Raw genomic sequence first — 57,671 nt, 5'->3', positions numbered from 1 at the left:
CCGGCGTGATATCAAAACCAATAAATGTGGGGTAAAACTTTTCAGAGAATTCGATAAAGGCTTTACAGCCATCCCATACCGTTACATTATTGATGGCATCTTGCTTTTCCGAAGGCAGTTCAGGGATAAAGGCAATGGTTCCTTTCTGTAGCATTTTCACAGGAACCGTAACAATAACCCGATTCGCGGAAAATTCCCCATTTGTAGTTTGGACAATGACCTGTTCACCCGAGTAGTCTATGGTTTTCACTATTTGACCATACGATATCCTGTCCCTAACAAATGGGGTGATGTACGCTTCAAAAAAATCATACCACGTAGCATTGACAAATTTTTGGTCAATGGTAAAGCCGATATCTGCAACACTCACTCGCCTACCTTCAAAGACACCATAATCCATATTGGGATCGTAGGGCGTAGTATGGATACTGACCGTAGTGGATGGGTCATTGACAATTTCATCAAAAACGCCTCTTTCCACATGTAACCACTCGGCACCCAAGGGAATGGGGAAGTCGGCAAAATCAGTGGTTCGAATCATTCGACCACCATAGTGCGATGCCGCTTCCAAAATTTGAACATCTACCCGCCGTTGACGCAACAAATAGGCTGCCGATAGACCGGCTGCCCCTGCACCGATGATAATGACGGTATCCGAGGCTTCCAATATGGGTTCATCTTTGCTACAAGAACCAAAAGCGGCCTGGATAGGTAGGCCTACCCCTAAAATTCCGCAAAGTTGTACAAATTCATTTCGTGTCATATCGATATAATTAAATCATGTATTATAAATTATTGAAATCATTCAAAGTGGTTACCACATAATCATATAATGGGGTATAATGGTCTTCTTCAGCATATTCATAGAGCGTGGAATTGGCCCCAACAGATTGAAATTGGGCATGCGCATTTATTGAATTGTAGTGCGGCACAATCGCATCTGCTGTTCCAGAATGAAAAAACAAACTTCCGACAGGCATCCAATCCTTAATCAAGGAATTTTCCTGTACTGCTTCAATAAACGGAGCATTGGTCCCATCATTGAAACTTTGAATAAATGCAGCCATAAAAACTTCATTAGGTTTATTGGAAGGAACATATAGGGCATCTATCTGATGGGTCACCGGGTAGCTCCAAATGTCTTGATTGGATTGGTTTAAAGAGGTAACAAATTTGTTCAGGGCATACATGCCCCAACTGTAAATAGAGAGGTTGTCCCAAGCTTGGGCGTTGTTTTCCAATACATCCGAAAAGAAAGCGGAATAGTCATAAGGCCCTGCTAACAGTGAACTCCCCTTGACCACAAACTCATCTGGATATTTTAACTGCAAATACTTATGTGTGGCAAGACCTGCACCACCACCTTCGGACCAGCCCGTCAAAAAAACGGCATTAGAAAAGCCAATCGAAAGCTCATTTAACAGATTTTTGGTAGCTCGAATCATGTCCACGGACACTTCGGCCAGCTCGTGGTGTACGGTATACGGATGTTCCAAATGGGAGGTTTCCCCATAACCGGTATAATCTGGCAGGGAAACCACATAACCGTTAGAGGCCATTACGGCACCAATAAAACTGGTTTCCACATTGTTTTCCGTACTACCTCCCGTATAGTTTGAAGGTACTTCATGCTCAGATCCGGATTCAGGTATGATCGTGCCATGATGATGCTGAATGAGCGGCAAAGCAGCTGAAGCGTTTTGGGGAATCAACACCAAACCGGTTACCTGGGTTGATTCTCCTTTATAAAGTGAATTATAGACTATTTTATAAAATGCTACATCCTTTGTTGTAAGAGTAGATACATCTCCAATAGTTGAACCATTGGAAGCAATTTCGCTTGCAGTTATGCGCCCACTTTGTTGATACGAAATGAGCAATCCTCTTTCAGTAGAAGAGGAATTGGTAACAACTACAGGTGTGGAATCCTCTTGAGAACAGGCACTGAGAAGGGTTATTAACCACAAGAGTAATAAGGCCATAACACTGTTTTTAAATAATGGTGTTTTCATTTATGAGGCATTCGAAATCTATCTTTCCATTGGTTTCCTGACAAAAATCATCGTTCCAAGTCGTTTGTTAGTACGAAAAGGCCCAAACTGTGGAAAGTCGGACGAATTTAAAAGGGTTTAAGCCTGCCGTCGTTTAAAGGTGGAGGGGGTTTCATTGGTAAATTTTTTAAATACGGCATTGAAGGTAGATTTTGAGTTGAATCCACTTTCCAGGGCAATTCCCATTATGGTGTAGTTTTTATAATCAGTATCCATCAATTTTTCCTTTACGGACGCTATCCTATGGAAGTTTATGAATTCGAAAAAACTCTTTTTCTCTTTTTCCTTGATGATCTGCGAAAGGTAACCGCTACTGATTTGTAAGCGTTCCGAAAGCTTATCCAAGGTTAAGTCGACATCTTCATATATTTTTTCATCCTGAAGCAATGTCATTAACTGGCTATAATACGCATTCGTGTTGTCCGAGAGTTTACCGGAAATGGGTGCCACTTTGCCCGTATAGTTTTTTAAGGGGGCGATTTCAAACCAACCGTATTGCAATATCAGGAAATAACCTATGGCAAATAGAAGTAACACAAAGCCCACAACAACAATGGCAAACGTGGATTCAGAAGCGTCGTAATAGCCAAGTACATATTGTAAGAAACTAATGCCCCCCAAAACCACTCCCAGAAACACCAAGGCTAAAAATACCTGTAGCCATCTAAGGCTTTTTCTTTCTGTGGTGGAGTAGTTGTCGTAAAGAAATTTTTGGTACTGATTGACTTTCCGCAAAGCCAATGGTAAAAACACCATTGCCGTAAAGACACATAAAAACCACCCTAAAATGATGATATAGTCCTCCGCAATGGCAATATGATCCGAATCTTTTAAAAATAGATTTACGGGGATGTAAGTCGTCTCCAATAGTAGTTCCAAGGCAATGGCCCATAAGCCCAACTTCTCAAACTTGGAAAGTCGGTGTTTAGGTTGCACCAGAAACAAGACGAAATAGAAGATTCCAACTGGAATGGTCGTTCGAATATACAGGGGTGCATATTGAATCCAAACAGGTATTTTATCTTCCAGGTCCAACCAATAGACAAATTCATAAGCTAAAATGACACAAATGCCCAATAAGGCCATAGCCAGATACCTGTTGGATTTGGAATTCAGGTTTTTATTACACAGTAATATCAATGCCAATAGTACGCCATGCAGTGTGGACATTAAAATGACCCCGGAAAAAAAACCAATGCCCAAATAGTCCTGAAAATCCATCTATTTAACTCACATTACTTATCAAAACCTGTATTCAACATTTGAAATAGTTATGGATTCCAATATAATCAAAATCGCGGGAGTCTCTAAAAGGCAGGAATCAACTATACCCTAATGAAATTGAGTAAGAAGTTCGCGGATATCTATATATAGCGTCATATCCAAAGTTGGTCAGCTTTGGGCCGTTCTAAGCAAAGTTGAAGGGTAGGGTGTGTGAAAATTCATCCGGGGTTTACATGCCCAGAGCTTCATAAACAGTTTGATTGTTGGGATAGCCTATCTTCAAAATAGTAGAAAAGCGAATAAATTTTCAAAAGGGTTTTAGTTGACAAATCCGGCAATGCATTTAATTGAACCCGGACTTCTTTTAAAACGCTTCTAAAAATAGCTGTTGTAAGCTTGCCCAGGATTTCGCATCGGCATCGGCGTCATAGGCCAATGGCAAACTGAATTTCTCCCCATTGGCATCGGCCTCTTTGCTGGTGAAGCTATGTTTCACACCTGGATACGATAAATAGGTATAGTCCGCATTTAAGGAGTCCAGTGCACTTTTAAATGCCGTCACAGATTCTGGACTTATAAAGGGATCATCCGCCCCATTACAAACCAAAATCTTCGCCTTAAGTTTATCGTTGGGCATTATGGGCAATTGTACCCCGCTATGGAAGGCGGCAACCGCATCCAAATCTGCCCCGGAATTAGCCATGGTCAAGACCACACTGCCTCCAAAACAGTAACCTATGGCGCCAATCTTTTCCCCATCTACGGAAGTATGGGATTTTAATACTTCCATGCCCGCATTAAAACGGGCCGTGGCCTCGGGCAGATTGGTCATTACACTCATCGCAAACTTTCCTGCGTCATCGGGATGGTCGGCCAGTTTTCCATCACCATACATATCAACGGCCAGTGCCGTATACCCCAGTTCGGCCAACATATCCGCACGTTGCCTGACGTAATCATTATGTCCCCACCATTCATGGACTATTAATACACCGGGACGCTTTTCCTTGGAATTCACATCGTAAGCCATGTACCCTTTAAGATTAGTTGAATCCGTAGCATAGGACACTTCTTCTCCCTGAACCAGTATAGGAAGTTCTTCGGGAATTTTCTTGGACTCTGTTTTGGATTTACAAGATCCGAGGATTGCCAAGCCTGCAATAAGAAAAAGAGTTATATAATTTTTCATGCTCACATAGTTTAAGTATGTCTAAAGATAATCAATCAATTGTTGAAATTTCCATTAAAGATGAATTAGAGATTCGTACGGGTCTGTGACAAAAGAAAATCGACTTGATTTTTGAAGAACAAAGCCACCAAATTGCACCGTTATCCCTACATCCTTTACTTAAATTGGGGTGTTTGGGGTTGAACTGTATGCCATGGGTGCTTAAAAATAAAAACGCAATAAAAAATTGGGGGTAAATCCTAGTGACAATTGCTCTAATTGATCAATTTCTTGTATTCCTGTCTGCGGATTGTCATCTACACGATAAAAAACAGAAAGTGGTACTTGCCGCGCATATAGGTTTTGCAATGATATTCCTAAAGTACCTCGGTGATTTTTTCGAGAAGATAGTCTAAATTGATATTGTGCCGAGGCATCCAAACGATGGTAATTGGGCAATCGTTGACTATTTATGGGTCCAAATACTATATCACCTCCAATGGTGTTGAATCCGGTGACGGGCGTAAAGGGAGCGCCGGTCCTAAAATTCCACCCCAATGAAAATTGCCAATTGCCCTTCTCATACGTATTTGAAAGCGCAAAATTATGAGTGATATCATTATTGCCCGGGAACTTGGTATCTGCTAATTCATCAAAGCGATAATCAACGGAATTATAGGTATATCCCAACCAAATGCGGCAGTCCCCCCATTGTTTCTTGATCAAAAAATCGACTCCAAGGATAGAACTGGTCCCCTGTGAATATTCTTCCGAAGCATTCGTAAACCCGTTGGTAAATGAAGTGAGGCCATCGATTTTTTTTAAGTAACCATCCAAATCAATCGTCCATCCTTTGGCGTACAATAGGATTCCTGTGGAAAATTGCTCACTTGTCAACAACGGAAAATCGTTATTATCCGTCAAGGTCCAAATACCACTCTGCAAACGAAGGCGGGTATCATCAAATTCCACCAATTGGCTGAGCGTCTGGAATCTTTTTTCACCGGTCAATTTGAGTCTTACCCCTTTTCCCAAAGGATATTCAATATTTAGCCGTGGTTCAAAATACCTCCCACTCAACAATGAAAATGTCGACGCTCGCAGACCAACGCTGATCAACCCGCTGTCCTTGGAGCGATAATAATAAGTGGCATATAATGAATTGGAGTTATTTTTTTTATCTGAAATCTCGTTGAAATCGCGCTCATCCTCTGACTCCACTCCTTCTTGGTCTTCATCTTCTGGTTCAATATCTTCCGTTCCCAATTCATCGCGAAAAATTTGATAGAAAACTTCATTTTGGGATAATTGAAACCCTAGTTTCAAGGTATGTTTTTTATAGAAATCATAGGCAATATGCACATCCATCCCATAATCGGAAACTGAATTCCGCCTAAGGTTTTCCTCTTCAACATCTTGCCCTTCAAAAAATTGGTTGCGATATCTGCTATCATATTTGGAGTAATAACCACTAATGCCATGGTGCCACTTACCGGCTTTTAAGCCACTCCAATCAAGGCTTAGACCTCGGTTTTCCGTGGCCAAGGCATCTTGGGATAGATTTTCATCATCGAGCAAGCGAAAATCAAGGTCATTTTTGGTTAGCAATCCACTAATATAAATACTATCATTCTCTGAAGGTTTTAGGATGAGCTTTACATTGGTGTCATAAAAGAAAAAGGTTTCTTCACCTTCTACAAGGCCTTCCTGATCTTCTTCATCTTCGACTACCTGGCCAGCCGCATCATTTACCACTATGGTATTTTGAAAGACCTTTTCGGAAATGGCGTCTATGGTGGGTGTACCCAGCCCCTCTATATCGGCATAGGAACGTCGGCCGGAGATTACCAATCCGATAGACTCGGCCAATCTTGCCTTTACAAAGGCATCTGCTTGGGTGCCATTCAATCCCATCCCTATAGTCGTTTTTGTTGGTACTTGAGTTTCTCCCTGAATATCGATAACCCCTGCAACACGGTCACCGTACTCCGCGCTGGCCCCACCCTTAAAAATGGTTGCCTTAGTCGTGATATTGGGGTTAAATATGGAAATCATACCAAAGAAATGACCTGTATTGTACATTTTGATACCATCATACAAAATCAAGTTTTGATCTGCTGAACCACCACGAATCTGAATGTCGGAAATCGTTTCATTGATACTCGTAATGCCCGGGACCCACTGAGCGGATCGGAAGATATCCGACTCGGTCAAACCTGGTAAGATGCCCTGTGTCCCAGAGTTCAAAACCAGGGACCCATCCTTGTTTTTATCAATCCCATTGATGAGATAGGATTTTACAATGACCTCTTTCAATGATTCAATCCGGGGACTTAAGAATAGATTCTTGCAATCATTTTTATTAAAATCCGAAGGGTGAACCAATAGATTCGTGTATCCCACATATTGTATCAATATTCCGTTGGTCAGGTTTTCATTTTCAATCCTGAAATACCCGTTCTCGTTAGTGATAAACCCCTTTGTAGTACCCTTGATGACAATGGTGGCATAGGGGAGGGGCTTTTTGGTAATCTGGTCGAACAAATAACCACAAATAGAAAGCGCCTGACCTGGGACACTAATGATGACTTGTTTTTCACCAATACGTTCAAAGGTAAGTTGGGTAGCCTCACCCAAAAAAATGAGTAGTTCGTCAATATGTATAGATTTGTTTGTCTTGGTTACGGACCTATCGGCTATTAGCTCATCCGAAAATGAAAAGAGCAATCCGGTTTTTTGTTCCAAATCCAGCAATACCGATTTCAAGGGTGTATTTGTATAATCTACCTCGATAATCTGCTGTGCGCAAACTGTCGATAAAGAAAATAACATAAAGAAGAGTGAAAAAAATCTGCTACGATTAGCGTGCATTAAGAATTACAGTTTTTTGGTCTTCAGACAGTTCATATTCGATACCCATGGGAACAAAAACGGATTTTAATGCAAGCTCCAGATCGTCATGCACAAAAGTACCGGTGAAATGGCCTTGAACCACATCAGGAGTATGGTCAAATGAAATATTGTATTGCAATTCCAATTCGTTCATCACCATCAAAAGCTCCGTATTGGAAAAACGAGTGCTTCCAGTTTTCCAAAGGGGACTGGTATCACCGTGTTTATATTCCAATAAAATACTTCCTTTTAATTGAACGGCATCGCCGGCATTTAAGTATGCTTCGTGCTGTTCGGGCTCATTTTCATAACGTACCCGACCTTCATAGCAATATAGTTCAAATGATAGGGGCCTTGCCTTAACATTGAATTCTGTGCCGAGCACGTTAATGGTGCCAGATTCCGTATCCACGCTAAAGCCATCACCCTGGGTAACCTTAAAGAAACCCTCCCCATTTAGGGTTACTGCCTTATTGTCCATCCAAAAGAAACGTCCATGGGATAATGTCGATTTTGCATTTAAGGTCACTTCGGTGCCATCCGGCAATGAAACCATCAACTTTTCGCCAATGGCGGTAGTGTAAGTTACTTTACTGAAAAACAAGCCAAAAATCACCAAAACCGAAGCTGCGATGCCTACAGCATAGTGCAGCGGTCTTAAACGTACTACTTTGTTGGGCTTTTGGTGTTCAATGCTTTCCCAAACACGTTTACGAAGCGCTTCTTTATCAAAGATGGGTTTTTGAAAGGCCCCTAAGCCCTGTGACAAACGCTGATATTCGGCATATTCCGATGATGCCTCAAATTCTGCGCGCTCAGCTTCGGTCAGCTCACCTATGAGCCAACGTGCCATTATAGTATCATCTTTTTCTTCGAACATAGTTTTGTTTCAATACTAAGGCTGTGCTTGTTCGCATAAAAAAGGAACAGGCCAATCTTATTTTACCCTACCCCTAATCACTAAATATTTTTTACCGTCTTCCGTAATTTGACCAATGCCTTATGCATTCGTTTTTCTACAGCTTTTTGGGAAACTCCCAAAAACTCGGCGATCTCCTTATAGGTCATTTGATCCATCCGGTTCAATAAAAACACCTCTCGTTGTCCTTCGGGTAAATCCGCTATGGCGTTTTGCAACCGTTCCATAAACTCTTTTTCCTCCAATTGAAATTCCGGGGTTTCGGTATTGGAATTTTTCTTTGACCGTTTGGCATACTTTAACACCACTTTTTGGTGCTCCACTTGATTGTAAAATGCATTTTTGGCCACTGTGAACAGAAACCCTCTAGCTTTTTCCAATAAAACCTTTTTGCAGTTTTTCCACAATTTGATGAAAGCTTCCTGTACCAAATCCTCGGCCTGTTGTATATCACCACACTGATAGTACAGGTAATTGCGTAGGGGTTCTGAATTTAAATCGAACAGTTCGTTAAAAACCCTTTTGTCGCAAACAGACTTTTCGCTTTGGCTCATGAAAAGATTTTTTTTCTAAGGGGGTGGGGTGAATTCAAAGTATCCTGTTCTATTGTCAAAACTAAAAAAATCTTAGTTATGAATGTCCCAAAGCAATTTAAGTTCATTCTTATTGGTCTAGGTCTATTGGCTTTGACCGCCATGGTCTACAAAATCAATTTGTTGTCAAAAAACAGAAACACGTTTCAGGCCGATGAAAGTTACCATATTGCCTATCGCTATTTTTTTAAGACCGCTACGGGCGGCACCTTTGTCAAAACCTATTTGCCAAAGAACAATGCCCGACAACAAATTACGGCCCAAAAGAATCGCATGCCCAAAGCTGTACAGTTTTCAATATTGGCCGATGAATCGAACATTAGGGGCAATTGGTCGACCAAGGTTGAAAATGCCTATGAAAACGTAAGCTATTCTTTTTTATTCAAGGGCAAAAGCCAAATTTTCGAGTTGACCAAAAACTTCAAACCGTATCCTAGCGATATGGAAAGGTATTTGACCGCTACTCAAAACATTCAGGTTGCTGCCATTCCAATTGCCCAACTGGCAATGGACTTGAAGAGGGGAACCACCTCGGATAAGGAAACTATTAAAGCTTGTTCAACTATGTTTACGATATTCCCTCCGCACCCATTATTACCTTAACGGATGCGCTGAGCACATTGGAACGCAATGAGGCATCTTGCAATGGTAAAAGCCGTTTACTGGTGGCATTGGCAAGAAATTTGGGATATCCGGCCCGCATTAAGGGAGGGATTATTTTGACGGAATCGAATAAGCGGACCTCCCACGCATGGACCGAGCTTTTCATCAATGGGGCCTGGGTTCCCTTTGATGCCCTGAACGGACATTTTGCTTATTTACCAGCAAATTACCTGGAACTATATGAGGGTGATGCTTTTTTGGTCACTCATAGTCCTGGTATTCAGTTTGACTATTCCTATGAAATCAATAAGCAAGAATCATTGTCAATACTCAATGAAGAAGCGGAAGATGCGGAAAAAGTGACTACATTTTCCCTCTGGGGCTTGGTCAAGAACAAGTCCATTTCAAAGAAAAATCTTTTTTTACTGCTGATGCTTCCTTTGGGCGGATTGATCGTTGCCCTATTGCGAAATATTGTCGGTATCCGCACTTTTGGAGTATTCTTGCCCGTCCTTATCGCCTTTTCGTTGCTCGAGACCGGTTTTACAACGGGTATGGTGCTATTTATGTTCTTGATCCTATTTGTTGGGCTAATCACCCGCCCCTTTGATAACATGGGTTTGCTGCATACACCAAAATTGGTCATTTCATTGACCTTAATGGTCTTGGTCATGGCATTAGGCAATTATTTGGGCATTTCGTTTGGAATTGATTGGTTGAGTTCGTTGACGCTTTTCCCTACCATCATCTTGACCATATCGGCAGAGCGGTTTTCAAAGCTAATCGTGGAAGACGGATTTCAAAAAGCCACAGGCACCTTACTGCAAACGTTATGGGCGGTAAGTATTTGCTTTTTGCTTTTTTCTATAAAGGGATTGGACACGCTTTTGATTCTCTTCCCAGAACTTTTGCTGTTGGTTATCGTTGCTTGTATGCTATTGGGCAGATATGTGGGCCTTAGATGGACGGAACTCTTCAGATTTCAACCCTTATTGAATTCCAAACTTGCCTAGTATGTTAAAGAAGATATTCTTGGTCAACAACCCCAAGGGAGTCATTGGCCTCAATCGCCGCAATATAGAATTCATTTATCCCCATAACAAACGCAAATACTACACTTTGGCAGATGACAAGGTGAAGGCCAAAATGATTTTGCATAGAAACAACATTGCCTGCGCCCAAACCTATGCCGTTATTGATCGGATTAGCCAAATCCGGGTCAAATGGGCGAGTTTGCAAAACCACGAGACTTTGGTCATCAAACCCGCAAAAGGCTGTGGTGGTGGCGGTATCAAGATTTTGAAAAAAATCAGGAATGGGCAATGGCAGAGTAGCGGTAAGACCTTGACCGATGCCCAAATCTTCCAACACATCACAAGCATTATTTCCGGCCTGTTTTCCATGGGTTCCAATGACGCCTGCCTGATTGAGGAATGTATAGTACCACACTTGTTTTTTGCTAAAATCTATGATGAAGGTGTCCCTGATTTTCGAATCATCACCTTAAAGGAAAAGCCTTTGATGGCTATGTTGCGTATGCCGACTTCAAGGTCCGATGGCAAGGCCAACCTACACCAAAAAGGGGTGGGTATTGGAGTGGATATGAAAAAAGGTACTCTGACACAGGTATATGATGGTAAAACCTATTCAAATCACCATCCGGATAATGAAAACAAGGTAAATGGTATGAAAATACCGTATTGGCCCACTATGCTGCAGCTCGCCAAAAAAACGGCCCAGGCCTTTCCCTTGGAATATCTGGGCATAGACTTGGTCATAGACAAGGTCAAAGGCCCCCAAATCATGGAGGTCAATGTACGTCCAGGCTTAGGCATCCAACTTGTCAATAAATGTGGTTTGCAATCCACTTTACAACAGTATTCCCTTTAAAAATGAATCATGAAAAATAGACTTTTGCCCATCTTATTTTTGATCAGTGTATTTGGTTTTGCTCAAGAACGGCATCGCTTTGAAGCGGGTAGTCAAGCCGGATACGAATACAATTATTTTAAAAGCCCAGACCAATTACTGATCGATGGTTCGCTTTTGGATGAAAACGATCTGATTGTCAGTAGTGAATTTCTTGACGTGTTCTTTGATTATGATTACCGCTACAGGTGGAAAGGCCATCGCCTTCGTACTTCAATATCACCTTATGCACGGTTGTTTCAAGAAAATAGATCCGACAGTTATTGGAGCTTGGATGCAGCCCTAAAATACGATTACAAGCTTTCTAAAAAATCGAGGTTTTTAGCTGAAATCAATTTTGAACGGATGAACCGTGATGGATTGGACGGCGCACAGGATATACTGGTGAATCCATTGGGGTATACCAATTATGGGGGAACTACAGGTTTGTCCTTTGAACCCATTCAAAAGAACAAGACCATCCTTGAGGGTTTTTACAACTTTAAGAATTTTGATGCCTATGGGATACGCGACCTGCAATTCAATGAATATGGGCTACGGCTGGCCACCAAACAGGAATTTAAAATCGGTCGCCAGGAACATGCTTTTGGTTTAACGGCATACTACAAAAAGCGATTGTACAACACCTTCAATGCCGAAGATAATCCCCAAATTGGGCAACGCGATTGGGACTACACCAAAATAACGGCAATTTATGAATTCCCTATAGGCAACAATTTGGAGCTTCAACCACAATTGACATATTATGGACGCTTTGACCGACTGGAAAATCGTTCTGGTTTCAACCAGTATGGCCCGGGATTGCGTTTCCGATTTGATAATGATAAAACCAAAATCAGTGCGGCAGCTAAATATTATGTACGGGACTATACTATTCTTGAGGCACCTGGGTCCCAAGGAGAAAATCTGCGCTATCAATATACCGATGTATCCTTAAGGTTTGAACATATCTTGCCCATTAAGGGATTGCTATTCACGGGTACGGTCTATAGTCGTTTTCGGGAAACCAATACCGTTAATTTATCCTCACGATCTTTTCGTGGGTATACCAACCAATATGCCGGAGTCGGGTTATCCTGGAGATTGTAGTAATTGATATCCTTTGCTTGGCCAAGCCAGCCAAGGTATTTTAAATCCACTTCGCCTTGAGGTCCTTATATTTTGTCCTTCCGATAGGAATACGCAACCCATTTCGTAGCTCGGCCATATATTTACTTCCAGAGGCCACACTTATGTGCGTTACCTCGGACATCTTTACGAGGTATGACTTGTGGATGCGCTCAAAAGAATAGGATAACAGCTGTTCCAGTTTTTCAAGCGACTTATCATGCAATTCTTTGGTTCCATCTTCCAAAAATAATTCGGAATAGGCGCCAGCTCCTTTTATATATACTAAATCCGCAATAGGTACCAGCTGTATGCCGCCTCTTTTTTTTACGGCCAAAAACTTAATCGTATTGTTCTTCGTTTTTTCCTTGGTATATATCCGGTTAAAGGCTTGTGCCAATCGCTCCTGGTTGAAAGGTTTGGGAACAAAATCCAAAACCCCATATTCAAAAGCGGTGATTGCCTGATCTCTATAGGCGGAAATAATAATCGTGTGAAACGATTCGGAAACTGCGGAGGTAAGCAGATCAAAACCGCTACTGCCGTTAAGGTTCAGATCCAAAAGAACGAGGTCTAATTCGTTATTTCGAATAAACGTCATGGCCTCTTGAAGCGTGTTGATATGCTTTAGGGATTGCAAACCATTTGCAAAAATAGCACGGGTCATGCGTTCAATTCTTTTGGCAATCCTGGACTCATCCTCAACGATTAAAATATTCATCTTCTAGGCATAATTTTTATAGTACTTTTCCACCCGTGATTTACCTGTCCCGAAGTGAGTTCCCACTGTCCTTGATAGCTTTCGGTAAGTCGGGCCTTGATATAACGCAGTCCCGTGCCTTCCTTTCTTGTATTCGCATCTTGTGGTATGGGAGAGGCAAAGGTCAAAAAGGTATAACATTTATAAGCTTTGGTCGATTCAAAAATCAGTTTAAATTGAATACGGTTACCTTCCAAAGGCATGCTATGTGTAATTCCGTTTTCCAATAAGGTATGAAGAATCCCAGGAGGTATTTTTTGTCCGGGGTCTATACCTTCCTCTTCCCAAACATAGCATATTTCCTTGCGATACCCCATAATGTCCAAATGCGCACGACAAAGTGCAATTTCCTGTTCAATCGGTATTAGGGTTTGGTTTTCAATCTGATTTAAAAGATCAAATTCCTTTGCCAGGGCTTCTATGAACAGAACGCCTTTCTTCGGGGCCTCTTCTATCCAATCGATCAAAGAGGTAAGCGTATTCATTAAAAAATGGGGTCGAATATTTTTTTTCAATAATTCCAAACGAAGTCGCGTGGATTGTACCAAGGAATTTTCATAGGCCAGGCGTTGTTCTTTGATTCGAAGTGAAAGCAAGTACATCATATTAAGCAGAATAAGGCTAAAGCCCGTAAAAAGACTCACATTAAATGAGACAGAATACCCTATGAATAAGCAAAGGAATAGCGTAAGCAGCACCAGAACGGCACCTTTTGCCTTTTTATATATTCCGAAAACCGCTATACCCAAAGCAAACACCCAAAGGCAGATTACCATGGATAAGATTGTAAAATCAAAGAAATGTTGTTTAGTGATGAAAAAATAAACTAGAATTCCCGTATAAATTCCCAGGAAAAACTTCCGTTTGGGGTAGGGGAACTGTATGGACAAATAGAGTGGAATTAAAAAAGAAATACCGAACATTAGACTGGTAATGACCTCTAGGCGTATCACATGTAGACTATAATGAATCGGCAAGGTGGTTCTCACAAAGTGGGTCATCGTTAGGCCAAAGAAGAGAAAACAACTGATACTAAAAATGAGCATGGGATATTCTTTTTTATTGCCTAGAAATAGAAAAAGAAAGTATATGGAAGCTACCAGAAAGGCCCCGGCAAAAACGTGCATGTATGAGTTTTGAATGAGTCTTTGGGTTACCAAATCATTATAGTTATCTATTTTTAGGTCATAAATTCCAACGTGATCCGGAAAATAATAATTACTCAGGCGCATGGCCATAACGTGTTCGCCTTCATTTGTCAAATGGATAGGAATGCTGAAGGTAGTCCATAATTCACCTTCTGCGGGTAAATCTGCTTCTTGGCCGGGATTTCCATTTTTACCGATCAAAACCCCGTCCCAAAAAACCTCATACTCGGCATAGACTTCTAACCGAAGACCATAGGGCCGCAAGGATCCCGGGGCCTTAAGTATATCGATTTTTGTTCTTGACCAGAATACCTCACCATCGGCCACATAGGTCAAATCACTTTTCCAGTGCCCATCGCTCAAGTCTTTGGCCGCCCATTCTGGCTGATCACCTATCCGAAATAGGGTCCCATATTCCTTAAAAACAGGTTCTTGGGAAAATGATACCACAGGTAGTAAAGGCAAAAGAAGACCAAACAAAAATCCCCAATTCATTTTTAATGGTTTTACCAATCTAAGATATCCATTATAGATGGCTTCTTGGAGCAGTTCATTAGTTTATAGAGCAGTTGGCATAATTTTGATTGGAAAGCTGCAAATCAAAAACCAGATTTGCAGTATCAAAAGTCATGAAATCCATCGCATCTGGACCCGTTTTTAGCTTTTGAAAAATGAAATAAAGTATATAAAAGTACTACCCGATGAAACGAGAGCGAATTCTAAAATTGCCAACTTTTGCAATTACTAGAACATACATAACATTGCCAATCGTAGTAACACTTCTCATAGGAATATATAGCTGTCTTGCGCAGCAAGGTGATTTGTTGGCGCCAGAGGCGACGGTTGCCGAAGCGGCGCTCCCGTTTAGGGATATTCCTGTTCTCAAAGAGGCCTTTATCAACGTGGCCCCAACCGATAGAAAAGATGGTATTCCCGTGGGAGAACTAGGCATCGATGGTGGTAATAAAGGTATGGTTCTAAAACTGTCACAGGAAATTGCGGATAAAAAATATGGCAACTTCGATAGCTTTCTTATTGTCTATAAGGGCAAGCTCCTCTTTGAATCCTATTATTTACGTGGCCGCATAGATCTGCCCCATCCGCAAGCATCCGCTACCAAGGCCTACACCAGCCTTTTACTTGGCCGCGCCATACAGTTGGGGTATCTGACCATGGCCGATTTGGACAAGCCTTTGGTAAGCTTTCTTAAGGATTTGGATCCCACTAAATTTGTGAAGGGCACAGAGCTGGTTACGCTGCATAAGGCGCTGACCATGAGTACCGGTATTCGCATCCCAAATGAACAATGGGAAGAATTTGAAAAAAATCCCGAACGGATAAAAGGTCAAAAGCAGGTTCAGGCTATTTTGGAACATAGTGCGCCTATCACCCCGGCTTCTCAGCACTTTTTGTACGGCACCGGCCCTGGCTTGGTGATGCAGGTACTCAATGCAGTAGTACCCGGATCGGCCAAGGACTTTATCAAAAATGAACTTCTCGATAAAATGGGTATCACAAATTATATCTGGCTAACACAACCCAGTGGCTTACCTGAGGCGGGCTGGCGTACCAGTATAACATCTCGCGACATGGTAAAGTGGGGCATTTTGACTATGAATAGGGGCAAGTGGAATGGAGAACAACTAGTTCCGGAAGCATACATCGCAAAAGCCATCAGCCCTATACTCTATACAGGCGATGATGATGTTTTCGGTGGCGGTAAAGATGTCTCCAATCAGGGCTATGGATATTTCTGGTGGAATGCAGATCTAAAGTCTGGTAGCCAGAGCTTTTACAGTTCATCCGCCCAAGGGGGCGGAGGCCAGTATATCATTCTAGTCGAGGAACTGGACCTGATGATCGTGGTTACCGCTCATGATCGGTACAACAGTACCCTGCAGCTTACCGCTGAACGTATTTTGCCAGCCTTTATGGAGTAGTCCAAAAGGGGAATTGAGCAATACCGCAAGGGGTAGGTGACCTATCCAAAACCAGCGATACTTTCCCAAATTAAACTTTTAAAAACCCATTTTTAGAAAAAAAAGGATGCCAGGAAAGCATCCGATCAGCTTCCAAAGGGATAGGGAAGTCCCTCTCTGCTCAAATTCCCTGGCATTGTTTTGACCAACGAGGTGTTTCTTACAAACCTATATTTTAAATTTATTGCAACTGTGTTGCAATAACATAAATTGTTTGCTTATTTTTGCAACTAAGTTGCGTTTAGGGCAACCAAATTACAGGATTGAAAGTATAGGTAGAATGGAAAAACTTAGTTATTCTGACTTTTTAGGGGCAGCTGCCAGTGGTCTTTGCGCTATTCATTGCGCCCTGACCCCCGTAATTTTTGCCGCTCGGCCCGTTTTGGAAAGTACAATGGGGCATCACGGCCACGGAGCCGGAATTTGGGCGTTGTTGGATTACCTTTTTTTGGTCTTGAGTCTGGCCGCGGTTTGGTACTCTGCACGGCATACGTTTCACACGGGAATCAAGAGAGTGTTATGGGGGGCCTGGGTCGTCTTTGCCATTGGGCTTTTATCTGAATCCTTTCATTTTACCCAGGGTAAGTGGTTTATGTACATTGGGTCCATTACCTTGGTTATAGCCCATATGTACAACCACCGTTACTGTAAAAAATCAAGGATAGAGGTCCCTATTAAAAACCTAGATTCATGATGCCGACAAACATTCTGGATAACAATGCCATAATTGGCAAAGACCTTGGGATACTGCGGGATATTCATATGAAAACTAAAAATATCGCCGTCTACCAACGTAATATAGCATCATTGACGCAAGGGTTGGACCATGCCATAAATCGGCCAATAGAATGTCAGGCCAATGGTACGGTGGAAGAAATTACCCTTTCCTTGAATCGTTATTTTGCCAACGCCCTTCACTTAAATGAAAATCTATTGGAGGACATTTTAAATCTTTTGGTACTATATGAACAAGTGACCAAGGTGTCCTCTTTCCAAGTTTCACTGAATACAATTAGCACTAACATGTGCCGCAGGTTCCATGCCGACAATAATGAACTGAGAATGCTCTGCACCTATTATGGTCCGGGTACCTTGTGGTTGCCGGACTATGCGGTAGATAGAAAGGCCTATCTGGACAGAAAAGACAATCAGAAAATTTTATTGGACGAAAGTCTCGTTCAGCAAGTGGACACTGGTGATGTGGTTATTTTAAAGGGTTCGCTATATCCGGGGGCAATCCCTGTTTTACATCGGAGCCCTGGCATTGAGGAAAATGGAGGGGAACGAATCTTGTTGAGCATTGACGCCAATGAATCCCTAAGTTTTTCGAGATGACCTTTTGAATACTAAAGAGTGGGGGGATTTACTTGCATAATAGCAAATTCAAATGGGGAAAGAACAGAACCCAAAATGTTTGTTGGTCTCCGTAAACAGGCAGCACCGGATATCTCAGATCAATTCGATAATTAAAATGATATGATAACAGAGAAAAAACTTCCCGTAACCGTTTTAAGCGGATTCCTCGGTGCTGGCAAAACCACTTTACTAAACCATGTTTTACACAATAAGGAGGGCTTAAAAGTTGCTGTAATCGTAAACGATATGAGTGAAGTCAATGTGGATGCACAACTGGTAAAGAACGAGAACACCCTTTCCCGAACCGAGGAAAAACTGGTGGAAATGAGCAATGGATGTATTTGCTGTACGCTTAGGGAAGATTTAATGATAGAAGTGGAACGTTTGGCCAAGGAAAATCGGTTCGATTATCTCCTTATTGAAAGTACGGGCATAAGTGAACCCGTGCCGGTTGCCCAAACGTTTTCCTTTGTGGACGAAGAAAGTGGAATTGATCTCTCGCGTTTCAGTTACATTGACACTATGGTAACCGTGGTGGACGCCCTTAATTTTTTCAAGGATTTTGGCAGTCCAGAAACGTTAATGGATAGGGAGCTTACCAACATGGATGGCGACCATCGCTATATTGCCGATTTATTGACCGACCAAGTTGAGTTTGCCAACGTTATTATTCTGAACAAAACTGATTTGATAACCGCTGACGAACTCAACACTTTAAGGGGAGCCATCCAGAAGTTAAATCCTTCCGCCCATATTATTGAATCTACCTATAGCAAAGTAGCACCGGAAACAATTCTGAACACGGGACTTTTCAACTTTGAGGAAGCCGAACAATCCGCCGGTTGGATCGAAGAACTTGAAAAAGAGGAACATACCCCTGAAACCGAGGAATATGGGATATCATCCTTTGTTTTTAAATCCAAGAAACCTTTTGACCCCATCCGGTTTTTGGATTTTGCCCGGGAATTCCCAAAAACCGTTATAAGAAGTAAAGGTCTATTCTGGATGGCTTCGAGACCGGAACAGGCCTTGGTCTGGGGGCAAGCTGGTGGTTCTTTGAAAGCACATAGTGCAGGGGTTTGGTGGAGCAGTATGCCCATTAAAAAACGAATCCAATATTTGTCGTATACCGAAAACCAAGATATAATCGAAGAGAGTTGGGACAAAACCTTTGGGGACCGAAAAAATGAAATCGTATTCATCGGTCAGGAAATGGACGAAGCAAAAATAAGGGCAGATTTGGATGCCTGTCTGGCCACAGACCGAGAACTTGAATCACAAAGATGGCTGGAAGGATATTCGGATAACTGGCCTATGCCTAGGATGCATGCTTAGGAGTAAACTACTTACGGCCCATGGGACACCCCAAGAAAACCCAACAATATATTTCGCCAGAACACTTACTGGACGTTTAAATCCTGATTATCGAGTAAAGGTCAAAACCCGGTCACTTCTTCGCTTTGCTATAAATTTTTGCTGGTCTCATAGGTAGCACTTTCTTTATCATCGTTTACCTGTATCCCGATAGTGGCCAGTCGATCCCTAATATAATCGGAGAATGCAAAGTCTTTCTGGGCACGTGCTTGTTGCCTAACCTCGATCAGAATGTCCATTACTTCGGGAAATAGCTCGTCCTGGGAACTGGTCTTGGTTTCATTTTGTATGCCCAACACATCGGTCAGAAAGCCACGGTAGGTGGTTTGTAGGGTGCTCAGTGTCTCTGTTGAGACGCAACCCGGGTCTTGTGTAATTTTGTGCGCCAAACGCAAAAGCTCAAAAAGACTGGCAATGGTTTCCGCCGTATTGAAATCATCGTCCATGTTTTCGTAGCAACTTTCGCAGGTGCTCCGTATTCGCGCCGATAAGTCGTTGTCGATATTTTCCGCTGCATTTACCTGCAATCCGTCAATAAGCTTCAATCCTTTTAGCAATTTTCCACAGGCCGTTTCCGCTGCCTTGATCGCCTGGTTTGAAAAATCAATGGTACTGCCGTAATGTGCCTGTAGTATCAAAAAGCGAAGCGTAACCGGACTATAGGCTTTTTCAAGCAACGGATGGTCCCCACTGAACATCTGGCCAAGAGAAATAAAATTACCTTTGGATTTTGCCATTTTCTGCCCATCGAGCGTCACCATGTTATTATGCATCCAATAATGGACAGGGGCACGATCAAAGGCGGCATGGCTCTGGGCTATCTCCGCCTCATGATGCGGGAATTTAAGATCCATACCCCCACCGTGGATATCGAAGGGAAGTCCAAGATACTTGATGCTCATGGCCGAACACTCTATATGCCATCCGGGGAAACCCATTCCCCAAGGAGAACGCCATTGCATAAGGTGCGCTGCATCGGCTTTTTTCCAAAGTGCAAAATCAGCGGGGTTTTTCTTTTCATCTTGTCCATCCAGGGCGCGACTTCCGGCCAGTAAATCGTCCAATACCCGGCCGGAAAGCTGCCCGTAGTGATACTTTTCCGCATATTTCACAACATCCAAATAGACAGATCCATCACTTTCGTACGCAAACCCATTGGCAATGATTTGCTCGATCATTTCAATTTGCTCAACAATATGTCCTGAGGCCGTAGGCTCTATGGATGGTGGCACTACGTTGAGCTTGCCCATCATATCACGGTATAAATTGGTATAGTATTGGGCCACTTCCATAGGTTCCAACTGCTCGATACGGGCTTTTTTGGCAATCTTATCTTCGCCTTGCCCGTTCAATTCATCTTCCAGATGGCCCACATCCGTTATATTTCGAACATAGCGCACCTGATAACCCAAGAACCTGAAATACCGATTTACGATATCAAACGTAATCGCCGATCGGGCATGTCCCAAATGTGGTTCACCATATACCGTGGGGCCGCATACATACATGCCAACCTTGCCCTTTACGATGGGGGCAAACGGCTCTTTTTCTCCTGAAAGCGAGTTTTTGATATGGACCGTTCTTTCGTTCATGTCGGTGAGTACAAATGTTTCTTGTGGGTATCTTCTATCTTTTGGAAATCGGAGCATTCGAGACACTTTCCTTGCATAAGGAAATACATCTCTTTGATATCATATTTTTTGAGTCCCTCCATATATTCATCCGGCAGACAAGGTAGGCAGACTATTTTATCACATTCCCTACAGTGCAGATGTGGATGTATACTTAGGTTCTTATGTTTTTCGTGATTCAACATATATAGACAAGTGCCTTGTTGATCGACCAATTTTACGACAAGGTCCATTGCTACAAAAGTGTGGAGGGTACGATACATGGTCGCTCGATCCATAGAACCCGACAATTGTTTTTCGATCTCGGATAAGGCAAAGGGTTTTGCGTTATCCATAAAGAGCTCCAAAATTGCCAAACGCTTGGAGGTAATGCGTTTGTTCCGGCTTTTTAAAATTGCTATGGCACTTTTCCTATTCATGTCATTTACATTCAAATAAGTCGGTAGAATTCATTCCGCAGGTCTATGTCATTAAATCGGCCTCCGTACTCCAAGGTAGTTGTTCTGCTAGTTTTATCATTTACCCCACGGGTGGATACGCAAAGGTGTTCGGCCTCTACCACCACGATCACATCCTCGGTTTGAAGTGCATGCTTTAGTTCGTTGAATATTTGTAAGGTCATACGCTCCTGTACCTGGGGCCTTTTTCCGTAATATTCCACTACACGGTTTATTTTGGACAAACCAATGACCATACCAGAAGAAATATAGGCCACATGCGCCCTTCCCGTGATAGGTAGAAAATGGTGTTCACAGGCGGATGAAAACGTAATATCCTTCTCCACCAACATTTTGTTGTACTGATATTTATTTTCAAAGACAGAAAGCGATGGTTTATTTTTGGGATTTAGTCCCTGAAAAATCTCTTTTACATACATTTTGGCTACACGGTAAGGTGTGCCTCTGAGGCTGTCATCGGTCAGGTCCAGACCCAATTCCTCCATGATACCTCCAAAGAGTTTTTCAATGTTCGCCATTTTTTCCTCATCGGATTTAGCAAAGGCATCTTCCCGTATCGGGGTGTCCACGGAAGTCATTACATGGCTGTTCCCATTAAGTTCGTGCTGATTTCGCTCTATCAATTTTTCATCTATTTTCATAGCTATTTCAAATTTTCAATGAATTGAAGTGTATTGTTTTTTGTATCCACATTCCTGTAAAAGCAAGCTTTTCTGTGTTTACCCTGCTTGTCATAGGTATGGCAAACGCCATCACCCTGTAGGGTAACCTGATATACGAAAGCATCCTGATCGCAATCCACAAGAATAGTATCCACTGTTAAAAAATCTCCCGAGGTTTCTCCCTTTACCCAAAGTGTATTGCGGGAAGTGCTCCAAAAGGTGGCAAGACCGGTCTGTATCGTTTTATGCAATGCTTCCGCGTTAATGGATGCCAACATCAAAAGTTGTCCGGTACTCGTTTCCTGAACCGCTACAGGGAGCAGGCCACCGCGCTTGTCAAACTGGGGTTCAAACGCAATGCCTTCTTCCAGTTCCATGACTTTTGGGTTATCTTTTAAATTCATTCGCATATATTTTCTTTTTTGGAACAGGGTCGTATCCCTGAGTGCCCCATGGGTGGCATCTTAAAAGCCGTTTAGTTCCTAAAATCAAACCTTTTACGACCCCCCACTCGGTAATGGCATCAATCATGTATTGTGAACAAGTAGGCTGATGCCGGCAACTGGAAGGTAGGAGGGGCGAAATGGCCACTTGATAAAAGCGCACCGCACCTATCATGATATGTTTTAGTATGTAGGTCACAGCTTTTAGGATAACGTCAATTCTATATTTATATTGGTATTCAAAGCTTCATCTTTTTTAAGTGTACAATGGATTATACTTTCTGCTTAAAATCCGGAAATAGTTTGCTGAGTTGAATAGCTCCTTCTAGGGTTATCGATAACCAATACAGCCCATAAGACGCCCTATATGGATGGGGACTACTCCTTTATATCATCGATTTTTACGGCGATTTCCTTTATTTCTTCCAATAGATGTTGCTGTACTTCCAAATGCTGTTTTGGGGTCAGTTCCGGATGATTGTCATGATGGTGGTCGTGATCATGGTCATGATCGTGGCCCGAATGATCGTGTTCTTCCTCAAAACCCGGCACTTCAACCAATTGTTCATCCCAAGCTTCAAGGGCACTGCTGATGGAATTCAGATCTTTTGAGTGCGTTTCCACAAATAAGGAATCCATATTCGCTTTTAACTGGGTCATTTGGTCTTGCATCATCTGACGAATTTTAACGGCTTCCTTATGAAGTTCAAATGCCTGTTGCAGGTCTTCATTCGCCTGCTTTTTATCACCGCAAGCCGTTGACAGGGCTAGTATTCCCAAAAAGAGAACAAGAAGTTTGCATCGGCGTACCACGTATTTTTTTTGTATCATTCCATTTCGTATTTAATATTTTTCACAGCTCCCGGTTACAACTGCATACCGGGGCGGCATCCCTTTTGCATCTGAGATTAGGCATATAATCACTAATGCGATGTTGTTGCAAATATACGGCGTATTCCAATAAATGCAACTGCGTTGCATTTATTTAAGCCAAGTTATCCTGAAAAAAGGGGAGGAGGGCAAAAAGCATTTACTTTGGTACAATACAAAGGAATATGGCGGCCTTTGAAGTGTAAACATACGCCTAATAAGTTTTTTGTATAGCTCAATGCCCAACGAAATAGCCGTACAATTGATAGGCGAACAAACCTATCCCTGCCAGTACCAGGTACCAATTCATTGCTTTATAAAAAGCCGGAAACTGTTTATGTTTTCGTGAAAGTGTAATTATAAAAACGATAGGTATTAATGCTAAGACCTGTCCTACTTCCACACCTAGGTTAAAACAAAGGATTTTTGCCAAAAATTGCTCCTTTCCTATGTCGAAGGACTGTAACCTTGTGGAAAGCCCAAAGCCGTGAATTAATCCGAAAAAGCCGACCATGAGCAGTAAATTGGGCGATTTCACCTTTATTTTTTCAAAACCACCCAAATTTTCAAAACCCTTGTATACGACGCTTAAGGCAATGACCGCATCTACCAGATGCTCATCTGCGGTAATTCCTTCGTAGGTGGCACCTATCAAGGTAATGCAATGTCCTATCGTAAACACCGTAATGAACTTCAAGATATCCATGAAGCTATTCAGAAAGAAGATAACGCCAGCCAGAAAAAGCAGATGGTCATACCCGGTGAGCATATGTGTTGCACCTACCTGTATATAGGCCCATAGATCCCCATTGCGTAAAATCTCCTGGTCGGCACTTGAAACATCATGTGCAAATCCTAAAAGCGGAATGAGCCACACCAATAGTGCCAATGCCTGCCTTGATCTTTTATGCATCGTCACTTCTTTTTTCTAAAGAACAAGAATAACAATCCTATGACCAGTATGCTACCCACTACAAAGACCCAAGTAGGAATATCATGGTCATGATCATGATCATGCGTATGCGTACCGGGGCCATGCTTGTGGCTTACCTCAAAAGTAAGAGTCGCCCATTTGGATCTATGCGTCAATTCATCACTATCCGCGGCTTTGGTCATGTAAATGGTCCGCAGATAATAGATGCCATCTTCCGGTAGATTTACTGTAACCCTACCTTGATCATTTGTACGTAATTGCTCACCACTGGTATGCGTATGCGACTCCTCTTTTTCCGTTTTGTGGGAATGACCGTGTTGATCGTCAGAGTGTGAATGACTATGCGAATGTGCCTCCCCACTGTGCCCGTGCCCATGCTCATGACCATGGTGTGTATGGGCGTGGGCTCCTTTCAGAAAGTTGGCGTATACCAATTGATTAGCTAAGGGTTTCCCATCCAGCAACAACTGTACTTCCAGCTTTTCGCCACTGTACTTTTCATACGGATTTGCCAAAGGAACAAACTCTATGGGATAACCGAGCACCGCACTCCAGTCATCCGTCCTGGTATCACCAACCTGATAAATGGTTTTTACGTGTTTTTCATAACTTTCTACCGCATCTTGATCCAAAACACTATCACGTTGCCGTTGTTTCAGCATATCCAAAACCCCATCGTGTTCCAAATAATTGTTGAACTTTTCAGCGGTAAGCTCTATGTTTCGCGCTTTGGTGGAGACACCCGCCACATAAGTTCCCGATTCACCCGTATTAAATGTAAATTGGGTAATGGTACTGTCTTGGTCCTTCCATTGCTCCGGGGCAATGGCCATCCTTTTACCCTTAACGATAACAGAAGCGTCCAGCATGCGATCCCGGGCGATGATATTTTCGCTTCTTTCAAAAGTCCCATTGTAGAGGCTCAAGGTAGCCTCTTGATCGGGTTGCAAGAAGTAGGTTTCCATTTTTATATACAGATCGTGGCTGCATAGTAAAACCACTAATAGAAGGTAAAAGAGTTTGCGCATGTATAGAAATTTTAGCTTCAAATATACAAGCAAAACATACGTGAAGTGGAGGATATGTATTAGGAATATTAAAAATAGTATGGTTTATGAAGTTTATTGTTATTTTAGAATCCGTTAAAAGGATTTGGATTACTTTGAGAAATAAAATTATACGTCCAGATTTAAGCAGCAAGTAAATTACATTACCTAACCACCTAACTAAAACATGGCTCGAAATTCCTTTTTTATCGTATTGATAACACTGATTATCGGTGTCTCGTGTAAAACTGACAAAAACAAGAAATTCCAGATTGTCCGATCCCAGGAACTGGCCGCTAGGAACAAGGTGCACAATCAATTGCTCGACATAGAAAAGGAACAGGGTTGGGAGTTGCTTTTTGATGGCAAAACCCTTACCGGTTGGCACCTTTACAATAACCCGGACTCCACCCGATTTTCAGCATGGGAAGTACAAGACGGGCGTATTTTTTGCAATGCCACGGACGAGAGCAAGATCTTTGGGGATTTGGTGACCGACAGGGCGTTTGAAAACTACGAGCTGATGTTCGACTGGCAAATGGCGCTTAGGGGAAACGGCGGTGTATTTATCAATGTACAAGAGTCCCCGGAATATAAGGCCACTTATGAGACAGGACCGGAATACCAATTGTTGGAACCTGCCCATATGGATAATACTACACCTCTAAAACGACCAGGTTGTCTATGGGGATTATCACCGCAATTAAACCAGGTTGATGCCAAGCCCACCGGGCAATGGAATACCGCCAAAATTGTACAAAAAGAGGGGAAAATTGAATTCTATCTCAACGGCAAACTCACCGCTGAAGAAGATTTTACCTCAGTGGATTGGACCAACAAAGTCAACGCTTCGGGTTTTAAGGACGCGCCCGGTTTCGGTAAGGCCACCCAAGGGAAGATCGCGTTACAGAACTGGTACTTTGAGGCTTGGTTCCGCAATATTAAAATCCGTGAGCTGTAACCAAAGCGCAATGGCTTTCCATGGTCCGATATTTCCATTTGTAGGACATTCCAGATCGATTCTTCGGTGAAGAACTTGCTGCGTCTTATCGTTTTGTCTTGTTCAAAAAATCCGCGGCCAGCTTTAAGTTTTCCCCAAACTCAAAAAACACCACCGTAAAGTGATCTTGATCTTGTTTTTCCATAAGGACGGTATTGGGAATCTGTTGCTGAAGATATGTGGCTTCGGTAAAGGGAATCAACTCATCTTCGGTACCATGAATGACTAGGGTAGGGCACTCGATAGCCCCCAAATCGGCATTCCAGTTCGATGTAAATTGTTTAAAATCATTTTGTTCCCCCGGTACTACATGCTCCATTGGAAAAAAAGCACTTTGTAAATAGCGATGTGCCTCGTCTGCGATGGCGCCCTCAAATTCATCGCTCAAGGAGGTATATGCCATCCAACGCCCAAATTCCGATCCCATGAGCATGTTTGCAATAGCATTTTGTTCAGGTTCATCAAATGCGCGTCCTGAGGAAGCCAATACAACCAAACCTGAACATCTTTGTGGAAATCGGGAAGCGAAAAGTATTGCTGAGGGTCCACCTCCGGAAAATCCAATTACAGCGGCCGAGTCTATCGAAAGCTGATCAAGAAGCGCGGCGTAGAGCTCCGATTGCGCTTCTATGGTCTCTCCTGAGGAAAGCGGTGTCCTGAAATACCCCGGACGGGAAGGTGAAATCACGGTAAATCCTTCATCGATGAGGGCATCTGCCCTAAAGGTGTGATAGCTCCCGGGGGTGCCGTGCAATAGCAATACAAATTTGTCCGAATTGCCTTGTTTCAAATACTCTACAGGACCAACCGAGGTTTGTACCACTGTGCTTTGTCCGGGAAGCTGTTCGGCCACCTTTTGTACGGCGGACCGATATTGAAAAAATGAAATCCCAATGAATAGTATGATCAGGATTAGAAATCCTAGTAGTAGTCGGCCAATCCACTTCATTTTAAATTAATTCCTTGATTCCTAGGAATATACCAAATATATGGCAAATAACCAACGTTTTGGACTTGAGGTATGGCCAATTGGAATGGCCGAGTAGGACTTTTAAAAAAGAAATGGCCTTGGCATTAGCCCGGTTTTAACCTTAGTAATAGATTACAGTTTCTTTTGTAACCGTTCTTTCATGGCGGCCTTGTCTTCCTCAGAAAGTGAAGCTAATTCAATACGCTCGCACAAAGACGTAAGCTTACCATTCTTTGCAGAGAATTCAGCACACTCTTTAAAAAATAACAAATACACTTTAAGTTGCAGTATTTCCCACCAAGTGGCTTCCCCATATTGGGTCTTGGTACAAATTTGCTTTGCTTTTTCAAGAGATATTTTCATGCTTACAAAACCATTTTATTTGGCCAATTCCAATTCTTCAATCTTAATAACATCAGCTCCAACCTTACTCAAAAGGTCCGTTCATGCCTTCTTCCGATCAATCTTCGTCGTCTCAGTCGGTGGAATGGTCAATCCTTACGTTCTGCCCTGTATTTTTGGTCAATTTTTCAGAAACTTAAATAAACTTACTCTTTAAAACGGTATTCGGCCCCATCTTTTCGGCAGCGTCTTCTTGGTAACCTTTAGCTGATTTAAGTCTGGCCATGGAAATCTCCAATACCCTAAGATCTGGACACCTCACAAATGTTCAACAAAAGTAGGACTAATTCCAGGACAACCGAAATTTTATTGCCCAGTTCTTATTTAAGTGATGAACCTACCCCGTTAATTTGGACACTGGAGGCATTGCCGGGCCCAGTGTGCAATCAAATTCGAGTAAATACGGCAGCGTATTATATCATCTATTCTAGTTCGATTTTAAATAGATTTTCCCGGCGGTAAACATACCTCAAAGCCGAAGGCATTATTCCCTATCTTTATATACCACTATAAACCAACTTTATGAAGAATATACGCTACGCAAGGTTGATGGTTCCTTCACCCCCATGCTTTGGTTTCCTTCAAATAGCCTTTGCCAAAACGATACAAAACTCGTTTTTGCTTTTCACCATATTGGCTATTACAGGACTTTTTGGCCAGGAAGAACCAAGTATCTCGGAAAAACTGAAGGAAATCGCCATCATAGACCAAAAAGTGATGATGCCCATGCGCGACGGTATCCGATTGGCCACGGATATTTATCGTCCCAAGACAGATGAAAAAGTTCCTATTATTTTTTCGAGAACCCCTTATAATTTCAACTCTTGGGGAGATGGCAAGGAACAAACACGCACAAAGGAGCGGGCCTACAAAGCGGTAAAACGGGGGTACGCCTATGTGGTTCAAAATGAACGGGGCCGCTATTTTTCAGAAGGGGAGTGGGATATTCTAGGTGTGCCGCTCACGGACGGGTATGATGCCTTTAGTTGGATGAAAGAACAATCGTGGTCCAATGGAAAAATTGGAACTCTAGGATGTTCCAGCACTGCGGAGTGGCAGATGGCAGTGGCCGCTCTGGATCATCCAGCACATGCCGCCATGGTACCTCAGGCCTTTGGGGCAGGTGTCGGCCGCGTGGGCGACCTTATGGAGCAAGGCAATTGGTACCGTGGTGGGGTAGAACAGTTACTTTTCTTTGCGTGGCTCTACGGGGTGGAACACGATGTATTTAAACCACGTATTCCAGAAGGTTCCACCCAAGAAGATTTGATTCGTATTTCGAGGTTTTATGATCTGGCACCGGAGAATCCACCGATAGATATGTCCGAAGCCCTAAAACACCTTCCCATTCAAGACATTTTAAGGAATATTAACGGTAAAAAGGAAATTTTTGATAAGATGGTACGCCGCAAGCCCAACCATCCCGATTGGTTTTCGGGAGGGCTGTACCATGATAATATGGAAATCGGTACGCCTAGTTTTTGGTTTGCCTCCTGGTATGATGTGAGCATCACGCCAAATTTGGCCTTGTTCAACCATGTACGCCATACAGCGAAAGACCCAGAGGTTCGGGATAATCAATATTTGGTCATTGCACCCACTTTACATTGTAGGTTCACCAGGGCCACAGAAAATACTATAGTCGGTGAACGCAGTGTGGGTGATGCACGTTTAAACTATGATGAACAGATTTATGGGTGGTGGGACCTATGGTTGAAAGGGCAGCGCAATGATTTTAAGGAACGGACACCTCGGGTACAATATTTCACTATGGGACGGAATATATGGCAATCCGCAGAACAATGGCCGCCTAAGGACGTTAAAATGACCACCTTTTATCTCAATAGTGGCGGTAATGCAAACACTTTGAACGGTGATGGCATACTGACTAAAAAGAAACCGAAACAGGACAATCCCGATAGTTTTATCTATGACCCGATGAATCCGGTGACTTCCCATGGTGGCAATGTTTGTTGTACCGGTAACGCCGTCGAGGGTGGTGCGTTTGACCAGCAAGTTATGGAAGAACGCGATGATATTTTGGTGTATACCACCAATGCCCTGAAAGAAGGGGTAGAGGTGACCGGCTTTATCGAATCGACCTTATTCGTATCTTCCGATGTAAAGGATACCGACTTTACCATAAAGCTTATCGATGTATATCCCGATGGAAGGGCCTACAATTTGGATGAGACCATTCAACGCGCCCGTTTTCGTGAGGGCTATGATAAGGAAGTCTTTATGGAAAAAGGAACGGTTTACAAAATCGTTTTGACCCCCATGGCAACAAGCAATTACTTTGAAAAAGGCCATCGTATTCGCATTGAAATTTCGAGCAGTAATTTTCCAAGGTTCGCACGAAACCTGAATACGGGAGGCAATAATTATGATGAATCCAAGGGCATTATAGCCCATAATACGATACACCATAGCAAGCAGTATCCCTCACAGATTCGAATACCGATTCGGAAGTGATTTAGGTAAGTACTATTGAACTCAAAAAAAGTACTATGAAAAGTTATCCGAGTATTTTCAATGATGTCATCGGTCCGGTTATGCGCGGACCTTCAAGTTCACATTGCGCCGCATCCTTACGCATAGGCCGCATATGCCGAGATCTTATGGATGGGGAAATTGATGAAGTCTATATCGAATTTGACCCAAATGGGTCATTGGCCACAACCCATGAAGGCCAAGGTTCCGATATGGGTCTCTTTGGCGGTTTTTTAGGTTGGGAAGCCGATGAGGAACGGTTGCCGGACTATTTAAATGCCATAGCGGAGGCCAACATTCAACTTAAGATCGATATTCATCCCGTTGGGGCCACACATCCGAATACCTACAAAATTACACTCAAGAATACCAAAGAGACCCGAACCGTGACCGCTATTTCAACGGGTGGTGGGATGATAGAAATCATCGAGATCGACGGTGCCGCGGTATCCATGTCGGGCGATTTCTATGAAACCCTGATCTATGTCACCGATGCCAAAGACCTTATCGCTCAAATAGAACAACAATTTGAATGTGATGAGGTTAGGTTGCGGAAGGGAACGGCATCCTTCATTGAAATAAAGGCCAATCGTTTTATGGACCTGGATTTGGAGACTTGGCTTTTGGAGCGGGACGAAGCACTGTTTGTCAAAAAACTTCATCCTGTTCTACCCGTATTGGCGAGCAAGGATGTAAGCGTGCCGTTTATCACCTGCAACGCCATGCTGGACTATAATTCGGATAAGCATCTAGAATTGTGGCAGTTAGCCTTAATCTATGAAAGTAGACGTGGAAATATTTCAGAAGAGGAAGTTTTTGAAAAAATGCGGGCCATTTTGAAGATTATGCAAGATGCCATTGATAAAGGGTTACAGGGCACCAATTACGCCGATCGTATATTAGGTCCACAATCGCTCAACTTTCAGGAACGTATGGAGGGGAAGCAATTGGTAAAGGGCGATGTGCTCAATACGGTCGTTCTTTATACCTCGGCAATGATGGAAGTCAAAAGTGCCATGGGAGTCATTGTTGCGGCACCCACCGCGGGCTCTTGCGGCGCATTGCCCGGTGCCCTTATCGGTGTGGGCCAGACATTGGGACTTTCAGAAGATGCCATGGTCAAAGCATTGTTAGGCGCCGGCTTAATCGGTGTGTTCATAGCGGAACATGCCACCTTTGCGGCAGAAGTTGGGGGTTGCATGGCAGAGTGTGGCTCAGGATCGGGTATGGCTGCTGCAGGGATTGTCAGTTTAAAAAACGGTAGCCTGCATCAATCCTTATCCGCGGCCTCCATGGCGTTACAATCAAGTTTGGGCATGGTATGCGATATGATTGCGGATAGGGTAGAGGCCCCTTGTTTAAATCGCAATGTAATGGCGGCAACAAACGCTATCTCATGTGCGAATATGGCCCTTTCGGATTACGATCATCTCATTCCGTTGGACGAAGTCATAGAAACCATGAAGCGGGTAGGGGATGCCATGCCCCATACCTTATGCTGCACGGGTCTTGGTGGCTTGGCCATTACCAAAACCGCTAAAGAAATCGAAGCCCGATTAAAGAAAGGTAAGGCGCATCAAAACAAGACCTTTTTTAAAGTGTGTTGAGCCATTTCGCACGCGCTATGTCAAACTGTCTTTTTAGAATTTGATATTTGGAATTTTGGAATGTTTTTCCCTGCTCCCGAAACGCAGCCATCAATCCATAACGCGCTTCCAGTACCTCTCCATCGTTCTCCTTAGGTGCAAGGTAGTGTTCTCCCGCTCGTTGATGCGGTGGGATCGCATAGGGTAGGACATCATATCAAACATTTTGTTGTGCTTGATGAGTTCATTGGTCAGCCGTTCAAAACTCTGATAATGGACATTGTCGTCTGCTGTTCCATGGATGATCATCAGATTCCCTTTTAAACTTTTGGCATGGGCTATGGGCGAACCTGCAATATAATTGGCTTCGTTGTCTTCCAACAGGCCCATATACCGCTCTTGGTAAATATTGTCATACAGCCGTTGATCGGCCACAAAGGCCACAGCCAATCCCGATTTATAGATTTCCGGATATCGGAATAGGCAGTTCATGGTCATTTGACCGCCACCGCTCCAACCCCAAATACCTACTTTGTCGGTATCGATAAACGGGTAGGTTTTGAACAGTTGTCGCGCCGCGGCCGCTTGGTCATGCGCTGCCAAAATTCCGATTTGGCCATAAATGGATTTCCGCCAATCCCGCCCCCTGGGCGTCTTGGTACCTCGGTTATCGATACTGACGACCACATAGCCCTGTTGTGCCAGATAATGATGCCATAAATCTCCGCCTTGCCAGGCATCCTGCACCGTGGACCCCGCCGGCTCCCCATAGACATAAAAGAGAATCGGGTATTTGTTCTCCGGTTTAAAATTAGCGGGTTTGATTATCCAGGCATCCAATACCACTTTACCTATATCAATTTTAATGAACTCCTTGGGTGTTAACCCTAGCGCATTGACCTTGTTGGCCAATGCTGTATTGTCCTCCAAGACCCGGATCCGTTGGTGCCTCTGCAGATTGATCAAGGAAATGACCTGTGGCGTTGTTGTGTTTTGAAAGGTATGAATGGCGTATTGGGCATCCGCCGAAATTTGATAGGCATGTTGCCCCAATTGATCGTTTGGACTCACTTTTTCCGTGGCACTGCTGCCATCGAGCTTACTTCGGTACAAATAGCGTTGGGTATAATTATCTGGCGAGGCAATGTAATACACATAACCTCCTTTGGGGTCGATACAATTGATCCGAACCACGTCCATGTTTCCCTGGGTAATGGTACGCCATTGTTTTCCATCACGAGATACCTTATATAGGCGTAACCACCCATCCTTTTCGCTGGTCCAGGTAAAGTGTTTTCCATTTTCCAACCATATGATATTGTCGTGTATATCCAACCAGGCATCGTCCTTGTCCGTGAAAATAGGGTGTAGTGCCATGCTTTGGGTATTCCCGATCCAAACCGTATTGGAATTCTGTCTCCTGTTCAATTGTTGTATCATGACCTCATGGGAATCGGGAATAAAATCCATTCGGGCCAGGTAGTTGTTAGTGGGGTCTCCGGGAATTTCAAACCACCGGGTAGCACCACCACCGGCATTCACTACCCCCACCTTAACCTCAGAATTTTTAGTGCCTACTTTAGGATACGGAAGCGGAATCGGCTTGGAATAAATGGAATCCACATTGTTGATCATATAAAAGGTCCCGATGTTCTTGGTGTCGGACCGCCAATAGGCGATTTGTTCCCCATCCGGACTCCATCGAAACCCATCCCTGCACGACAGTTCTTCCTCATAGACCCAATCAAACGTACCATTGATTATGTTTTCATTGCCGTCAAAGGTGATTTGGGTGGTTTGGCCGGATTCCAGATCATCTACATAAATATTGTTCTTGCTCACATAACCGACCCTTGAGGCGTCCGGTGAAAATTTGGCGAACATCAGGGTGCTGCGCTCCATGGATTTCCCCAGCTGTGTCAACGCGCCCGATGCCAAATCCAAGACCCAATAATCCCCTCGTGTATGGTAGCGCCAAACTTTTCGTGTATTCGTAAAGATCAACAATTTTGAGTTGTCCAGGGACCACTCATAATTCCGAATGGACAAGGGTGCCGATTCCCCTGGGGGTATTAACTGTTCCGCCGAAACCAATACCGATCTTTTCCCGGATCTGGCCTCATACCGTATGATATCCTTTCCCCCAAATTTCGGGTTTACCTCCAAGGTAGAATAACCGGTATTGTCCTTCATCCATCGTACGGGCCCATAACCTTTGGCGGCATAGGTGCCGTGGGCATACATATCCTCAAGCTTTAAGGTTTCCTGTGCCGGAGCAGCACATAGAATCAGTAAAAAAAATAGGTAGAAGAGACCGGACTTCATTGGTTTGATTTTGGTTACACCCCAAAATAACCAAAAAATCGTGGAAACGATGTAGCCATATCTACTTTAAAACATCCGTCCCCAACAACTTCATATCTAAATCATACCAGGTTCTTTTGATGGGCATTATCGTTCCGTTTACATTCTTGCTCCCTTCGTTATACACGATTTCCCCGCCACTTTCATCTTTTTTAACAAACTTAAAGCCTAATAGATAAAAAGAGCTTTTGTCAATGTAAAAGTCCCAGTTTTCTTTTTCGTAATCAATATGGATCACATACACAGGTACCGCGTTGATTACCGCTTCCTCATAGGCTTCCTTTAGCTGAATTCCTGGGTCGAAAAACTTGGCATGCATCCCCCAAATGTAGGGATAGAACCTTGAGGCCCATTCATAGTCCTCACAGCTGGAATTGTTGTTATGCGCGATACAGGTATCCCGTCGGAATTCCAAGTGTACTTCGCGAAATAGATTATGATACTCAAACGTATTGGCCTTGTTATCGATTTTGAGATGGATACGCTCTGCGTTATTATCGCTAAAAATGCTTTTACTTTCCAGTTCCAAGGCTACCGCCTTATCATACCAGCGACCCTCCGTATCATGATGTTCTTGGCACTTCAGGGCAATTTCCTTACTGGTTAAAGGCTTGGAAGTACAGGAAATCACCAAAAAAACGAATACAAACAGATAGCCTATATATTTCATAAGTTGAGATAGCATGAAGAAGGTCAAATGTACCATTAATGTTCAATATGACCGCATTTCACTGTGCCAAGAGTTGCATCCAAGGGGCAACCAAGGCGATATAGACCCGTAAGCCGGTTGAAGAATGCGTGATTGAAAAACGACAATTTTTCATTGAATTCCCCTAAAGTCGAAGCGAAATACAGCCTTGCCAGTAATTATGGTACACCATTTGATGATTTACCTGATGTACCAAAACCAATCCAATGAGTGAAATGTTCAAAAGGCCAATACTAGTGGTTATTCTGCTTTGCGCTATCCATCCTTTGACCGCACAGAAAAAATCGTTCCAGAAGGGATACATTATCGCAATGAACGGGGACACCATTCCAGGGCTCGTTAAGGATCGATCGCCGGAACCCTTTGTTTCCCTGTATAACAAGATCCGGTTTAAGGAGGCAGGCAGGTCCCGTACCAAAAAGTATGTGCCCGACGCTATTTTGGGATACGGGTATCAGGGACAACATTTCCTATCCATGCCGTTTCGGGAGGAAAGTGCCTTCTTTAAGTTTCGATATTATACGGATGAGGCGGCACCGCGTGTATTTTTGAAGGTAATCCGTCAATCGGAGGGGCTCATCTATTTTGAATATCTTTTTGTCCATGATGACAATTCCTATCTGGATGCCTTTCCTTTATTTTATAGGCCCGGAGACCCGGAAATGGTTCGGGTGACCCAAGGCCTTTTTGGGTTTAAAAAGAAACAGCTTGCGAATTATTTTTCAGATTGTCCCGCATTGACAGAAGAACTCTTTACGGATAAAACATCTTTTCGAACAGTTCCCGAGCTTTACGCCTTTTGCTTGGTACATTGTGTTCCATAAACAACTGGAAAACAAAAAGAAAATGAAGATAACGAATACCCCATTGTCATCCCAACCCCATACTTTATTCGTATATACTTCGTTATAAGATAAGTAACATGGATGTGCTTGGTGTCTGTGGTTATGTCGGGGGTGAACATGAATTTACCACTACACAAACTAATAAAAGCACTCCTACAATATAATAAGGAATACTATGGCTCCGAGCACCTCAAATCCGTTTTCCGAAATCACTATTAAACTAAAGCACTCCTACACCACAACGCAATGGGTGGGGTTATTTTTCTTGTCACTACTATTGGGCTGTAACAGCTCTGAGGATCCCGTATCGCCCGAGGAAGGAATGAATCCGGGCGATGAAATCGTGGATTTGGAGGGAGTTGCCCTTACCTATAGAAATCAATGTGGCGGTTGCCATGGGCAGGACTTGGGCTCCTTTGTGGAACGCGAATGGACCTATGGCAATTCCCTGGAAGAGGTGATACAATCCATAACGGATGGGTATGCGGACAATGGCATGCCCGCTTACGGATCGGCTTTGGGCGCACAGGAAATCGAGGATCTGACCAATTATATCCTTACCGAGATCGATGGAAAGACCAAAGCGATGTTGGAGGCGGAGAACCCCGATTTGTCCGGTTTGATTACATCCGATGACCTTACCTTCCGAGTGGAGACCCTCACCGATGATATTCCCGGCATTCCTTGGGGGTTGGAACAATTGCCCAATGGTGAAATTTTGGTCACCGAGCGTGGGGGAAGGCTATTTTTGGTAGGGAATGACAAGCAATTGACAGAAGTTACCGGTGTCCCGGAGGTGGCTTCGCAAGGGCAGGGGGGCTTGTTGGATGTGCTCATACATCCCGATTTTGAAAACAATGCATTCGTTTATCTATCCTATTCCCGGGTCAACCCCAGTAATTCGTCCGAAAGGAGTACTGCTGTGGCAAGAGCCAGGCTACAGGGCAACAACTTGATTGATGTGGAGAACATCTTTACGGCACTGCCATATCTGAATAGTGGGCAACATTTTGGGTCCCGACTCGTATTTGACAACAATGGTTACCTATATGTTTCCGTGGGTGATCGCGGATATAGGGATGTGTATCCTCAGGAATTGGACAATGCTATCGGAAAAATACACCGTATCCAGGACGACGGTGAAATTCCTACTGACAACCCTTTTTATACTACCCCTGGAGCGGTCAATTCAATTTTCACCTATGGTACGCGCAATCCGCAAGGCATGAGCCTACATCCGCAAACTGGAGCAGTTTGGGAAGGTGAGCACGGGCCTCAGGGCGGGGATGAAATCAATATTTTGGAGGCAGGAAACAACAATGGTTGGCCCGTGATTTCATACGGCATTAATTATGATGGCACCACATTTACGGACCTTACCGAATTGAACGGCATGGAACAGCCCGTATACTACTGGACCCCTTCCATTGCGCCCTGTGGAATGACATTCGTATCCAGCGATTTTTATGGGAGTTGGAGAAATGACCTGTTCGTCGGCTCGCTCAAATTCGAATACCTCCATCGTTTAAAGATGAACGGCAACACCGTCGTAGGCCATGAAACATTGTTGGACGGGATAGGCCGGGTACGTGATGCACAAATGGGTACGGATGGTTATCTCTATGTTGTGGTAGAGGGCCCTGGTAGATTAATACGCTTGGTGCCCGAGCAATAACGCCCCATTTTATTTGAGGTTGGATGTTGCTTTTTGTAACTGACCGCCCTGAATCATGATGGTAAAGCAGCTTCTTCCAAGGGAAGTAATTGATAGAGTGCGCGCAATCCCTGTCTGCCCTTTAGGGCCATTTGATGTTCTTTACAAGCAACTTCAAGGTTTACTTTTTGCTTCACTTCTTCACTAATCAGGTAATGGCTACCGATTGTTTTGTTGACCTGCTCTATGCGCGCGGCTGAAATAACTACATTTCCAGTGATACTGAACTGTTTTCTTCCTGAACCCCCTACATTGCCCATGACGGCAACACCACAATCGATGCCGATACCGATTTCCGTCTGTGGTATTTTTCCAAGTCTGTTGATTTCGGCAAGTTCCTTTAGTATTTGAATTCCTGCATCCACCGCATTCTGTACGTCATTACCAAAACTTTTCGGAGCCCCGAAGGTCGCCATAAATCCATCACCCAGAAGCTGATTGATGTTCCCGTTATGGGATTCGATGATGTCGATCATAAATCCGAATATCGCATTCTGATAGTGATTGATCTCTTCCGGTTTTAATTGGGCCACTATAGGTGTAAACCCCCGAATATCAACGAACATAACGGCCACAAAGGCTTCTTTTACCGCTATGGACTCCCCCTTGATCAGGGTATCGGCAATATCAGCGGATAATTGTTCCTGTAATAGTCCGGCCACCTTTGCATTGACTACGGCCAATTCATTTTTGGCTTGGTTAAGCTGACGATTGGCTCTGATTTTATGGCGGTATAGGATGAACACACTAAGGAGCAAGGCGAAGACCAGTGCCAGGACTATCATGAGGTTTCGCTTTTTCCGTGCCTCCTCTTCTCCGATCAGCCGTTGTTGTTGCAGGGACAACTTGCTGATATCCTTTTCTTGCAATAGTACGCGTATCTCCAACTCCTGATTTTGAATCTGGTTCTCCTTGTCCTGGAGCGCCAAGGCATTTCTTTTCTCTTCCTCGGCAATGGCTTTTTGAAGTGATTTGTAGCGTTCGAACAAAGTGGCCTGCTCAGTACTCAATCCTGAGTTTTCTATGGCCTGCGCTTCGGCCTTCAGCGTTTCCAGACGCTCGTTTTCCAGGGGCTCCAACACTACTTCCTCTTTTTGGGGTTCAAGGACCGCTTCCTCTTTGATATGATTGACGATCAAGGTAGAATCCATTTGGGCGAGCCACGTCTGATATTGGGTCTCCAATTCCTGCAGTCCCGCCTCGTCGCCCAATTCATCCAATAGGTCGGAGGCCTTGTTATAATGCTTGAGGGCGGAATTAATATTCCCTTTTCGGACCGCACTGGTGAACATCCGCTGTTCCATATTCGCCTGTACTTGCTGGGTGCCCCGGGAAAACTGATCCGCCACTTTTTTACCGGGCTTCAAATTGCGTAGCCATTCCTTGGTTTCCGGGAATTTGACCTCCATCAAGGCTGAGTCCAGTAGGATCCGGCGTGTCTTCAATTCGTTGCGCAGGTTCGTGTCCAGAATGGTGTCGTGAATGGCATGGGTTTTGACCCAATGTTCCTCCGATTCCAAAAACCGCCCACGATCAAATTGGGAGAGGGCCAGGTACCCTTCCGCCTGTTGCCAAAGCTTACGTTGAGATTCGCTTAATGTTGACCGATCCGAAAAGGTTCTGTTGGCCAAACGCGCCGCTTTTCTTATCGTTCTCAATGCCTTTTGAGGTTCCTCATCCCGTTGTTGGAAGTAAGTTTCAATAAGGAGTTCCAGTTCCTGGATATCGGTTGGTTCTTGTAAATCCGTTCCTGAAGAAATCAGAGGAATAGGGGTACACAACGTATACATCAACAAAATCGCCCTCCAAAAACCACTCGAATATTGCATGCCGTAAAAATAAGAAACTAAGCATAGGTGTCGGCATCGATTGAGACTACGTTGGAATTTACCCGCGCCCGTTCAAATCTAAACTAAAGGGGTACATGCAAACTGAAGGTATTCATAGACTTGTTTATTACTTTTTTCAACGAGATGGGCGGCTGCCATCAAAAACCACTAGGGCATCGTCTCCTTAAAAGGAGAAAAATGTTATCACAAAACGCAGCACCCACAGGCAGGATAACACCTAGGATTGCTCAAAGTAGGCACGTAGCCTCTTTTTTTGGCAATAAATAGCAAAGTTGGAAGTTTAGACTTAGTACGTGGACATTAGGCAGGTTGCCTACATAAGCCCATGACAATCAAATGCGTATTTGTAAAGGCCAAACATGGTATCGCTTGGACATCTATTGAAATCGATTAACGCAAAGCCTTTGTACATAGCATTTGTACAATTTGATGACCCAAATCCATAAAACGAAATACCTATGAAAAGACTGGCTTTTGTGATGTTTTGCCTGGTTTCTGCCCTCACTTCCTGCTCTGATAAAGATATTGAGATGATTGGCGAAGAAAACGCTGAAGAAACTGGCAATGCGAATGATGGAGAAACTGGTACCGAAAACGGTGAAGAAACTAGTGGCACTTTATCGCTTCTTGGTGACGACTTTCAAGTCAATTCCTATACCGACAAGAATCAGAACTATCCCAAAGTCGCTATTGCTCCGGATGGTAAGGCCATAGTGGTTTGGGAGAGCGATGGGCAGGATAACGATGGACTTGCCGTAGCGGCTCAGCGGTATAATACGGATGGGTCCAAATGGGGCGATGAATTTGTGGTGAACACAGAAACCGCATCGACCCAAAGTCAACCTACGGTTGCCGTTGCGGATGATGGTTCGCATATCATTTTCTGGCGCAGCAAAGATCAAGATGGTAGCGGTTTTGGGGTGTATGCCCAACGCTATGACGGCGATGGCAATGAAGTTGGTGGCGAGTTTCAAATTAATGAAGAAACCAACTCCAATCAAGACCAAGCGTATGCCGCGTATCACAGCAATGGCAACTTAATGGTCATTTGGGAGAGCGCGGACCAGGATGGAAAGGCAGGTGAAATCTATGCTCGCGTTTACGATGATGAATTCAATGATATAAGCAACGGCGAATTTCGGGTAAATACGGTGATAGACGGATGGCAAAATACGGCCAGAATCTCAGCCGTGCCCAGTGGTTTTATCGTGGTGTGGGAAAGTCTGAATATTGATTCCGAAAGGATTGCGATCGTTTTTAAACGCTTTGGTAGCGATGGTACTGCATTAATGACCATGGAAGAGCAAGTGAACATACGCGAAATCTGCGATCAAAAAAACCCGGATATTGCCACGCAAGCGGATGGAACGTTTGTCATTGTTTGGGAACATCTGGAAGATCCGGAGAAATGCGGTAGTGCCCAGACGTTGGCCAGTGATATCGCGGCACGGATCTATAACAGTGATGGCACCGCTGTAACCGATGAAATTGTACTCAGCCAAAACACCGGTGGAAATCAAAATCTCGGAATTGCCAAGGACGACCGTGGTGGGTTCGTTGCCATTTGGCAAGGTGATGCCTCATCAAATGATAGTAGCGATGAAATATATGGGCGCCGTTTGCTGGCCACAGGTACAGGCGATGGCGATCAATTCACGGTCAATAGCAAAAAAGACAGCTATCAAGTCTTTCCAGCTATTGCCCTTGCACCGGATGGTACCCTATTTGCGGTTTGGGGGTCATGGTCCGGCGATGGTAACGGCACCAGTATTAGAGCACGCCGATTACGGATTGATTGATAGATAGCAACCCTGAAAGCCGATTCGGGGGAGGATGTAAGCAAGTGCTTCGAAATTTATGCGCTTTTACCAAATCCGTGAGCAAGCTCAGCTATCTTTACGTTTCTTGGCCGCGTCGATACCCATATTTATTTTACGTAATATCAAAGTGTTTGATTGCATTTGAATGATTATGTGCACTATCTTGTACATAATTCTGGACGTTTAAGTGTTTCTGAATTCAATATGACGTTGAGATTGTTTGAAGAACTCATGACAAGACTTCATAAATCAAAAAGGTTCGACTGAGAATTCCAGTTTACCTGAAAACAAAAAAAGCAGTTGGAGAAATATGTCAAGGCTAGGGTTAAGCACAATTTGTTCTAAAGAGAATGTCATTTTACCCATGAAACGGCTTGTTCATCTTTAAATACCATGTTGCAGGAGACACTAAATAACATCGTTGATTTTGATCCGGAAGCCTTGGATGCCTTTTTGAATTTGTTCTCGCCGCTAGACTTCAAAAAAGGGATGGTTTTTGCACAAAAAGGGGAGTATTCCCGAAATATTGCCTTTGTAAAATCAGGAGTGTTGCGCGCTTACTACAGTAATGATCGGGGCGAGGAATACAATAAAACCTTTTTTACCGAAAACAATTTTGTAGGGGCCTATTCGGCGCTGGTTACGGGAGAAAAAAATTTAATAGATATCGACGCCTTAACGGACTGCAACCTATTAGTGGCGGAATACAAAAAGGTAAAAGATCTTTACGCCCCATTTCCCAAAGTGGAGCGTTTGGCCCGCATCTTGGCCGAGCAATTCTTTGTTCGCAAGGAAAAAAGGGAAATAGAACTCGTAACGCTTGAGGCCAAAGACCGTTATACCATCTTCCAAAAAGAACACCCAGAGTTGGAACAACGGATTCCACAATATCATATCGCTTCGTATTTGGGAGTAAGCCCTACACAGCTGAGCAGAATCAGGAGGCAAAGGTAAACCCCTCTCCCGCGCATTCCTTTACATATGTACATGGAATCGTCCACAAAAGCCTGGAAATTTGCCGTGTTATTCATTCTAAATTGAAAAGATGAAACTACATGGAAACAAAATCCTTATCACGGGATCTACCGCTGGTATTGGAGAGGCATTGCTCAAGAAGTTATTGGGTCTAGACAATCAAATCATTGCCCTGGGAAGAAACGAATTTAAACTCAAACAGCTTGCCCAATGGGATGAGCGAATCATTCCATTTTCTTGTGATATCTCCAAGGATATCGACTTGGATCGGTTGATCTTGTTTATAGAACAGGAGCATCCAGACGTGAATATCTTAATCAATAATGCTGGTATTCAACATAACTATCATTTTGCGGAAGAGCCGCAACTTCTTGGAAAAATTGAACAGGAAATCAATGTGAACCTTTTGGCGCCGATCAAACTCATTGCCTTGTTGTTACCTGTGCTCAAGGGGAATGACAACGCGGCCATAGTAAATGTGTCCTCCGGCCTGGGATTAGTGCCCAAAAAACAAGCACCGGTCTACTGCTGTACAAAGGCTGGCATACATATTTTTTCGAAGTCTTTACGGGACCAGCTTCAGGACGTCAAGGTTTTTGAAATCATTCCACCTTTGGTCGACACACGGATGACCACAGGTCGCGGTAGAAAGAAGATTTCTCCTGAACAGTTGGCAGATGAGTTTGTGGATGCGTTCAAAAAAGATAAATATGAAATACGCATAGGGAAGGTAAAGCTATTAAAGGTCATTAACCGTTTGTGGCCATCAATGGCGGAGCTCATTATAAGGAAAGGAGCGGAAAAGTGAAGCCATTAGTGAAGATTATGGTTTTGCTGGGTTTGGTTTTTGCAACGACCTTTCTATTCGTAAGTCTTACGGGAGCCTGCAGCGTGGAAGATGTTACGAGCTGGTTGGAAAGAGCAAAAGGCAGTAATCCATGGTACGTATCCCTTATCGTGATACTGATTTTGGCAGTAGACATTTTTATTGCCGTTCCCACGCTTACCACCTGTATACTAGCAGGCTATTTTCTGGGTTTTACGGTAGGGGGTCTCAGCGCTTCAATTGGTATCATGGCCGCAGGCGCAATTGGGTATTGGCTCAGTCGAATGTATGGATCGTCTTTTTTGAAATACGTCATCCCTTCCGAGACAAAAAGGGGAGAGGCGAAAATAGCTTTTGAGCAATATGGGTTACCTATGATTCTATTGAGCAGGAGTACTCCCATACTTTCCGAAGTATGTGCCTGTATGGCCGGTATAACCAAAATGCGTTTTACAAAATTCTATGTGGCCTGGTCGGTAAATAGTATTCCCTATGCCTTTATAGCGGCGTATTCAGGGTCCATTAGCAGTCTTGAAAATCCCAGACCCGCTATATATACGTTAATTATGATGTATATGACATTATGGGTGGCATGGTTTATCTATAAAAGGCGTAAGTGACCTGGGGTATTACACCAACCCGACTAGGCTATCCATAAATTACGGATAGGCTTGCTCCGTAATCTACTAGGGCAGACAAGTTGTACCGCGTTATGCCTGTCTGCCGTAAGGGTCGAAGACGGGTAACTTTGCTTTGACGGCATAAAAAGAGAAGGTCTGGTAGATCTTTTCTTTTTTGAGCGAGAGATTCACGAGCACCTATATTCATAAATAATAATAGCGTGAGTAAATACGGTTTCTGCCGAACCGTTAACGAATTCTTCGGAGCTTGAAAAGCGAAGTAGGAGAGTGGGGGAGGTGAAAGTTTGTGGAATGGGTTTTAATACTAAATTCTGATCAGTAATTATTCTCTAATATACTTCCCTATAAATTTATTTTCCATACCATTTCCCCATCCACACCCATGGTCACTAGTGATAGCGTTTAAAGAATTTTCTCCAATTTTATGATTCCCATAGCAAAGTAAAGATAGTATCGATGCAGGTCTTAAATGTTTACTCGCCCAAGAGAGCGGGGTGTCCCCATTGGCATCTTTTACCTCCTTTTTGGCACCATTTTTTAACAATAGCTCAATGATTTTTTCATCTCCATAAGCTGCTGCCCTATGCAAAGGCGTTTCACCACAGGTTCTTACGTCTCTCATAAATGACCCCGTCTCTAGATTAGGAGTGGTAACTATATTTGGATTTGCGCCGGATTCAAGTAAAACTCGTACTACATTGTGGTAATAAGGCCTTCCTGCCTTGCACAAGGCGGCATGTAATGGAGTTTCGCTATTATCTGGATGTTGATGATTGACATTTGCGCCTCTTTTTATTAGAAAATCGCATGTTTGCCAATGACCAAAAAAGGCAGCATCACAAAGGTCATTATTTAAATCCATAGATTTTATAGCTAGACCTTCTTGCTCAACAAGTCTAAGTGCAGTTACATCATTATAAAATATCAACCATTGGAATATACTGGGGTAATCAGCAACAATTAAGCTTTTCCAGTTTTTTTTTGACATAAGTTCTAATACTGCATCGGTTCTACCACTTGCAATTCGCATAAAGATTTCATAATTCTTCATAAGCTAATTTTAAATCATTGAGTTATAGCTACCTTTTCCAGTACTAAATTTAAAGCATGTAAACCATCTTTATCAAGGAGCTGTTCCATCCTATTCATAGCCTTTTGCCATTCAGGAATAATAGTTTCTAATAATTCTTCCCCCTTTTTTGTGATTGTTATTATGGGGAAATCATCTTTTGTAATTAACTCTGCTGTAAACAATCGGTTTAAATTTCGATTTAACGATGATTTTTCAAGTAGTGAAACCTCAGAAAGCCTTTTCTGATTCAAATTCCTATTAGTATATAGAATGAATAACAGCGCTAATTGGCTTTCAGTAATTCCAAAGGGTTTAATATGTTTTCTAAAAACATTTGCCGTAAATCTACTAAGTCGCATTACCTTACTAGAAATACAATCTTCTAAAATAATGGGATTAATCATTTTATAAATATACAATAAAAGTTGTATATACAACTCCTTAATTTATTATGCTTAAAACATGACCGTATATAAGGGATATTTGAAATAATATAGAATTATGAATTACGCGCATTTTGTGGGAGAGGCTACCAATTAAGCCCACCACATCATCTCGCCGTCAATATCAAAAGCTCACCGGGCTTTCGCTATTGCCACGTGTACTATAATGTACCGCGTTATGTAACTTTGCTTGGGTAAAGCAAAGTTTTCTTCTGCGATTTCCCTTCAAATTTTTCTTCTTAAAGCATCTTCTGAAAAGGTAATGGAACACTTATTATGCGATTCGAGCCTATCCTGAGTCAAGCGAAGGTATAGGCGAGGAGTGTAATGTGTGTGGAATGGAAAAAAGAATCTATTCCTAAAAATCTTATACAAGATGAATTCTAATAAAACAAAAATTATTAAAATATATACCGTACTAGTCTATATAATAAATATTCATTTCAATAATTAGTTATATAATTGATATAAAGCAAGTTATGTTATAATAAATAATAAATACTTATTTATTACTACTAAAAATTTGAGTATAAATGATTATTAACAAATCCATATTGACATAATGTCACTGTCAAAAGAATCAATTTTTATGACATATTGACAATAAAGTACTGATTATCGATATAATATAGACTTTTATCGATTTGGCATGCCAAAGCTAGAAGAAGTTTGCATAAAAATGTAGTTGGTACACATTTTGATTATATGATTTCAAATTTTAAATCATTTTTTATCATGGAGTCGAAAACATCCCACAAAGCCAGAATAAAATTCTCCTTGAAGAGCAAGGAATTTGAAATATCTGGAAACGAAGAATTTGTGAATGAACAAATCGAAAATTTTAAATCTATCATACAAGGTAGTCTTGAAAACCTTGTGGTACAAGAAAATGTTGGCATACAAAGAAAAAAAACAGTCCTCCTTCCGCCCACCGAAGACATTGAGGTAATAGACTATGTAGAAGAGAAGAAACATTCTAGCGCGAGTTCAGGATTATCTTTCGAGAATGTTATTGTTATAGACGGTGAAACAGTTAAGGTAATTGCGGATGTACCGGGCAATACTACCGCAAAGAAAATGATGAATGTTATACTACTATATATGTGGGGTAAAATGCAACTGGAGGTTTTGGAAGTTTCATTTAAAGAACTTAGGGACATGTGTGTTGATTATGGTGAAGTTGACAAACCCAACTTTTCAAAGCATATGAATAAGCAAAAGAAGCTTTTTCTTATTAGTGGTTCTGGACAGAGCCAATCGGCTAAGCTTATAAGACCAGGAATAAAAGAAGCAGAAAATCTTATAAAGCAACTTAATGGTGAGTAAAGTACATCCAATTTTGCTTGCTAGGTATGGCAATGAAATTACAGAACGACTCGTTGAATCCTACCAAGAGATAGAAGAGAATTTTGTGATGCAAAAATGGAAGTCTAGTGAATTAGATGCTGGACACTTTGTAGAATCGGTTCGAAGAATACTTGAATTTGAGTTGTTCGGGTCTTTTACTCCGTATGGTTCTAAACTGACAAATTTCAATGATGCCGTATTGAAACAGTACGAAAACGCCAGTGGAGACGAATCTTTTAGAATGTTGATACCTAGAACTTTGAAAAGTATTTTCAACATAAGGAACAAGCGAGGTGTCGGACATGTAGGAAAGATTTCACCAAATAAAATGGACGCGACTCTAATTTTTTATTCTGTTAAATGGGTGCTGGCAGAAATCATCCGGCTGACATCTGGTTTGGCAATTAGCGAAACCCAGAGAATAGTGGACGCTATAGCTGAAAGAAATATAGATGTTTTGTGGAAGGGCGAAAACTCGCAAAGAATCTTAAATAGTAAGGTCTCAGCGAAGAATCAAGTTTTAATTCTTCTATTTGATGAAAGTCCAAGGAAGTTAGAAGACATGCGCTTGGTTATTGAATACCAGAACAAACCAAACTTCCTAAAACTTGTGCTTGAACCTTTACATAAGGCAAGGTTGATAGAAGTAAATAAAGGTGATGGTAAATGTTGGATATCTCCATCGGGTAAAGCAGAAGCAGAAAGACTAATACTAAAATTAAATAAATAAAATATTATGGATGAAAAGTCGAAAATTAGAATAAACCTGACTTCCAGAGAATTTGAAATAGAGGGTTCTGAAGAGTTCATCGCAAAATACAATGAAACAATAGATTCCTTTTTGGACAAGATTTACTCTTCAGATTCTTCGCAGAATAGCCAATCCAGTGGTGAGAATAGCACTCTTGGAGAAGCCGTTGAAACCAATAAAGTAAGATCAAGTGATTCTATGGATTCAATTAGCGAACTGTCTTTTGGAGAGTTATATCATAAACTACCCAATAGCGCAAAGGATGTGGATAAAATTCTTTTGGCGGGATACTATGCTCAGCTCTTATCAGAAGAAAGAATTTTTTCAACACGAGAAGCGTCAAATTTGCTGGTTGAACAGGGGGTGAAATTATCAAATGCATCAGCATTTATGAAGTCTAATATGTCCACAAAAAAAGTGTTCAAGCATAAAGGTGGCTATAGGGTGTCTGATACAGGTATTGCCTATATTAAAAATACTTTGTTAGTCTAAGTGATAATTCAATATGGCAAGTACTATCTACTTCGATGAATCTGGAAATACTGGTCAAGATATGCTTAATCAAGACCAAAAAGTATTTGTTTTAGCATCCGTAAATTATTTGGTAGAACACCAACAAAAAATTAAAGAATTCTTGGGGGTAGATGGAGAAATACACTTTAAGAATTTGAAAAAAAGTGGCGCAGGTCGCAGAAAAATTCTTTCTTTTTTAAATAGTAAATGGATTCACGAACAATACGTGGTATTATACTATGTAAATAAAGAGTTCGCCACCTGCGGTCAGATCGTAGATTTACTGGCAGAAACTGTTCTACACCACAAAGGTTATGACATATATATTAATGGAAGACATATAGCCTATACTAATCATCTATTTTATTTTGGCAATTTTTTCTGGAACAAACAACTTTTTAAAAAATTCCTTGAGTCATTTGTAGAAATGGTACGGACAAAGGACGCAACAGCAATTAAAAATTTCTACATTTTGGTTGATGAGTTGTATAGCCAAATTGAAGAAAAGGAAATTCTAAAACCTATAAAGGAAAGTAAGAGGCATATTGATGAAATAATAGAAGCAATTGACCGCTTTACCATTGATGTAACTTTTTCTACTTTTTTAGTACTGTGTGATAAATGGTCTAAGCGTTTGGGGAAAAAAATTGATGTTCGTTTTGATCAGTCGAAACAATTAGAACATTATAATCTTTACATAGAAAAAACACTTGAATTGAGTAATACAACTAAAAAGAAAATTGAGATTGGATATGACAATAGGACAATGACTTTCCCACATCAAATAAATTCAGTTGAGTTGGTGAATTCTGTTAATGAATTTGGTGTTCAATGTGCGGACTTAATTGCTAGTTCTTTAGCGTTTGCCTACAATAATGAAGAGGGTCGCTTTGAGAAATTTTCTAAACAAATAAAAGATTCAAGATTATTTGAATTATCTAATGCACAAAGTATTTGGCCAACAGATGATGTTTCGCCAGAAGCTTTAGGAATGTCGCAGGGCAAAGGAATAAACCCGCTCGATTTTTTGGCTACCAATTTCCCGCAAGGTTTCAGGTAAATATGGTTCCATGATAAGATGATGGCAACCGGCCTAAGAGAATTTTGGCGAAAACAATAGGGGAGAAGAGCGGCCATATTTTAGGGGTTGGGTTACAATTTTTCTTGATAATCAACCCGATTCTTTTAACCTTGAAGTAGTCTTAATATTTACAATGGATCCTAAAATATAGCGACTGACCAGTACATTGTTTCCAAAATTATCTGTAAGCCTTGATTTTTTTGTTTCTTTTTTCATCAAGGAAAAAAGAAAAGATACTTTCGTTACATGCAAGATTTCCAAAGCCAAGCAGAAGAAGTATTAAAATCTGAAATGACCAATTCAGGTCTCGAAATCAGCATAAGGGAAAATGGCCGGGAAGGAGTCGATTTTATTGTAAAAAGCGAATCAGGAAAGCAGTCAGAAATCTTTTTACAACCTATGGACTTTATAGCGCAACAAAGCTCAAAAGTGCCAAAAGAACGGTTAGGAGAACCACGGGAAGACCTTTGGATAGCATTAATAGGCTTTATTCCTGAGAAAGAACCTTTAATATTCTTAATTCCGTCGAAAACCCTTGCAAATACTGATAATTTCATGTTTTTCGAGCATAATATCAGCCCACACACATATTTGTCGAATTGGGAAATAAAGGTCTTTACAAATGGTATGAAAGTGCTTGGCGAATATATTTTCCATAATCAAATAGAGTATTTTAAATAATAGCCCTTACCAACATTATGTCAAATAGAAAATAAAGAAAAGCCTAATTAGAAGATGGAGGGTAGCAAGTGCTAAGAAATTATCTCGCAGAGTAATTTTTAGCTGTTGCGGCCAGCTGACGTAATGGTTGTGAAAAATTTGTTGACGAAAATTTGAAGCAAGACGAGAATTTGAAAACGGCTAAAAGGTTTTGCTTTTTTTGGCGCTGGCCAAGCGTTGGCATATTGTGTTTAGAAATTAACGCCATAAAGCGTTTATTTCTAAAAAACAATCGAGCGATTGGCTGTGCGGCAATTTTACATAGCGACAAATTATGGTACAGCCGAAAGTTTTCTCGTGTGGATTTGCAGAATGTTCAAGATTAAAAAGAGTTCTAATCAATTGAAAAAAAATCTCGTAGCGTAAATTAAAAAGGTTGATGACCCTGTTGCTACGCGGAATAAAAGGAATACTGGCGAGGGATATTTTACATAATAGAATTATAGCTTACAGCTAAAAGGATTAATCAGAAATACATATAAACCAATCTGTACTATAATTTATATTATGTCAAATAGAATATCTGTTTTTTGTTATAAAACTCGCAGATTTCGCTATATCCTCCATTTATTTGAACACTTTATCGAAAAAAAAAAGAAGATTTAAGAACTATACCCCAAATTGCACCGTATAACAAAAATAGTAACACTATTGGCGTAAGAGAACGACTAACAAAGATTAACTAAAAAACTTATTGGAATAATGAAAAGTTCCCCTTTTTTTCTAACGGCATTGGCATTGATATTAATTACTACAGCTTGTAAAAAGGATGATGTAACTACCGTAATCCTTCAAAGTACCGAATATAGATTGCAAGCCATTGGACCTAATGGACTCACAGGAACCGTAACCTTTACCGAGGATAGCGATGGCAAAACGGAAGTTTTGGTAGAATTGGACGATGGTTCGTCCGTAGCCGTACATCCCGCCTATATCCGATTTAATACCTTGGATGAAGGTGGTGCTGTTGCCTTAACGCTAAATCCCTGTGAATGTCAGGTGAGCCGAACTACCGTTTCAAAATTGGATGTGGGAACTTCCATTTCCTATGAAGGCCTTTTAAAATTGGACGGACATGTAAGTATCCACGAAAGTCCCGATGATTATACGGTTATCTCTGCCGCCAATATCGGCACAAACGCGGAATAATACAGAAAAGAAATTTGAATACGAAAACCTGATTGTGGTTTCCAATCAGGTTTTTTTATGTTCCCATGGGATGTACCACTGCCAAGTCAGTAATTCCGCGCCCCATGTATGTACTCTTCCACGCTCCGTTGTAATTCATTAAACGCCAAGAACTGCTGCTGAACACGTTCTACAAAATCGACCGAATGTCGTTTAGGTCCCCGAAGCGATAGTATAATTTCCTTATTGGTACTACTGAGCGTATCCAGACCGTTCCTGAGGGCTTCTATCCGTTCGAACAAACTATAGGTTTTTGGCTCGCAGACGTAGGAATTCAATTTGTTCCGTAACTGTCCCACATTTTGTTGAGTACGTTCCAATTTCAGGACCAATGTACTCTTTTGAAGCTGGTCTTCAATAGGTGTTCTGTAATCTCCTTTTAGGGATTTCATAGGATACGGATTTAGGGGGTTATAGCCAATATCTCACAGTACAATTAAAATTAGGAAAAAATCGTTTCCCTAATCCGCCGATAATCAGACTTTAACGTTTTTTTAGAGTAAATTTTAAGTTTAGTTTAAAAACCCCGCATTTGATTTTCATGTGGCTTCTCTTTATCTTCCCCTATAATCCTAAATTACTTTTCATGAACATCCATTTTGAATATCATGATGTCCAGGCTAGTGGCCGACTGGAGGAATTGGCGTCCAAGAAAATCAATAAATTGGTGGATAAGTACGATTTTATCGTTAGGGCCGATGTCTTTTTTAAGACGGAGAATACTTCGGAACCGAATACGGGTAAAATCTGTAATATTCGACTTAGCGCCCCAGGTCCCCGACTTTTTGCTGAAGCAAGCCATGGTTCCTTCGAGGCCTCTATTTCGGAATCTGTGGACGACCTACAACGACAGTTGCGGAAACGAAAGGAAAAAATGAAGTCGCGTTAATGCCTAAGTCCGCACAAATGTTAATCTAGGATTTAAGATGAGGTGCCCGATATTGGACCCTAATCCTCCGTCTCGTCCAGGTATTCAATCTTCGCCAAGGTTTTGGAAAGTCGATGGGAAAAAGGATTCTCATTAAGGTCATTTTGTAAGGCCCTGCGCTTGCGCTCGGAAATATCCAAAGAGTCCAATAGCAACATTTTTTGGTGCATCTCCGCAATGCGCATTTGTTTCAGTGCCAACCGCTCCTCCACCGATTTTATGAGTCGCGGTTCAAAACGTTCCATGTAAGTCCTTTTGGTGACTTTCAATTCTTCTTTTCCCGTGTTTTGGGCAGTCAGGGTATGCAACCCTAAAAACAAGGTAAACAGCCCAAATGCGCAGTTCGCCAATTTTTTCATTTCAAATTCAAATACGGTTCTAATCCCAAAATACAACGTTTTTGGGACACCGCATGAATTCGGTGCCCTACCCCACGCTATACCGAATTTTACCTTCTTTTTATCGACTCAAATTAATAGTTACCTTTGGCACGTTTTGTGAACCTTTATTGCTATGAAATCCAGAGGAATCCTTTTTTTGGTCCTGCTGCTTTTGCAGTCGACCCTCGTTCTTGCCCAAAATGGAATTTCCAAGGCGGAAATCAGCTTTACCTTTGTGTCCAAGGATGTGGACGGCAGTATTTCCGGTTTTAGCTCCTCCTCCTCTATTGATCTGGACAATATAGCCACTTCAAAGTTTAACGGCTCTGTTCGTGTGGAAACGATAAAGACCGGGAATTTTCTAAGGGATTGGTCGCTAAAAGGGAAAAAATATTTTGATGCGGACACCCATCCAAACATCCGTTTTGAAAGTACTTCCATAGAAACTACCGATACAGGTTTTAATGTCATGGGCCAGCTCACGATAAAGGGAAAAAGTAAGCCCATTCGTATTGATTTCGTCCAAACCGGGAATCAACTGAAGGGTACCACTACCCTATTTTCCTCGGATTTTGGGATCAACATCAAAAAGGGACGGGAGGATAACGAAGTCATTGTGAATTTCCTCCTTACCCTGTGACCAATTGCCCAAAAACTTTCCCGTACCCCTTGTCATCGAAAAAATGGATTGTTAACTTGGCGCCTTAAAAATGCGCTATGTGGATATGGATTCTATTTATTGCCTTGGTCATCGTGTTCCTGGCCTTGGACCTTGGGGTGTTCCATCGGCATGAACATGTGATTCGAAGCAAGGAAGCCGGCATGTGGACCGCGCTTTGGGTGTCCATAGCCCTAGGTTTTAGCGGGGTCATCTACTGGTTGTTCTCCAATGGTTTGGTAGAAAACCCTACAGGATTAACGCCCAATACCGCCGTACTTAAATATGTAACGGGGTACCTCATAGAACTTTCCCTAAGCATCGATAATGTATTCGTCATCGCCGTCATCTTTAGTACGTTTAACATTCCCCCACTCTACCAGCATCGGGTCCTCTTTTGGGGAATTCTGGGCGCTATCGTCTTTCGAGGACTGATGATCGTTTTTGGTGTGGCCTTGATCAACAAATTCGATTGGATCATTTATGTGTTCGGGGCTTTTCTGCTCTATACGGCCTATAAGATGCTACGGTCCGACGATTCGGAATTTGATCCCCAAAAGTCGTTTATGTTCCGTCAGCTTAAAAAGGTATATCCCATTACCGCTACCCTCCACGGGCACGATTTTTTTGTAAAGCGTATGGGGGTCACCGCCGCCACTCCCCTATTCGTGGCTCTGGTGATCATTGAGGTAACCGATGTCCTTTTTGCCCTGGATAGCATACCCGCTATTTTGGCCATTACCGCAGATCCGTTCATTGTCTTCAGCTCCAACATCCTGGCCATTTTAGGACTGCGTTCCATGTACTTTCTGATATCCCGGATGTTGCAAAAGTTTCGCTTTATCAATTACAGCCTGGTGGTCATTTTGGCCTTTGTGGGTCTCAAAATGCTATTCGCCCATCAAATTGAACTGCCGGAATGGATATCGTTAACGGTAATCAGCGTATCCCTCGTTGCGGGCATCGTGGCCTCCTTGCTGATCCCTGAAAAAAAGAAGGAAACCGAGGACATGGAGCCAAAGCCCTAGCTGACGTTGACCCAGGCTTGTTGTTTGTCGCTGGCAATAATGGCTTCCGCCAATACCAATTCCCGCAATCCGGCGGTAAAATCGGGGAATTTCCATTCCGGTTGGGGTCGGCCCGTTCGTATGGCCTCATAAACTTCTTTGAACAGCTGCTTAGAGGTATCGGCAAAACCCTCGTTATGTCCTCCGGGATAGGAGGCAATTTGGCTGGCTTCCGTATGGAACAAACTGGGGTCCCGAAACAACACATCATTGGCTTCGTCCCGCTTTCCGATCCAAAGTTCATTGGGTTTTTCGGATTCCCAGGCCAGGCTCAATTTGGAGGCGGAGATTTCCAAGGCCAAACGGTTCTTCCGCCCTGCTGCCACTTGGCTCACGGTTACCGATCCCGTATGGCCATTGGCAAACCGAAGCAGCACATGGGCCGTGTCCTCCGTTGCTATGGGCACATCGGCATAGTCTTCAGGTTTCAAAAGCTTTCCGGAATAGGTCTCCACAGGAACCAGCGGTCTTTTTCGGGTCTTATGGACCGTGTTAAAATTGGCCATAACCTCTGTAATCTGGAGTCCGGTGATATATTCCAAAAGGTCCAAAAGATGGGAGCCGATATCCGCAACGGCTCGGGATTCGCCAGACTTCTCGGGTTCCAACCGCCAATTGTAATCGGTCTCATAAAAAAGCCAATCCTGAAAATAGGATCCCAAAACGGTATGAATGGTTCCCAATTCGCCCTTTTCCCGCATGGTTTTCATTTGTCGGATTAGGGGATAATATCGGACATTGAAGTGGACAGCATTCACACGGTTCTTGCTTTTTGCCAAGGCTACCAATTCCTCGGCCTCCGAGATTTTGGTCGCCAAGGGTTTTTCACAGACAACGTGCAGGCCCTGGGCCAAAGCCTTTTGGGCCATTTCAAAATGAAGGAAATTGGGGGTGCAGATATGCACACAGTCCAATGCATCACTGCTTAAAAAAGTATCATAATCCTGGTAATACTTTGCTACTCCCAATTGTTCAGCCTTCCTTTGGACAGCATCGTTGTGGTGATGTACGGAAACCACCTCCAAATCTGGTATTCTTCGTAGCGCTTCGATATGAATGGGGCCAATAAACCCTAATCCTGCAACCCCGATTCGTATTTTTTTCATGATAGTATCCGTTAATTCCTATTAATACCCACTGGGCGTATCCGCTATGACCACGTCCTTATCCGCCCCATCCCCAAACCTTTCCTTGGCCTCCTGGATGATGGCCACGGTGGCCGTTGCCCCAATACGGCTTACGCCTAAGGCCTTTACCTTTAGTAAATCGTCCAGGGTACGTACGCCACCGGCCGCCTTTACCTGTACTTGGGAATCGGAATGGGCACGCATCAATTCCAAATCTTCGGGAGTGGCTCCTTTATAGGTATAGCGTCCATCGGCACCTTTTACAAAACCGTAACCGGTACTGGTCTTTACAAAGTCCACCCCCAGTTTGGAGCATACTTCACAGAGCTTTATCTTGTACTTGTCCTCGGGGAGATGATCGTTCTCAAAAATAACCTTAAGAACACCATTATTGCCATGGGTCGCTTGGCATACCGCCGCGATTTCGCGCTCCACGTAGTCCCAATCCTCTTGTAGGACCTTTCCAATATTGACTACCATATCAATTTCAACGGCACCATCCTTGCAGGCCTGTAAGGTTTCTGTCACTTTGAGTTCTATTGTCGAATTCCCATGGGGAAAACCGATTACGGTACCGACCAATACACTGGAGTTCTTTAAAACTTCCACCGCCAAGGGAACAGCGTAGGGCTTTATACATACGGAAGCCACATCATATTCCAAGGCTATGTGGCAACCTTGTATCATATCCTCATCCGTCATAGTGGGATGTAAAAGAGAGTGGTCGATCATTTTGGCAAGTTCATTGACTTTAGGATGTGCTATCATCGGAAATATTGGGTTTTAATTAAAAAAATTACTTATCGCGTACTTTTCAGTATTGCAGTACAGCGAACTATAGATATGAAAGTCGGGTTTGCTGGTCAGGTACTTTCTGTTGATATGGAGTACAGGAGTATAGGGCTCCAGCCCAAGACGTTTTACAATGGTTTCCGGAGCATGTATGGCTCTTACATCCTGTAGGACTTTTAGAATTTCGATTGTATAGGTCTGCTGTAAGGTGGTAAACAGTGAACCGTTCCCCATAGTTCCCATTAGGTTGGGCACACTCTTTTGCGGAATATAGGTAAACTCCAACATCACGGGATGCCCCTCTACGCTCCTCAAACGTTCCAGAAAATAACAGCCTGTCTCCTTTTCGGAAGGGGCGAGCTCATAAAAAAATGGAGAGGGCCAAACTCCGATCTCCCCCATTTTTAGATTTTGGGTGGTGGAGGACAAGGCAGAGGATTCCAAGACCTCGGAAAACCCCTTAAAGGTCAAAAGGCCCAGGGTCTTCCGGTCATTGACCACCACACTGCCAATACCCATTCGCTTTTCGATAAATCCTTCGCGAACCAATTCCTGTAATCCTTGCCGTACCGTGGCCCGGGTAATCTTATATTGGGCGCTCAACTCGTTTTCGGAGGGCAATAGGGAACCTTTTGAAATGGCGCCCGAAAGGATACCCTGCTTTAGGTCCAGGTGCAGCTTTTTATATTGGGGCAACGTCTTTTCCACTAGGACAAAAATTGACGCAGATAGTTGCGACTGGTTAAGATCGCCGACTTAACATCTTCTTCCGATCCTTCAAAGGCCTTGTCCTCCACCTCAATGCAAACAGGACCTTTGTAGCCTACCGAAGTGAGGGCAGAAAAGAAATCGCGCCACCTCACATCCCCAAGTCCCGGTATTTTAGGTGAGTGATATTCCAAGGGATAGGCCAATATGCCCACCTTATCCAATTTATCCTTATAGACCTTTACATCCTTAAGATGAATATGGAACAGTTTTTCCTTAAAGTTATAGATGGGCTGTATTTCATCCATCTGCATCCAGACCAAATGGGAAGGGTCATAATTGAGTCCGAAATTATCACTGGGAATCATGTTGAACATTTTATCCCAAATGGCCGGGGAAATCGCCAGGTTTTTGCCCCCGGGCCATTCATCCCGGGTAAAAAGCATGGGACAGTTTTCGATCCCTATCCTTACCCCCTCTTTTTCTGCATGGGCTATGATATCCGTCCACACCTCCTTAAACCGGTCCAGATTATAGTCCACATTCTTGTTCGGATTCCTTCCTATAAAGGTATTGACCACAGGGATACCCAGTTTTGGGGCCGCGGAAATCAATTTCTTGATATGTTCAATATAGACCGCTGCATTTTCCGTATTGGGATCCAAAGGGTTGGGATAATACCCCAAGCCGGACAAGTAAACCCCGTTTTCCTGCAAGGTTTGCTGAATGGCATTTTTTTGGGCATCCAGGGTGTCTACATCAATATGGGTAACCCCGGCATAACGCCGTGTATCCTTACCCCCACTGGGCCAACACATGACCTCAATACATTGAAACCCATTTTCCGAAGCAAAATGGATAACTTCCTCAAAACGCTTTTCCGCTAGTATGGCACTTACAAATCCAAGGTGAAACATATTGGTGTTTTTACCAAATATAGGAATCCCAACCTGTCTATACAAGTTAATTTGAGAACATAAATGAATAACTATTTACAAAAGGAGAAAAAATCCATTGCTAAGGCAGTTTTACCATCCAAATATCGGATGGTGAAAGCCGGGTATATCAGTTAGACTTAAAAATAAGCTGGTAAATCTTGCCCACCGCCCAGTTGCCCAAAGGAAAATAGAGCCCAAAGAAAAGTGCCATTCCCAAGGAGAAATTACGGATACCAAAAAATTGGTCCAAGATATTATTCGGATAGGCGTATGAGGTCTGCAGGGCATATCCTCCAAATTCCAGGAGACACATGGCTATAAGGCCATAAGCGTATTGCATATGGAAGGGAAGGCCACGTAATAGCAGGGAAATAGGTACCATATATAGGATATAGGTGGTAATTACCTGCCACCAATAGGTGAATTTTGCGATTTCCACTTGTGTACCGAACCAGTTCATCCCCAAACCCCATACGAAATAGACAATACAATAGATCAGAATCAATCGCTTGTCTACTTGAAGTCGGGGCAGGGCCCATTGCAAAAATTCCTTCATTTTACTTTTTTGAAAGTTTGGTTTCAATAATATCCAAAGCGTCACCAACAGTCTGCATTT

The 57,671-nt window shown here is 42.7% G+C and carries 58 protein-coding genes (2 of these 58 cut by a window edge); 26 read left to right on the top strand and 32 right to left on the bottom strand.

From position 1 onward, the window contains the following. The 7 genes from Q0993_RS21220 to Q0993_RS21190 form a co-directional block, all read right to left on the bottom strand. Positions 1-763, bottom strand: partial view of an FAD-dependent oxidoreductase gene (locus tag Q0993_RS21220; RefSeq protein ID WP_299537252.1) — the 5' portion only. Its footprint begins 401 nt before the window's first position; only the first 763 of its 1,164 coding nucleotides appear in the window; the start codon lies at positions 761-763; its stop codon lies beyond the left edge, outside the window. A gap of 22 nt (positions 764-785) precedes the next feature. After that, the gene (locus tag Q0993_RS21215) at positions 786-2,012 is read right to left on the bottom strand and encodes a lipase family protein (RefSeq protein ID WP_299537249.1); all 1,227 of its coding nucleotides are present in this window, start codon (positions 2,010-2,012) and stop codon (positions 786-788) included. Between the two features lie 117 nt (positions 2,013-2,129). Further along, positions 2,130-3,272 (bottom strand): AraC family transcriptional regulator, encoded by a 1,143-nt coding sequence (locus Q0993_RS21210; RefSeq protein WP_299537246.1) that lies wholly within the window; start codon positions 3,270-3,272, stop codon positions 2,130-2,132. Between the two features lie 367 nt (positions 3,273-3,639). Continuing rightward, the gene (locus Q0993_RS21205) at positions 3,640-4,464 is read right to left on the bottom strand and encodes a dienelactone hydrolase family protein (protein WP_299537244.1); all 825 of its coding nucleotides are present in this window, start codon (positions 4,462-4,464) and stop codon (positions 3,640-3,642) included. 201 nt (positions 4,465-4,665) lie between these two features. Beyond that, positions 4,666-7,314, bottom strand: coding sequence for a TonB-dependent receptor (locus Q0993_RS21200; RefSeq protein WP_299537241.1), 2,649 nt, complete (start codon positions 7,312-7,314; stop codon positions 4,666-4,668). After that, entirely contained in the window at positions 7,304-8,215 is a 912-nt protein-coding gene (locus tag Q0993_RS21195; protein WP_299537238.1) for a FecR family protein, read from the bottom strand. Before Q0993_RS21195 ends, Q0993_RS21200 begins: the two co-directional genes overlap by 11 nt. An 80-nt stretch (positions 8,216-8,295) precedes the next feature. Continuing rightward, the gene (locus tag Q0993_RS21190) at positions 8,296-8,808 is read right to left on the bottom strand and encodes an RNA polymerase sigma factor (protein ID WP_299537235.1); all 513 of its coding nucleotides are present in this window, start codon (positions 8,806-8,808) and stop codon (positions 8,296-8,298) included. Positions 8,809-8,886: 78 nt separating this feature from the next. Between Q0993_RS21190 and Q0993_RS21185 the strand changes: the two genes are divergently transcribed. Genes Q0993_RS21185 through Q0993_RS21170 form a run of 4 tightly spaced genes read left to right on the top strand, consistent with a single transcriptional unit; the run spans position 8,887 to position 12,468 of the window. Next, on the top strand, positions 8,887-9,450 hold the full coding sequence (locus Q0993_RS21185) for a hypothetical protein (protein WP_299537233.1): 564 nt from the start codon (positions 8,887-8,889) through the stop codon (positions 9,448-9,450). Then, positions 9,402-10,463: a 7TM domain-containing protein gene (locus tag Q0993_RS21180; RefSeq protein ID WP_299537231.1), complete on the top strand. Its 1,062-nt coding sequence runs from the start codon at positions 9,402-9,404 to the stop codon at positions 10,461-10,463. The genes Q0993_RS21185 and Q0993_RS21180 overlap by 49 nt, the downstream gene beginning before the upstream one ends. Before the next feature lies 1 nt (position 10,464). Further along, positions 10,465-11,340 (top strand): sugar-transfer associated ATP-grasp domain-containing protein, encoded by an 876-nt coding sequence (locus tag Q0993_RS21175; protein WP_299537228.1) that lies wholly within the window; start codon positions 10,465-10,467, stop codon positions 11,338-11,340. 9 nt (positions 11,341-11,349) lie between these two features. Beyond that, positions 11,350-12,468 carry a hypothetical protein gene (locus tag Q0993_RS21170; protein ID WP_299537225.1) on the top strand — a complete coding sequence of 373 codons (1,119 nt, stop codon included), beginning with the start codon at positions 11,350-11,352 and terminating at the stop codon, positions 12,466-12,468. 40 nt (positions 12,469-12,508) lie between these two features. Here the strand turns inward: Q0993_RS21170 and Q0993_RS21165 are convergent, their stop codons facing one another. Further along, positions 12,509-13,207 (bottom strand): LytTR family DNA-binding domain-containing protein, encoded by a 699-nt coding sequence (locus tag Q0993_RS21165; RefSeq protein ID WP_299537222.1) that lies wholly within the window; start codon positions 13,205-13,207, stop codon positions 12,509-12,511. After that, positions 13,204-14,889, bottom strand: coding sequence for a histidine kinase (locus Q0993_RS21160; RefSeq protein WP_299537219.1), 1,686 nt, complete (start codon positions 14,887-14,889; stop codon positions 13,204-13,206). The genes Q0993_RS21165 and Q0993_RS21160 overlap by 4 nt, the downstream gene beginning before the upstream one ends. A 206-nt stretch (positions 14,890-15,095) precedes the next feature. On the opposite strand from Q0993_RS21160, the gene Q0993_RS21155 reads away from it, so the two are divergent. The 4 genes from Q0993_RS21155 to Q0993_RS21140 all read left to right on the top strand — a co-directional run bounded on the left by Q0993_RS21155 (position 15,096) and on the right by Q0993_RS21140 (position 19,064). Continuing rightward, a complete protein-coding gene (locus Q0993_RS21155) occupies positions 15,096-16,334 on the top strand; it encodes a serine hydrolase (protein WP_299537216.1) in 1,239 nt (412 codons plus the stop codon). A gap of 319 nt (positions 16,335-16,653) precedes the next feature. Then, on the top strand, positions 16,654-17,067 hold the full coding sequence (locus Q0993_RS21150) for a MerC domain-containing protein (protein WP_299537213.1): 414 nt from the start codon (positions 16,654-16,656) through the stop codon (positions 17,065-17,067). Further along, a complete protein-coding gene (locus tag Q0993_RS21145) occupies positions 17,064-17,708 on the top strand; it encodes a DUF1826 domain-containing protein (RefSeq protein WP_299537210.1) in 645 nt (214 codons plus the stop codon). The genes Q0993_RS21150 and Q0993_RS21145 overlap by 4 nt, the downstream gene beginning before the upstream one ends. Positions 17,709-17,849: 141 nt before the next feature. Next, a complete protein-coding gene (locus tag Q0993_RS21140; protein ID WP_299537207.1) occupies positions 17,850-19,064 on the top strand; it encodes a GTP-binding protein in 1,215 nt (404 codons plus the stop codon). Between the two features lie 128 nt (positions 19,065-19,192). On the opposite strand, the gene cysS is transcribed toward Q0993_RS21140, so the two are convergent. From cysS to Q0993_RS21100, 8 genes are all read right to left on the bottom strand, one after another. Further along, a complete protein-coding gene (cysS, locus tag Q0993_RS21135; protein ID WP_299537204.1) occupies positions 19,193-20,695 on the bottom strand; it encodes a cysteine--tRNA ligase in 1,503 nt (500 codons plus the stop codon). Then, positions 20,692-21,153, bottom strand: coding sequence for a Fur family transcriptional regulator (locus Q0993_RS21130; RefSeq protein WP_299537200.1), 462 nt, complete (start codon positions 21,151-21,153; stop codon positions 20,692-20,694). Before Q0993_RS21130 ends, cysS begins: the two co-directional genes overlap by 4 nt. An 11-nt stretch (positions 21,154-21,164) precedes the next feature. Continuing rightward, positions 21,165-21,833: a GTP cyclohydrolase I FolE gene (gene folE / locus Q0993_RS21125; RefSeq protein WP_299537197.1), complete on the bottom strand. Its 669-nt coding sequence runs from the start codon at positions 21,831-21,833 to the stop codon at positions 21,165-21,167. 2 nt (positions 21,834-21,835) lie between these two features. After that, positions 21,836-22,258 (bottom strand): phosphoribosyl-AMP cyclohydrolase, encoded by a 423-nt coding sequence (locus tag Q0993_RS21120; protein WP_299537194.1) that lies wholly within the window; start codon positions 22,256-22,258, stop codon positions 21,836-21,838. Beyond that, a complete protein-coding gene (yidD, locus tag Q0993_RS21115; RefSeq protein ID WP_299537388.1) occupies positions 22,242-22,472 on the bottom strand; it encodes a membrane protein insertion efficiency factor YidD in 231 nt (76 codons plus the stop codon). Before yidD ends, Q0993_RS21120 begins: the two co-directional genes overlap by 17 nt. Positions 22,473-22,675: 203 nt before the next feature. After that, positions 22,676-23,128 (bottom strand): hypothetical protein, encoded by a 453-nt coding sequence (locus Q0993_RS21110; RefSeq protein ID WP_299537191.1) that lies wholly within the window; start codon positions 23,126-23,128, stop codon positions 22,676-22,678. Between the two features lie 274 nt (positions 23,129-23,402). After that, on the bottom strand, positions 23,403-24,080 hold the full coding sequence (locus Q0993_RS21105; RefSeq protein WP_299537188.1) for a HupE/UreJ family protein: 678 nt from the start codon (positions 24,078-24,080) through the stop codon (positions 23,403-23,405). 2 nt (positions 24,081-24,082) lie between these two features. After that, the gene (locus Q0993_RS21100) at positions 24,083-25,129 is read right to left on the bottom strand and encodes a DUF4198 domain-containing protein (RefSeq protein WP_299537185.1); all 1,047 of its coding nucleotides are present in this window, start codon (positions 25,127-25,129) and stop codon (positions 24,083-24,085) included. Between the two features lie 205 nt (positions 25,130-25,334). On the opposite strand from Q0993_RS21100, the gene Q0993_RS21095 reads away from it, so the two are divergent. Next, entirely contained in the window at positions 25,335-26,108 is a 774-nt protein-coding gene (locus tag Q0993_RS21095) for a DUF1080 domain-containing protein (protein ID WP_299537182.1), read from the top strand. A gap of 85 nt (positions 26,109-26,193) precedes the next feature. Here Q0993_RS21095 and Q0993_RS21090 read toward each other — a convergent pair whose 3' ends face one another. Then, complete coding sequence (locus Q0993_RS21090) at positions 26,194-27,096, bottom strand: alpha/beta hydrolase (RefSeq protein ID WP_299537179.1); 903 nt, start codon at positions 27,094-27,096, stop codon at positions 26,194-26,196. A gap of 153 nt (positions 27,097-27,249) precedes the next feature. Further along, on the bottom strand, positions 27,250-27,480 hold the full coding sequence (locus Q0993_RS21085; RefSeq protein ID WP_299537176.1) for a hypothetical protein: 231 nt from the start codon (positions 27,478-27,480) through the stop codon (positions 27,250-27,252). Positions 27,481-28,041: 561 nt separating this feature from the next. Here Q0993_RS21085 and Q0993_RS21080 point away from each other — a divergent pair. Next, positions 28,042-29,994, top strand: coding sequence for a CocE/NonD family hydrolase (locus Q0993_RS21080; RefSeq protein ID WP_299537173.1), 1,953 nt, complete (start codon positions 28,042-28,044; stop codon positions 29,992-29,994). A gap of 35 nt (positions 29,995-30,029) precedes the next feature. Continuing rightward, a complete protein-coding gene (locus Q0993_RS21075; RefSeq protein ID WP_299537170.1) occupies positions 30,030-31,619 on the top strand; it encodes an L-serine ammonia-lyase, iron-sulfur-dependent, subunit alpha in 1,590 nt (529 codons plus the stop codon). Between the two features lie 90 nt (positions 31,620-31,709). Here Q0993_RS21075 and Q0993_RS21070 read toward each other — a convergent pair whose 3' ends face one another. Continuing rightward, entirely contained in the window at positions 31,710-33,923 is a 2,214-nt protein-coding gene (locus Q0993_RS21070) for a S9 family peptidase (RefSeq protein WP_299537168.1), read from the bottom strand. A gap of 61 nt (positions 33,924-33,984) precedes the next feature. Then, on the bottom strand, positions 33,985-34,632 hold the full coding sequence (locus tag Q0993_RS21065) for a DUF6503 family protein (protein ID WP_299537166.1): 648 nt from the start codon (positions 34,630-34,632) through the stop codon (positions 33,985-33,987). A 245-nt stretch (positions 34,633-34,877) separates the two neighbouring features. Here Q0993_RS21065 and Q0993_RS21060 point away from each other — a divergent pair, with 245 nt between their 5' ends. Both Q0993_RS21060 and Q0993_RS21055 read left to right on the top strand, forming a co-directional pair. Beyond that, positions 34,878-35,495 carry a hypothetical protein gene (locus Q0993_RS21060; protein WP_299537164.1) on the top strand — a complete coding sequence of 206 codons (618 nt, stop codon included), beginning with the start codon at positions 34,878-34,880 and terminating at the stop codon, positions 35,493-35,495. 196 nt (positions 35,496-35,691) lie between these two features. After that, the gene (locus tag Q0993_RS21055; RefSeq protein ID WP_299537162.1) at positions 35,692-37,191 is read left to right on the top strand and encodes a PQQ-dependent sugar dehydrogenase; all 1,500 of its coding nucleotides are present in this window, start codon (positions 35,692-35,694) and stop codon (positions 37,189-37,191) included. Positions 37,192-37,244: 53 nt separating this feature from the next. Here Q0993_RS21055 and Q0993_RS21050 read toward each other — a convergent pair whose 3' ends face one another. Next, positions 37,245-39,059 carry an adenylate/guanylate cyclase domain-containing protein gene (locus Q0993_RS21050; protein ID WP_299537160.1) on the bottom strand — a complete coding sequence of 605 codons (1,815 nt, stop codon included), beginning with the start codon at positions 39,057-39,059 and terminating at the stop codon, positions 37,245-37,247. A 479-nt stretch (positions 39,060-39,538) separates the two neighbouring features. On the opposite strand from Q0993_RS21050, the gene Q0993_RS21045 reads away from it, so the two are divergent. The 4 genes from Q0993_RS21045 (at position 39,539) to Q0993_RS21030 (ending at position 43,321) form a co-directional block, all read left to right on the top strand. Next, positions 39,539-40,879, top strand: a complete 1,341-nt coding sequence (locus tag Q0993_RS21045; RefSeq protein WP_299537157.1) for a hypothetical protein — start codon at positions 39,539-39,541, stop codon at positions 40,877-40,879. A 414-nt stretch (positions 40,880-41,293) separates the two neighbouring features. Next, entirely contained in the window at positions 41,294-41,854 is a 561-nt protein-coding gene (locus tag Q0993_RS21040; RefSeq protein WP_299537154.1) for a Crp/Fnr family transcriptional regulator, read from the top strand. A gap of 91 nt (positions 41,855-41,945) precedes the next feature. Next, positions 41,946-42,683: an SDR family oxidoreductase gene (locus tag Q0993_RS21035; protein WP_299537152.1), complete on the top strand. Its 738-nt coding sequence runs from the start codon at positions 41,946-41,948 to the stop codon at positions 42,681-42,683. Beyond that, complete coding sequence (locus Q0993_RS21030; protein WP_299537150.1) at positions 42,680-43,321, top strand: VTT domain-containing protein; 642 nt, start codon at positions 42,680-42,682, stop codon at positions 43,319-43,321. Before Q0993_RS21035 ends, Q0993_RS21030 begins: the two co-directional genes overlap by 4 nt. Before the next feature lie 343 nt (positions 43,322-43,664). Here Q0993_RS21030 and Q0993_RS21025 read toward each other — a convergent pair whose 3' ends face one another. Beyond that, on the bottom strand, positions 43,665-44,393 hold the full coding sequence (locus Q0993_RS21025; protein WP_299537147.1) for an ankyrin repeat domain-containing protein: 729 nt from the start codon (positions 44,391-44,393) through the stop codon (positions 43,665-43,667). Positions 44,394-44,407: 14 nt separating this feature from the next. Further along, complete coding sequence (locus tag Q0993_RS21020; RefSeq protein ID WP_299537144.1) at positions 44,408-44,818, bottom strand: MarR family transcriptional regulator; 411 nt, start codon at positions 44,816-44,818, stop codon at positions 44,408-44,410. Positions 44,819-45,592: 774 nt separating this feature from the next. Here Q0993_RS21020 and Q0993_RS21015 point away from each other — a divergent pair. The 6 genes from Q0993_RS21015 to Q0993_RS20990 all read left to right on the top strand — a co-directional run bounded on the left by Q0993_RS21015 (position 45,593) and on the right by Q0993_RS20990 (position 50,418). Further along, positions 45,593-46,183: a hypothetical protein gene (locus tag Q0993_RS21015; RefSeq protein ID WP_166522325.1), complete on the top strand. Its 591-nt coding sequence runs from the start codon at positions 45,593-45,595 to the stop codon at positions 46,181-46,183. Next, on the top strand, positions 46,173-46,934 hold the full coding sequence (locus Q0993_RS21010) for a hypothetical protein (RefSeq protein ID WP_299537140.1): 762 nt from the start codon (positions 46,173-46,175) through the stop codon (positions 46,932-46,934). Before Q0993_RS21015 ends, Q0993_RS21010 begins: the two co-directional genes overlap by 11 nt. A 6-nt stretch (positions 46,935-46,940) precedes the next feature. Continuing rightward, entirely contained in the window at positions 46,941-47,447 is a 507-nt protein-coding gene (locus Q0993_RS21005) for a hypothetical protein (RefSeq protein ID WP_299537138.1), read from the top strand. 13 nt (positions 47,448-47,460) lie between these two features. Then, complete coding sequence (locus Q0993_RS21000; RefSeq protein WP_299537136.1) at positions 47,461-48,528, top strand: DUF3800 domain-containing protein; 1,068 nt, start codon at positions 47,461-47,463, stop codon at positions 48,526-48,528. 267 nt (positions 48,529-48,795) lie between these two features. Then, positions 48,796-49,230 (top strand): hypothetical protein, encoded by a 435-nt coding sequence (locus Q0993_RS20995; protein WP_299537133.1) that lies wholly within the window; start codon positions 48,796-48,798, stop codon positions 49,228-49,230. Between the two features lie 741 nt (positions 49,231-49,971). After that, on the top strand, positions 49,972-50,418 hold the full coding sequence (locus Q0993_RS20990; protein ID WP_299537131.1) for a hypothetical protein: 447 nt from the start codon (positions 49,972-49,974) through the stop codon (positions 50,416-50,418). Positions 50,419-50,504: 86 nt separating this feature from the next. Here Q0993_RS20990 and Q0993_RS20985 read toward each other — a convergent pair whose 3' ends face one another. Beyond that, positions 50,505-50,849 (bottom strand): hypothetical protein, encoded by a 345-nt coding sequence (locus Q0993_RS20985; protein ID WP_299537129.1) that lies wholly within the window; start codon positions 50,847-50,849, stop codon positions 50,505-50,507. A gap of 194 nt (positions 50,850-51,043) precedes the next feature. Between Q0993_RS20985 and raiA the strand changes: the two genes are divergently transcribed. After that, positions 51,044-51,346, top strand: a complete 303-nt coding sequence (gene raiA, locus Q0993_RS20980) for a ribosome-associated translation inhibitor RaiA (RefSeq protein WP_299537126.1) — start codon at positions 51,044-51,046, stop codon at positions 51,344-51,346. A gap of 59 nt (positions 51,347-51,405) precedes the next feature. Here raiA and Q0993_RS20975 read toward each other — a convergent pair whose 3' ends face one another. Next, the gene (locus Q0993_RS20975; RefSeq protein WP_299537124.1) at positions 51,406-51,744 is read right to left on the bottom strand and encodes a hypothetical protein; all 339 of its coding nucleotides are present in this window, start codon (positions 51,742-51,744) and stop codon (positions 51,406-51,408) included. A 154-nt stretch (positions 51,745-51,898) separates the two neighbouring features. Between Q0993_RS20975 and Q0993_RS20970 the strand changes: the two genes are divergently transcribed. Continuing rightward, positions 51,899-52,405, top strand: a complete 507-nt coding sequence (locus Q0993_RS20970; protein WP_299537121.1) for a YceI family protein — start codon at positions 51,899-51,901, stop codon at positions 52,403-52,405. A gap of 77 nt (positions 52,406-52,482) precedes the next feature. After that, complete coding sequence (locus Q0993_RS20965; RefSeq protein WP_299537118.1) at positions 52,483-53,451, top strand: TerC family protein; 969 nt, start codon at positions 52,483-52,485, stop codon at positions 53,449-53,451. Here Q0993_RS20965 and Q0993_RS20960 read toward each other — a convergent pair. From Q0993_RS20960 to Q0993_RS20935, 6 genes are all read right to left on the bottom strand, one after another. Continuing rightward, positions 53,448-54,596 carry a Gfo/Idh/MocA family oxidoreductase gene (locus Q0993_RS20960; protein ID WP_299537115.1) on the bottom strand — a complete coding sequence of 383 codons (1,149 nt, stop codon included), beginning with the start codon at positions 54,594-54,596 and terminating at the stop codon, positions 53,448-53,450. The genes Q0993_RS20965 and Q0993_RS20960 overlap by 4 nt on opposite strands. Positions 54,597-54,617: 21 nt before the next feature. Next, positions 54,618-55,385 carry a deoxyribose-phosphate aldolase gene (gene deoC / locus Q0993_RS20955; protein WP_299537112.1) on the bottom strand — a complete coding sequence of 256 codons (768 nt, stop codon included), beginning with the start codon at positions 55,383-55,385 and terminating at the stop codon, positions 54,618-54,620. Between the two features lie 15 nt (positions 55,386-55,400). Beyond that, positions 55,401-56,117: a GntR family transcriptional regulator gene (locus tag Q0993_RS20950; protein ID WP_299537109.1), complete on the bottom strand. Its 717-nt coding sequence runs from the start codon at positions 56,115-56,117 to the stop codon at positions 55,401-55,403. After that, positions 56,117-57,034, bottom strand: coding sequence for a sugar phosphate isomerase/epimerase (locus Q0993_RS20945; RefSeq protein ID WP_299537107.1), 918 nt, complete (start codon positions 57,032-57,034; stop codon positions 56,117-56,119). Before Q0993_RS20945 ends, Q0993_RS20950 begins: the two co-directional genes overlap by 1 nt. A 148-nt stretch (positions 57,035-57,182) precedes the next feature. Further along, complete coding sequence (locus Q0993_RS20940; RefSeq protein ID WP_299537105.1) at positions 57,183-57,611, bottom strand: hypothetical protein; 429 nt, start codon at positions 57,609-57,611, stop codon at positions 57,183-57,185. Between the two features lies 1 nt (position 57,612). Continuing rightward, positions 57,613-57,671, bottom strand: partial view of a phosphopantetheine-binding protein gene (locus Q0993_RS20935; protein ID WP_299537104.1) — the 3' end only. 193 nt of this gene lie beyond the right edge of the window; the window shows 59 of its 252 coding nt (coding positions 194-252); its start codon lies off the right edge, out of view; it ends in the stop codon at positions 57,613-57,615.

The organism is Ulvibacterium sp., from assembly GCF_028285715.1.
In the GTDB taxonomy this organism is placed as follows: domain Bacteria; phylum Bacteroidota; class Bacteroidia; order Flavobacteriales; family Flavobacteriaceae; genus Ulvibacterium.
The sequence above is the reverse complement of the archived record's forward strand: the minus strand, read 5'-3'. Positions and strand labels throughout refer to the sequence as shown.

What these genes read in the sequence shown, in the direction of transcription:
- Q0993_RS21215 (WP_299537249.1), bottom strand. Translation starts at nt 2,012, where the DNA reads ATGAAAACACCATTATTTAAAAACAGTGTTATGGCCTTATTACTCTTG.
- Q0993_RS21210 (WP_299537246.1), bottom strand. Translation starts at nt 3,272, where the DNA reads ATGGATTTTCAGGACTATTTGGGCATTGGTTTTTTTTCCGGGGTCATT.
- Q0993_RS21205 (WP_299537244.1), bottom strand. Translation starts at nt 4,464, where the DNA reads ATGAAAAATTATATAACTCTTTTTCTTATTGCAGGCTTGGCAATCCTC.
- Q0993_RS21200 (WP_299537241.1), bottom strand. Translation starts at nt 7,314, where the DNA reads ATGCACGCTAATCGTAGCAGATTTTTTTCACTCTTCTTTATGTTATTT.
- Q0993_RS21195 (WP_299537238.1), bottom strand. Translation starts at nt 8,215, where the DNA reads ATGTTCGAAGAAAAAGATGATACTATAATGGCACGTTGGCTCATAGGT.
- Q0993_RS21190 (WP_299537235.1), bottom strand. Translation starts at nt 8,808, where the DNA reads ATGAGCCAAAGCGAAAAGTCTGTTTGCGACAAAAGGGTTTTTAACGAA.
- Q0993_RS21185 (WP_299537233.1), top strand. Translation starts at nt 8,887, where the DNA reads ATGAATGTCCCAAAGCAATTTAAGTTCATTCTTATTGGTCTAGGTCTA.
- Q0993_RS21175 (WP_299537228.1), top strand. Translation starts at nt 10,465, where the DNA reads ATGTTAAAGAAGATATTCTTGGTCAACAACCCCAAGGGAGTCATTGGC.
- Q0993_RS21170 (WP_299537225.1), top strand. Translation starts at nt 11,350, where the DNA reads ATGAAAAATAGACTTTTGCCCATCTTATTTTTGATCAGTGTATTTGGT.
- Q0993_RS21165 (WP_299537222.1), bottom strand. Translation starts at nt 13,207, where the DNA reads ATGAATATTTTAATCGTTGAGGATGAGTCCAGGATTGCCAAAAGAATT.
- Q0993_RS21160 (WP_299537219.1), bottom strand. Translation starts at nt 14,889, where the DNA reads ATGAATTGGGGATTTTTGTTTGGTCTTCTTTTGCCTTTACTACCTGTG.
- Q0993_RS21155 (WP_299537216.1), top strand. Translation starts at nt 15,096, where the DNA reads ATGAAACGAGAGCGAATTCTAAAATTGCCAACTTTTGCAATTACTAGA.
- Q0993_RS21150 (WP_299537213.1), top strand. Translation starts at nt 16,654, where the DNA reads ATGGAAAAACTTAGTTATTCTGACTTTTTAGGGGCAGCTGCCAGTGGT.
- Q0993_RS21145 (WP_299537210.1), top strand. Translation starts at nt 17,064, where the DNA reads ATGATGCCGACAAACATTCTGGATAACAATGCCATAATTGGCAAAGAC.
- Q0993_RS21140 (WP_299537207.1), top strand. Translation starts at nt 17,850, where the DNA reads ATGATAACAGAGAAAAAACTTCCCGTAACCGTTTTAAGCGGATTCCTC.
- cysS (WP_299537204.1), bottom strand. Translation starts at nt 20,695, where the DNA reads ATGAACGAAAGAACGGTCCATATCAAAAACTCGCTTTCAGGAGAAAAA.
- Q0993_RS21130 (WP_299537200.1), bottom strand. Translation starts at nt 21,153, where the DNA reads ATGAATAGGAAAAGTGCCATAGCAATTTTAAAAAGCCGGAACAAACGC.
- folE (WP_299537197.1), bottom strand. Translation starts at nt 21,833, where the DNA reads ATGAAAATAGATGAAAAATTGATAGAGCGAAATCAGCACGAACTTAAT.
- Q0993_RS21120 (WP_299537194.1), bottom strand. Translation starts at nt 22,258, where the DNA reads ATGAATTTAAAAGATAACCCAAAAGTCATGGAACTGGAAGAAGGCATT.
- yidD (WP_299537388.1), bottom strand. Translation starts at nt 22,472, where the DNA reads ATGATAGGTGCGGTGCGCTTTTATCAAGTGGCCATTTCGCCCCTCCTA.
- Q0993_RS21110 (WP_299537191.1), bottom strand. Translation starts at nt 23,128, where the DNA reads ATGATACAAAAAAAATACGTGGTACGCCGATGCAAACTTCTTGTTCTC.
- Q0993_RS21105 (WP_299537188.1), bottom strand. Translation starts at nt 24,080, where the DNA reads ATGCATAAAAGATCAAGGCAGGCATTGGCACTATTGGTGTGGCTCATT.
- Q0993_RS21100 (WP_299537185.1), bottom strand. Translation starts at nt 25,129, where the DNA reads ATGCGCAAACTCTTTTACCTTCTATTAGTGGTTTTACTATGCAGCCAC.
- Q0993_RS21095 (WP_299537182.1), top strand. Translation starts at nt 25,335, where the DNA reads ATGGCTCGAAATTCCTTTTTTATCGTATTGATAACACTGATTATCGGT.
- Q0993_RS21090 (WP_299537179.1), bottom strand. Translation starts at nt 27,096, where the DNA reads ATGAAGTGGATTGGCCGACTACTACTAGGATTTCTAATCCTGATCATA.
- Q0993_RS21085 (WP_299537176.1), bottom strand. Translation starts at nt 27,480, where the DNA reads ATGAAAATATCTCTTGAAAAAGCAAAGCAAATTTGTACCAAGACCCAA.
- Q0993_RS21080 (WP_299537173.1), top strand. Translation starts at nt 28,042, where the DNA reads ATGAAGAATATACGCTACGCAAGGTTGATGGTTCCTTCACCCCCATGC.
- Q0993_RS21075 (WP_299537170.1), top strand. Translation starts at nt 30,030, where the DNA reads ATGAAAAGTTATCCGAGTATTTTCAATGATGTCATCGGTCCGGTTATG.
- Q0993_RS21070 (WP_299537168.1), bottom strand. Translation starts at nt 33,923, where the DNA reads ATGAAGTCCGGTCTCTTCTACCTATTTTTTTTACTGATTCTATGTGCT.
- Q0993_RS21065 (WP_299537166.1), bottom strand. Translation starts at nt 34,632, where the DNA reads ATGAAATATATAGGCTATCTGTTTGTATTCGTTTTTTTGGTGATTTCC.
- Q0993_RS21060 (WP_299537164.1), top strand. Translation starts at nt 34,878, where the DNA reads ATGAGTGAAATGTTCAAAAGGCCAATACTAGTGGTTATTCTGCTTTGC.
- Q0993_RS21055 (WP_299537162.1), top strand. Translation starts at nt 35,692, where the DNA reads ATGGCTCCGAGCACCTCAAATCCGTTTTCCGAAATCACTATTAAACTA.
- Q0993_RS21050 (WP_299537160.1), bottom strand. Translation starts at nt 39,059, where the DNA reads ATGCAATATTCGAGTGGTTTTTGGAGGGCGATTTTGTTGATGTATACG.
- Q0993_RS21045 (WP_299537157.1), top strand. Translation starts at nt 39,539, where the DNA reads ATGAAAAGACTGGCTTTTGTGATGTTTTGCCTGGTTTCTGCCCTCACT.
- Q0993_RS21040 (WP_299537154.1), top strand. Translation starts at nt 41,294, where the DNA reads ATGTTGCAGGAGACACTAAATAACATCGTTGATTTTGATCCGGAAGCC.
- Q0993_RS21035 (WP_299537152.1), top strand. Translation starts at nt 41,946, where the DNA reads ATGAAACTACATGGAAACAAAATCCTTATCACGGGATCTACCGCTGGT.
- Q0993_RS21025 (WP_299537147.1), bottom strand. Translation starts at nt 44,393, where the DNA reads ATGAAGAATTATGAAATCTTTATGCGAATTGCAAGTGGTAGAACCGAT.
- Q0993_RS21020 (WP_299537144.1), bottom strand. Translation starts at nt 44,818, where the DNA reads ATGATTAATCCCATTATTTTAGAAGATTGTATTTCTAGTAAGGTAATG.
- Q0993_RS21015 (WP_166522325.1), top strand. Translation starts at nt 45,593, where the DNA reads ATGGAGTCGAAAACATCCCACAAAGCCAGAATAAAATTCTCCTTGAAG.
- Q0993_RS21010 (WP_299537140.1), top strand. Translation starts at nt 46,173, where the DNA reads ATGGTGAGTAAAGTACATCCAATTTTGCTTGCTAGGTATGGCAATGAA.
- Q0993_RS21005 (WP_299537138.1), top strand. Translation starts at nt 46,941, where the DNA reads ATGGATGAAAAGTCGAAAATTAGAATAAACCTGACTTCCAGAGAATTT.
- Q0993_RS21000 (WP_299537136.1), top strand. Translation starts at nt 47,461, where the DNA reads ATGGCAAGTACTATCTACTTCGATGAATCTGGAAATACTGGTCAAGAT.
- Q0993_RS20995 (WP_299537133.1), top strand. Translation starts at nt 48,796, where the DNA reads ATGCAAGATTTCCAAAGCCAAGCAGAAGAAGTATTAAAATCTGAAATG.
- Q0993_RS20990 (WP_299537131.1), top strand. Translation starts at nt 49,972, where the DNA reads ATGAAAAGTTCCCCTTTTTTTCTAACGGCATTGGCATTGATATTAATT.
- Q0993_RS20985 (WP_299537129.1), bottom strand. Translation starts at nt 50,849, where the DNA reads ATGAAATCCCTAAAAGGAGATTACAGAACACCTATTGAAGACCAGCTT.
- raiA (WP_299537126.1), top strand. Translation starts at nt 51,044, where the DNA reads ATGAACATCCATTTTGAATATCATGATGTCCAGGCTAGTGGCCGACTG.
- Q0993_RS20975 (WP_299537124.1), bottom strand. Translation starts at nt 51,744, where the DNA reads ATGAAAAAATTGGCGAACTGCGCATTTGGGCTGTTTACCTTGTTTTTA.
- Q0993_RS20970 (WP_299537121.1), top strand. Translation starts at nt 51,899, where the DNA reads ATGAAATCCAGAGGAATCCTTTTTTTGGTCCTGCTGCTTTTGCAGTCG.
- Q0993_RS20965 (WP_299537118.1), top strand. Translation starts at nt 52,483, where the DNA reads ATGTGGATATGGATTCTATTTATTGCCTTGGTCATCGTGTTCCTGGCC.
- Q0993_RS20960 (WP_299537115.1), bottom strand. Translation starts at nt 54,596, where the DNA reads ATGAAAAAAATACGAATCGGGGTTGCAGGATTAGGGTTTATTGGCCCC.
- deoC (WP_299537112.1), bottom strand. Translation starts at nt 55,385, where the DNA reads ATGATAGCACATCCTAAAGTCAATGAACTTGCCAAAATGATCGACCAC.
- Q0993_RS20945 (WP_299537107.1), bottom strand. Translation starts at nt 57,034, where the DNA reads ATGTTTCACCTTGGATTTGTAAGTGCCATACTAGCGGAAAAGCGTTTT.
- Q0993_RS20940 (WP_299537105.1), bottom strand. Translation starts at nt 57,611, where the DNA reads ATGAAGGAATTTTTGCAATGGGCCCTGCCCCGACTTCAAGTAGACAAG.